Consider the following 55,176-nt stretch of genomic DNA (forward strand, 5'->3'; position numbering starts at 1 on the left):
CGGCCAGGGCCAGCTGCATTTCGACCTTGGCCCGGTCTGCGCCAGTGGCGCAGGCAATGTTCTGGCCGTAGACCGCCGAAATCTGCTTGACTGCTTCCAGCGCTCCGGGGATCGGCTGCAGCTCCGAGCGCAGCGCTTCGTCGCGGCGTGCGCGGAACTGGCTAATCCACTGGTCGTCGAAGCGGAATCCGGTCTGGTCGAGGATGGGTTGCCACTGGTCTTTCAACGCCTTGCCGATGAAGATCTCGATGCATTGCTCGGGGCTGATCTCCCAGCCCAGCTCGATGAGCATCTGGCGGAGCACGGAATTGGTGATGGACTCGGAATCCACCAGGACGCCATCGCAATCGAAAAGCACGGCGGAAAATTTCGGATGCAGCAAGGGCGGTCCCTTCCAAGGATTCAGCAATTGGCTACGCGGCAGAGAACTCGTGGAGAATGCGGGCCAGCGGCGCCAGCTCGGGCTGATCTTCTGCCTGCTTCAACACGCGTTCCAGCGTGGCATCGTGAATGGGCTTGGCCTTCTGGTACAGCTCGTGGCCAGTGGCAGTGAGCTCGGTGTAAATGCCGCGGCGGTCATCGGCGCACAGCACCCGCGAGAGCAGATTGCGGTCTTCGAGCCTGGTAACCAGTCGCGTCGTTGCGCTGGGGCTCAGGGCCGTGGCGCGGGCCAGCTGCGCCATGCGCATATGCCAGCCATCCTGACGATTCAGGGCATCCAGAAGTGTGTACTCGACCACAGAGAGCCCCACTTGCGCCGTCAGGTCCTTTTCAAGTGCAGTATCGATTAATCCGTGCAACGACGCCAAAGTGCGCCATCCTCTTGCCCGAATTTCGACAGCATCATCTGCAATTCCCATCGGTTCCTCCAAAAGTACTTGCTTGCGCTGGTTAGTTGCGTGTGCAACGATAGTGTTCATCGCGCAATAACAAGCGTGTGCAACTAATTTATCTAGTCTATCAGGAGTAACGCTATGCCGCTCGGTCTTATTGCGTTGGCCATCGGTGCCTTCGGCATCGGGCTTACCGAATTTGTCATCATGGGCTTGTTGCCGGATGTGGCGGCCGACTTCGGCGTCAGCGAGGCCGCAGCTGGCTGGCTCATTTCCGGATACGCATTGAGCGTGGTGGTCGGCGCCCTCGGCCTGACCGCAGCCACCGTCCGCTGGCCGCGCAAGCCGGTGCTCGTCGGTTTGCTGGTGCTTTTCATCATCGGCAACTCGCTTACCGCGATGGCAGCAACGTACGAAGTGGCCATGATCGGCCGTGTCATTGCTGCCCTGTGCCACGGTGCCTTCTTCGGCATCGGCGCGGTCGTGGCAGCCGACCTGGTCCCGGCCAACAAGAAGGCTGGCGCCATTGCCATCATGTTCACCGGGCTGACCGCGGCCAACGTACTGGGTGTTCCCTTCGGTACCCTGCTGGGGCAGCATTCCGGCTGGCGCTCGACTTTCTGGGCCATCTCCGGCATTGGCGTTATCGCCCTGATCGGCATCCTCGTGCTGGTGCCAGCCATCAAGCACGCAGCCGAAGGCATCTCCCTGCGCAGAGAACTCGGGGCCTTCACCTCGCTGCAGGTCTGGCTGTCCCTAAGTGTCACGGTCCTTGGCTACGGTGGCATGTTCGGCGCCTTCACATACATCGCCTACACCCTGACCGAGGTCACCGGATTCAATGAGACCAGCGTTCCATGGCTGCTGATGCTCTTCGGCGTGGGTCTGTTCGTCGGCAACTGGATCGGTGGCCGCATGGCTGACAAGAGCATCGACCGCACTCTGCTCATCTTCATCTCGGCACTGCTGGTGGTCCTTGTCCTCTTCGGATTCTTCGCAAGCAACCAGATCGCCACCGTTATCGCTTTGCTGCTGATGGGCGGCTTCGGGTTCGGAACCGTTCCCGGTCTGCAAAGCCGCATCATGCAGTACGCCGGCAATGCACCGACCCTGGCATCCGGCGCCAATATCGGTGCGTTCAATGTCGGCAATGCGCTGGGCGCATGGGCTGGCGGCCTGGGCATTGCGGCAGGCCTGGGCTACACCTCGCCGATCTGGATCGGCGCGCTGATCACCCTCGTCGCACTGGTCGTTATTCTCCTGGCCATGGGCTTGGCCAAGAAGTCTTCGGCAGCATCACCCCAGCTGGTTACAGCTGGCTAATCCACAGTTTTGTTCAGTCCCCAACCAATTTCTAGGAGTTAGACATGACTACCCCCATTCCAACCATCACGCTGAACAATGGCGTTGAAATGCCTCAGGTAGGTTTTGGAGTCTTCCAGGTTCCCAACGAAGAGACCACTGCTGCAGTGGGTTCAGCGCTCAAGGCCGGCTACCGCAGCATCGATACCGCCGCCATCTACGGCAATGAGGAAGGCGTGGGCGCAGCACTGGCCCAGTCCGGCATCGCCCGAGAAGACCTGTTCATCACCTCCAAGATCTGGATTGCGGACATGGGTTACGAGCAGGCGCTGGAAGCCTTTGATGCAAGTCTTGAGCGCTTGGGCCTGGACTACCTGGACCTGTACTTGATTCACTGGCCAGCCCCGGAAAAGAATCTCTACGTTGAGACGTGGAAGGCGCTGGAGAAGCTGTATGCAGAGAAGAAGATCCGCGCCATCGGAGTTTCCAACTTCCAGCCTGAGCACCTGAAGCAGCTGGTCGCCGAAGGAACCATCGTTCCGGCCGTGAACCAGGTGGAGCTCCACCCAGCTTTGCAGAACCGCGAAGTCGTTGCAGCTAACGCGCAGCACGGTATCGTCACCGAAGCATGGAGCCCGCTGGCTCAGGGTGCAATGCTCACCGACGAAACCATCGTGGGCATCGCTCAGGCACATGAGGTGTCCGCGGCTCAGGTCATCCTGCGCTGGCATCTGCAGCAGGGCCGGGTGATCATCCCGAAGTCTGTGACTGAATCACGAATCATCGCCAACTTGAACTTGTTCGGCTTCAAATTGACCAGCGACGAACTGGCAAGCATTGATGCCCTTGATCGCGATGGACGCACCGGCCCAAACCCGGACACCTTCAACGGCTAACTTGATGACAACAACCAAGATGCTGCCTGTGCCCTCATCGGGCCACGGGCAGCATCTATGGCTTGGATAGTCCGAGGATTTGTTCGGATGTGGACTTTCTGCACTGGCGCCGGCTGGCCACAAGCATTATGGAGTGACGGACGACTATGCGTCTGATACAGCTATACGGCGGATCGTACAGTTTCCATTGATCAATGCTCTGCGGAAAAATGTAGGTAGAAATCATGTTTCGCCCGTCGGCCAGCTATACAGTCAAATGGAGACAGATCGGCGACGCGTGCTGTCTCCGGTTCGGCATCCTGCTGGTACGGCAAATTTTTTTCTGCCGCAGTCACGGTTGGAGAACGCAACGGCGCGTACTTGCTTGAGAATCATGCCTATCAGCGCCGTAAGTTCGCCTTTGGAGATTTCGAATGCCGAACTTGCAACTGCAGCGGGCGTTAGTTCGCCACCCCGGAGATAGCCACGGCGAGGACTCCACCCGTTCCCTCACCGAGGATGCCGTTGAATTGCACCGCATCGACCTGTGCCGTAGACAGGATCTCTGAAACCGATACGTTGTTCTCCTCGCCATTGCAGATGACTTCGACAGTATCGTTGCCGCTCCAACTGGACCCAGTCTGGGTAGCGAATCCGAGTCGAAGCGTTCCCTCTCCGAAGCAACTGACGCGGATCCCCGTGATCCGGGCGCCGGAGTCATAGTTGAGAACGATGCCCGAATCAGTATCTCCCGGAGTACCTTGGCCAACGCGCAGGGTGCCCCCACCGAGGGATCCCTTTGCAGACGTGGCTGCCTCTAGGAACATACTTGCCTCGTTTTGTGACTGATTCCAATCGACCTCAGGCATCGACGAGCAAGAGGCCAACCCGATAATAAGGACAGTTGGCATGATGACCGGAGAAAGACATTTAACCATTTGAAGCCATACTATCAAGGTGACTGAAGAATGAAACTTTGGTGTAACCGGACTGTCAGAGCTACGGCACGGCTGGTGTTTGAACGTGTTTGGTTTTAGGCGCACAATGTAGAAAGTTCAAAGGCCGTGAATCTGGGCGCGCTTTGTCTCAAAGAGGTGACGTACGCTGGGAGAAGTTGGATCCGCTCAGCCTTTACCCTACCTGGCGACGGAGCGCCCGCGTCGAGGATCCGATTCATGAGCGTCCATGTAGATTCGAAAATAAGTACTTCTACCGCGCAGGACCGCAATCAGTCTGAGACGGGCTCGACGATTGCTAAATCCAGACTGGGAAAGCTCGTATCCGTGAAACCGGTTCAATCAAATCGTGAAACTACGTTGTTGAGTCGGCTGATTGTCACTATCGTGTTGGGATGCTTTGCGATTTATTTCCTAGCACCAATATGGTGGTTACTGGTGTCGGCTTCAAAACCGATGGGCGAGCAGTTTGCTGCTCCAGGTTTTTGGTTCAACGGAATGCACCTGGGGAACAACATCGCCGAGTTGTTGGCGGCACGCGACGGAATTTTCCTGCGGTGGATTATGAATTCCGTATTTTATGCCGGGATCGGTGCCCTGGTTGGGACGTTACTGGTATCGATGGCTGGCTATGCCATGGCCAAATACCGCTTTCGTGGACGCGAAGTAGTTTTCAGTGTGGTGCTAGCAGCGGTACTAATTCCCAAGATTCTTTTCACTTTGCCCCTGTACCTCATGTTTTCAGAGCTGGGATTGATCAATAATCCATTGGCTGTCCTGCTGCCCAGTATCGTCAGCCCCTTCGGTGTATACCTTTCGCGAGTCTTCGCCGCGCAGTCCGTACCTGACGAAGTAATTGAAGCAGCGCGTCTTGACGGGGTAAGTGAAGTTGGGATCTTCTTCCGCGTGGGTGTGCGCATGATGACGCCCGCGCTGGTGACCATCTTCTTGTTCAATTTTGTAGAAATCTGGAATAACTATCTGTTGCCTGCAATGGTCATCAATGACTCCTCATTGCAGCCCGTGACAGTGGGTTTGGTGGCTTGGTTTGCTTCCAATGGCAAGGTGCCAATGTCGCTGTTAGTCGTTGGAGCACTGGTTTCCGTGATTCCGTTGCTGTTGCTATTCCTGTTCCTGCAACGCTTCTGGAAAGCAGGCCTGACAGCTGGCGCCATCAAATAAGCGGAATGCCCAAGGCTCGGTATTTTTACATCATTGGTCAGCAAAGCGGCCAGCTCAACGCTCTAGGTTGAGCTGGCCGCCTTGCTGTTCGGAGCTGTCCGGGAAAGTGGAAAAGCCTCCCAAGAAATGGCCTCCAACGCGAACTAACCCGGCGCTAGAGATTTTCGGCCACCAACTTCCGCGCCGTCTCTCTGAGGGCATCGATAACTCGAATAACTGTCGGTCTGTGAAGGTGTTCGGCGCGTACCAGGATGTCGATTTGTCGACCGGATTCCAAGCCTGAAACTGGTCGTAAAGTCACATCCTTGCCCAGCATGGACCGCGAAGTGAAGCGAGGCAAAATTCCCAAGCAATGACTGGCTCGTACCAGTGCGGCTGCCGTGCCGTAGTCGTTGACCCGATGCTCAATTCGAGGAGCCGACCCCGACAACGCGGCGATGGTATCGAGCACATCAGCCGGCGAGAATCCTGGGCGGGAGACCACCCAAGGCTCTTCGATAACTTGAGCTGGCGAGAGACTTTCAAACCGTGCCAGTGGATGATCTTGATGCACAGCAATATCTAGGGGTTCGAAGGCCAATGGGATTACGGAAACTCTGTCGGCAGGCCAGGCCTCGGTATGCGGCATTCGGTGAGCGAGGACCAGATCATATGTAGAAGTTAGGGCCGGAAAATCTTGTTGTGAAACGTCTTCATCAAAGAAACGCAAGGGCGGCAGGTCATCATCACCGGAATTCAGTAACGGCGCGAAGATCGTTTGGCCAATGGAATGAAATCCAGCGATGAGTACCGGTTGGGCAAAGTTGCCTTCATAGTTCCTGATCTTGGAGTCTGCCTCGGCGAGAGTTGAAGCAACCTGGGCGCTGGCTTGTGCCAAGATCCTTCCTTGGCTGGTGAGTACTAGCCGCCGTCCCTCTTTCTGTGTCAGTGGCACAGGGAAATTGCGCTGCAGTTGGGCCAAATGCTGCGAGACCGCCGAGGGCGAGACAAAAAGGGCCTTCGCCACGGCGTTGACGCTGCCCAAATCCGCGAGTTCACGCAGAATCCTCAACTGATGCAATTCCATGAAGTAAATTCTAAATCGTTGGATCAGTAAATCAGTGATCTTCTAAGGTGTTGTACCGTGCTGTCGGGTGCGACACTTGAAGCGACCCCATGTCTGTGTTGCGCGCACCCAGGTGCCCAATCCAAAGGAACCCGCATGAAAGCACTGTACAAGTCCGGCCCGCACGCGGGGCTGGAACTCGTTGATCGCCCAGAACCAGAGACCGGCGCCCACGAGGTCAAGATCCGCGTCATGACCGCCGGAATCTGCGGCACCGATCTGCACATCGAAGCCTACGATGATGCAGCCAAGGCCATGATCAACACCCCGCTGGTTCCGGGCCACGAGTTCTACGGCGAGGTCGTGGAAATCGGCGACTTCGTGCACGGGGTCAAGATCGGCGACCGCGTCTCGGGTGAAGGCCACGTTGTGTGCGGCCTGTGCCGCAACTGCCGCGCCGGACGCAAGCAGATGTGCATCAACGTCGATTCGGTAGGCGTGCAGCGTGACGGCGCATTCGCCGAATACGTGGTGATCCCCGAAAGCAATGTCTACATCCACCGCGATGAGCGCATCACCCCACTGCTCGGCGCCATCTTCGACCCGTTCGGCAATGCCGTGCACACCGCACTGCAGTTTCCGATGGTGGGCGAGGACGTGCTGATTACCGGCGCCGGACCCATCGGCCTGATGGCCGCGGCAGTGGCCCGCCACGTCGGCGCCCGCAACATCGCCATCACCGATGTCTCCGAGCAGCGCCTGGAACTGGCCCAGTCCATGGGCATCGATCTGGCCGTGAATGTCGCGACCACCCGCATCAAGGAAGCGCAGCAGAAGCTGGGCATGGTCGAAGGCTTCGACTACGGCATGGAAATGTCCGGGCACAAGACCGCCCTGCCGGAAATGATCGAGAACATGAACCATGGCGGCAAGATCGCCATGCTCGGCTTGCCCAGCACCTCGATCGACATCAACTGGGGCAAGGTTGTCACCCACATGCTGACCCTGCGCGGCATCTACGGCCGCGAAATGTTCGAGACCTGGTACGCCATGAGCGCCATGCTCACCTCCTCGGAGGTGATGCGCGAGCGCATTGCCTCGGTGGTTACCGACTTCCTGCCGGCCACCGAATGGCAGCAGGGATTCGAAGCTGCTCGCAGCGGGCACGGCGGCAAGGTCGTGCTCGACTGGACCGTTTTCTCAGGCTAAGAATTTCCCGCATCAACAAGGAGCATTTGCAATGTACACGGATCTCAAAGACCAGCTTGCCGCCGAATTGGACGAGCTGAAGTCCTCCGGCCTGTTCAAGGCAGAACGCCACATCGACTCGGCCCAGTCCGCTTCCATCATGGCCGGCTCGCTGGGCGACGATGCACGGAAGGTGCTGAATTTCTGCGCCAACAACTACCTGGGCTTGGCCGATAACCAGCAGATCATCGACGCGGCCAAGACCGCCATGGATGAGCGCGGCTTCGGCATGGCCTCGGTCCGCTTCATCTGCGGCACCCAGGACCTGCACCTGGACCTGGAAGCCAAGCTCTCTAAATTCCTGGGCACCGAGGACACCATCTTGTTCTCCAGCTGCTTCGATGCCAACGGCGGCGTGTTCGAATCGCTGTTCGGCAAGGAAGACGCCATCATCTCCGATGCGCTGAACCACGCCTCGATCATCGATGGCATCCGCTTGTCCAAGGCCGCGCGCTTCCGCTACGCCAACCAGGACATGGCCGACCTGGAAACCCAGCTGCAATCCGCCGCGCAGCTCAACGGCGGGGCGGGCGCCCGCCGCACCATCATCGTCACCGATGGCGTCTTCTCCATGGACGGCTACCTGGCTCCCTTGGAGGCCATCTGCGATCTGGCTGACAAGTACAACGCGCTGGTCATGGTCGATGACTCCCACGCCGTGGGCTTCATGGGCGCCACCGGGGCAGGCACCCCGGAGCATGCAGGAGTCTCAGACCGCGTGGACATCTACACCGGCACCTTCGGCAAGGCATTGGGCGGCGCCTCGGGCGGCTACGTGTCCGGCCGCGGCGAGATTGTCGCGATGCTGCGCCAGAAGGCCCGCCCGTACCTGTTCTCCAACTCGCTGGCTCCATCGATCGTGGCTGCCACGTTGAAGGCGCTGGACCTGGTGGTGGACTCCGGGGACCTGCGCGAGAAGCTCTTCGAGAACGCTGCGCACTTCCGCCGCCGCATGACCGAAGAGGGCTTCGAATTGCTCGACGGCGAGCACGCCATCATTCCGGTGATGTTCGGCGACGCGGTCAAGGCCGCAGAGGTCGCAGGCAAGATGCTGGAGCAGGGCGTCTTCGTCACGGCCTTCAGCTTCCCGGTAGTGCCCAAGGGCGCCGCGCGCATCCGCGTCCAGCTTTCTGCCGCGCATTCGGCTGAGGATATCGAGGCCTGCGTGCAGGCATTCGTCGCCAGCCGCTGACCCAGGGGGATTGCCCGCCGCCGTGTTTCAATAGGGATGACGAGTTGGAATAACCAAAGGCGGTGGGCTCATGGCCACCAGGAACGACGTGGCGCGCTTGGCCGGCGTATCTCCTAGTACCGTGTCCTACGTGATCAGCGGCCGGCGCACCATTTCCGAGGCGACCAAGGCCAGGGTCCTGGCGGCCATGCGGGAGTTGAACTACACCCCGGATGCCTTTGCCCAGGGCCTGGCCGGATCGCGCCGGGGCATCCTTGCCCTGCACTTTCCCACCAGCCTGGACGGCTATTCTTCCACCGAGTTCGAGTACGTCACCGCCGCCATGGAGCGTGCCCGCGCGCTGGGCTACCACATGCTGTTGTGGTCCAACCCGATGACCGATGCCATGGGATTGGAAAGCCTGGTCGGGCAGAAGCTGGTGGCCGGGGTGCTCTTGATGGAAGTGTCGATCAATGACCCGCGCTTTGATGTCCTGCGGCGCGCGGGCATTGCCTTTGCCTCCATTGGCCGTCCCGATGACAGCGCGGACCTGTCCTATGTCGATAATGATTTTGCCCAGGCCGGGCGCATCGCGGTGGATTATTTGGCGAGCCTCGGCCACCAATCCATCATGTACATCAACGTATCGGTGGAAGACCAGGAAGCCGGCAACGGCCCGGCCGTCCGCACGGCCCGGGCCATCTGCGATGCCGTGCGCGATCGGGGCATGGCGATGCAGGAAGTGCCGGTGGAAAACAACGCCCGCGGCGGCCGCGCGGCGCTGGATGCCTATCTGGAACTGCACCCGCGACCCACTGCGGTGCTTGCGCTCAAGGAGTTCGCCACCGCGGGATTTGTCAACGCCGCTGGCCTAGCTGCGTTGCGGATCCCCGATGACCTCTCGGTGATCGCCCTGGGGGTCGGGGACCGTTCGGCCGAGATGGTTGCCCCGGCGCTGACCACGGTAGCCCCGCCGGGGGAGGCCATTTCCCATGCCGCGGTGGACGCCCTGGTGCAGCAGATCGAGGGGCGCTCCCAGGCGCCGGTGCAGCAACTGGTCGCGCCGCTGATGGTGGTCCGGGACAGCTCGGGCCCGGCACCGCGATGACCTGCCCGCGCCATTTTCTCCACGGTGTTCACCCATAACTGTTGACGCGCGTCGATGACCTGCGTCACTATTGAGGGGATCACTCGTGCCAGGCCGCCTCATCCGGCAGGGCATTACCCAACGTGGAGGGCATCATGACTAAAGCAAAACGTGGGCTGAAGTTCGCGCCGGTTATCTCGGTGGCAGCAATCGGCCTGCTCCTGGCCGGTTGCTCGGGCGGAGCAGACCCCAATGACCCCAACGCCTCCGGCGGCGGCGAAGCCCAAGTGGGCCAAGCCGACGGAGTCGTCGATATCTACGGTCCGGTCACCGGCATTGAAGCCGAACTGCTGGAAGAATCCTGGGCCAAGTGGTCCGAGGAGAACGGCATCAAGATCCGCTACACCGGCGACAAGAACTTCGAATCCCAAATCGGAATCAAGGTCCAGGGCGGCGACACCCCGGACCTGGCCGTCTTCCCGCAACCCGGCTTGCTGCAGGCCACCGTGGCCCAGGGCAAGGTGCAGCAACTTCCCGAGGCAGTCCAGTCCCAGCTGCAGAGCAACTGGTCCGAGGACTGGCAGAACTACGGCAAGGTCGATGGGGTGCAGTACGGGGTGCCGCTGATGGCCAGCGTGAAAGGCTACATCTGGTACTCGCCCAAGCAGTTCGAGCAGTGGGGCTTGAGCGTCCCGGAAACCTGGGATGAAATGACCACCCTGGGCACCGAAATCTCGAAGCAGACCAATGAACCGGCCTGGTGTGCCGGATTCGCCTCGGGCGAGGCATCGGGATGGCCGGGCACCGACTGGATTGAAGACGCGGTCCTGCGCCAGTCCGGAACCGAAGCCTACGACAAGTGGGTTTCGGGCGATCTGGAATTCACTTCGCCAGAAATCACCAGCGCCTTCGAATCCGTTGGAAAGATCCTGCTGGACCCAGAGCAAGTCAACGCCGGATATGGCGACGTGAAGTCGATCAACGCCACCGCCTTCGGCGATGTTGGCACGGCCGTGGCCAAGGCAACCTGCCCGCTGACCCACCAGGCATCCTTCCTGGAAGGATACGTCCTGGATTCCAAGAACGCCGATGGCGAGAAAGCTACCGTGGCGCCTGACGGGGATGTCTGGGCTTTCGTTGCCCCGCCAGCCAAAGCCGATGACCCCGTATCTGTTGTAGGCGGCGGTGAATTCGTTGCCGCCTTCTCCAATGATGAGGATACCGCCAAGGTCCAGGAATACCTGGCCAGCGCGGATTGGGCCAATAGCCGCGTTGGACTCGGCGGCGTGATCTCGGCGAACTCCGGGCTTGATCCGGAGAACGCCAGCAGCGACCTGCTGCGTTCCGCTGTTGAATTGCTGCAGGATCCGAACACCACTTTCCGCTTCGACGGGTCTGATCTGATGCCCAAGAGCGTCGGCTCCGACTCCTTCTGGAAGGGCCTGGTGGACTGGATCGATGGCAAGCCGACCAAGGAAGTGCTTGAAAATATCCAGTCCGGCTATGACTCCTAGTCGCCATCTGGTCCATCGCCAACGGCCGGGAGCCCCGGTCGTTGGCGGGATTGTAGGAGCCTGAGCGCATGTCTGAATTCTTCCAGTGGCTGGCTGGCGTTCCGCCGCTAGTCCAAGTGCCGATCGTCCTGGTTGTCTTCGCGGTCTTGATCGCAGCGATCCTCGCCTTTGTCGAGATAGCGACCAAGGGCGGACGGGTTTTCGCCGTCGTGCGCTTTGCCGCCGCGGTCTTGGTCCCGGTGGCGATCCTGCTGGTCCTGGGCCTGTACAACTCCGTGATGTGGGTGGCCGCGCTGGCCGCGGTGCTCGGTGCGGTGCTGTTTTTCCTGGACCGGCGCTCGCGATCCGGCGCCGGCTCGCTGGTGCAGCTGTCCGGTTTCCTGGCTCCGGCCATGCTGCTGCTCGCTATGGGCTTGATCTACCCCACGGTCCGCACCGCGGTCAGCGCCTTCATGGCCAACGACGGATCCGGCTTCGTCGGCCTGGGGAATTTCCTCTGGGTGTTCACCAGCCCCGATGGCCTGACCGCCCTGCTCAATACCCTGGTGTGGGTTCTGGTGGCGCCCGTGGTCTCCACTATTATCGGATTGGCCTACGCGGTATTCATCGACAAGAGCCGTGGCGAGAAGTTCTTCAAGCTGCTGGTGTTCATGCCCATGGCGATTTCCTTCGTTGGCGCGTCGATCATCTTCAAGTTCTTCTACGACATCCGCCAGGGCGAGCAAATAGGCGTGCTCAACGCGATCATCACGGCATTCGGGGCCACCCCGGTCGACTGGCTCGGGCTCGAACCGTGGAACACGTTGTTCCTGGTGGTCATCCTGATCTGGACACAGGCGGGATTCGCCATGGTCATCCTGTCCGCGGCCATCAAGGGCGTGCCCGCAGAGCAAATCGAAGCAGCCTCCCTGGACGGGGCCAGCCCATGGCAGCGTTTCGCCAATGTCACGCTGCCGGGGATCCGCTCCACCGTCATCGTCGTATTGACCACCATTTCCATTGCCTCGCTCAAGGTCTTCGACATCGTCTCTTCGATGACCGGCGGACGCTCGGATACAACGGTGCTGGCATTCGAAATGGTGCGCCAGTTCCAGCTCGGGGCACGCACCGGCTACAGCTCGGCCCTGGCCGTCATCCTGTTCATCCTGGTACTGCCGATCATCATCTACAACGTCCGCCAGCATAAGAAGCAAAGGGGAGTCCGATGAGCACCGTCAGCGAATCCTCTCGACGCCTCTTGGCAGCTACCGAGAAAACCAGCGGGAAACTGCGCAAAGCCACCACCTCCCGCGCAGCCACCATTGCGGCGTTCATCATTGCCGCGGTGTGGACCATCCCCACCTTCGGCCTGTTTGTCTCCTCCTTCAGGCAGGCTGATGACATCAAGACCTCGGGCTGGTGGACGGCCCTGTCCAATCCTTCATTCACGCTCGATAACTATGCGCAGGCCTTTGCCTCCGGCGACAGCCTTCCGCTGTCCAAGGCGTTCCTGAATTCGCTGGTCATCACCATTCCGGCGGCGATCGTGCCGATCCTTGTCGCCAGCTTGGCTGCCTACGCTTTCGCGTGGATCAACTTCAAGGGGCGCAATACGCTCTTCGTTCTCGTTTTCGCCCTGCAGATCGTTCCGATCCAGATGGCGCTGGTTCCGCTGCTCCAGCTGTTCTCGGACGGAGTGAAGATCGGTGGGCTGTACATCCTGCCGGGCTTGGGAGTCAACGGGCTGGATGGCGCCTACGCCAAGGTCTGGATTGCCCACACGATCTTCGCCTTGCCGTTGGCGATCTTCATGCTGCACAACTTCATTTCGGAGATCCCCGATGAGGTCATCGAGGCTGCTCGTGTTGACGGAGCCGGGCACGGGAAGATCTTCTCGAAAATCGTCCTGCCCCTGTCGATGCCGGCTATTGCTTCCTTCGGAATCTTCCAGTTCCTCTGGGTGTGGAATGACCTCTTGGTGGCGACGGTCTTCACCTCGGGTGGAGGCTTGCCGATCACGAAAGCGCTCCAGGACCTCTCGGGTACCTACGGGCAATCCTGGGAGCTGCTCACCGCAGGCGCTTTCATCTCGATGATCATTCCGCTGGCGGTCTTCTTCGCCCTGCAACGGTTCTTCGTGCGGGGATTGCTGGCAGGTGCCACCAAGGGGTAACCCTGGCCTGCAGTGGGAACAATAGGGTGCCAGTCTGAAATCCCAGACGGGCACCCTATTGTTCTGCCCCATAGGCAACGAGCCATGGGTAGGCTCTTGGCTAAAGGATTGGAAATACCACGAAGGCGGAGCGCTCATGGCAACCCTGTTGCTTACCAACATTGGACAGCTGACTACGGTTGACGCGAAGGGGCGCGTGCTGGAAGACGCGGCGGTGCTGATCGAGGACGGACTGGTTGCATGGATCGGCAACATGGCGCATGCACCTGCTGCGGGACACGAGATCGATTTGGGCGGCCGTGCGGTGCTGCCCGGTTGGGTTGATTCCCACAGCCACCTGATTTTCGGCGGCGACCGCGCCGAGGAGTTCGTAGCCCGCATGGCAGGCCAGTCCTATGCCGCTGGAGGCATCGCGGTCACCACATCGGCCACCGGGCAGCTCTCGGACAAGGAACTGGCCGACCTCGTGGCTGATCGCCGCCGTGAAGCTCTGGCGATGGGCACCACCTGGATGGAAACCAAGACCGGCTACGGCCTGGCACTGGAAGAAGAAATCCGGCATTCGGTGCTGGGCAAGCCGCTGGTCGATTCCCTGACTTTCCTTGGCGCTCACTTGGTCCCGGCAGGATGGGATGCCGATGACTACACCGATTTGGTCACCGGACCGATGCTGGATGCCGTGGCGGCCAACGTCGACTTCGTGGATGTCTTCTGCGAACGCGGCGCATTCACCGAAGAACAGTCGCGCCGGGTCCTGGACGCCGCAAGGAACAAGGGACTGGCGACGAAGGTCCACGGAAACCAGCTGGGTCCAGGGCCGGGCGTGAAGCTGGCCGTAGAGTTCGGCAGCCACTCGGTAGACCACGTGAATTACCTGGACGAACAGGACCTCCATGCGCTCGCCGGAAGCTGGGCTGGCTGGGACACTGCAACAAGAACAGGGACTGCGGGCACCGTCGCCACCTGCTTGCCCGCCTGCGACCTGTCCACACGGCAACCGCTGGCCCCGGGCCGTGCACTGCTCGATGCAGGCGTGCGAATCGCACTGGCGAGCAACTGCAATCCGGGTACCAGCTACACGAGCAACATGAACTTCTGCGTGGCTACCGCAGTGCTCCAAATGGACCTGACCCTGGCTGAAGCCATCGAGGCGGCAACCTACGGAGGGGCGCTCGCGCTGGGCGTTGCCGACCAAGTGGGATCTATTGAGATCGGCAAGCGCGCGGATCTGCATGTTCTTGACGCGCCAGTTGCTGCGCATCTGGCGTACCGTCCCGGGATGAACCTGACCCACAGCGTGTATCGGGCCGGCAAAGCGATCTAGAGCTATGTGAGAGCCCATCCAAAATTTGTCTGGATCGCGCGCGCCCAGAGAAGGGGGATAGGGACGGCAGGGATCCAGCCGCAAGGATTCCTCGGCCCCGGGCCGTGCCGCGGATTGAAGCAGTCCAAGCCGTAAGCAAAACTAGGACTCTGCATTCTGTCCGCCCGGTAGATCGAAGCGATGAGAAGCCTTCAATGCCTGCCCCTGCTGGCCACGCAGGTCCGCTACTCCCAATTCCCGACGACTGGTGGCGGCTTCTGGTGAGATCGAGGCAAGCCTCCGTGCCTTCCCAGACCGGTAGCTTCCTAGCGCTGGGAAATCAGCGTCTCGTGCCCGGAGCCATGGGCAATTCTCCCGCTTGGCTCAGCACAGTTCTGCATGGGGATGCCCACTGTCCCAATGTCACTGAGAATAAAAGAGGCTTGCCTGCGGCTCGTGGAAACCGATGAAACGGCAGCTGCTCTTGCAAAGTCAGTTGGCTACGAAACAGCGGTCGCATTTAGGCAGCGATTCCAGGCCTTGAAAAGCTTGCCGCCTGTTGAATACCTGGCGGCGTTTCGCAAATAGCCACGAGGCTAGGAGGGCAGAATGAATATTCCATCTGGGCTCTCGAATCCTGAACGCTGACCGGTGCGCGCGTACACGCTCACCGACCATTGGGAGCCAGAACGGTAGGGAGCTAAATGCCAGTCGGCGAATCGCTGCACGAGCTGCAGCGAGGTTCCTTCGCGGAGTTCGTCCTGGTCTTCCGGTCCGCCGTTGGCATGGCGGGTGGTTCCGACAACGAGTACGCCCGTGACGCTGAGCACCTGATCGGCTAAGTTGAAAACGCCTCGCAGTTCATCGCGAGAAATGAAAGCAGGCACATTACCGGTCAACAATAGGGCGTCGTACGTCCTTGGCAGGTCATGCTCGCCCAATGAGCCCACGGCCAGCTGGTTCGCCGATAGCTGCCGGAACCAGCTCCCGTCGAATAGCTCTGCAGCTACATCCAGCACTTGGGGTGTGGGATCTATGCCGTAGCCACGGTGTCCCAAGCGGCGCAAGGCGTTGACGGTGTTGCCTACCCCGCAACCGATATCGAGAATTCGTGAATTGCGGCGGCAGAGCATGTCGGTGAAACGGGCGACTACTTCCAAATCAGTGCCGTCAAGGGTCTGAGCACGCATCTTCGCTGCGTATGAATCGTAGTCGGGGCCCATGTCCACAGTTTTGCATAGGAACGAGAGGTGAGCGACTTGTTTGCGCTAGTAGGCAGAAAATATAGCTCCGGATTAGGCATTCATGATAAACAAGACCTATGGCTAATACTGCTTTCAAGGGAACCCCTGTACAGACTATTGGTGATCTGCCGGCCGTTGGCTCGCAGGCTCCAGCTTTCACTCTCACCGACACCGGCCTTGCAGATGTCACCAGCGAATCGCTGGCTGGCCGTCGCGTTGTCCTGAACATCTTCCCGTCGGTTGATACCGGCGTTTGCGCTGCCAGCGTGCGTCGCTTCAACGAATTGGCTGCGGGTCTGGAGAACACGACCGTGGTGTGCGTTTCTGCTGACTTGCCATTCGCTCTGGGACGCTTCTGCGGTGCCGAAGACATCGAGAACGTTACCGCTGCTTCGGTCTTCCGTTCCGACTTCGGTTCGGACTATGGCGTCACCCAGGTTGACGGTCCACTAGCTGGTTTGCTGGCCCGTTCGGTTGTAGTCCTGGATGAAGACGGCAAGGTTGTTTACAACCAGATCGTCCCGGAGATCACCACCGAGCCGGACTACGAGGCAGCCATCTCAGCACTGAACTAGATATTCTTTGTATCGGAGACGATACGCCAAAATGCCCACCTGAGCATCGTGCTCGGGTGGGCATTTTGCTTTTTCAACGCGTTTGAACAAAATAATGTTTCGCTAGATCCTGATAGACGAAGACATCGGGAGGGATCATCATCAAGTGCTAAGTCGCGTTTGAGGCAATTGATACCGTAAGTTCGTGTCCTTGCAACTCTCTTGCGACGAAAGTGAGCGAACTTGAGTAGCCGTTTAGAGAAATCTCTTCGCGGGCGTTTGCGCCGTCATGGGTGCAGGGAACGCTGATTTCTCCTTTGTCAGGTTTCTCATCGCTTTGCCATGCGATGCTGGACGACATGTCTTCGCCCGAGCATTCGAGCACTACCGTATATTTGCCGCCGCGGAGCGGAATAGCAAGGGAGATATTCTGGTCTTTCCTATCAATTTCTGTGCTGATGGCAGCCAGCTCATGGTCTTGCAGCGGCATCATCGAATCTGTACCTGGTGGAGGAGGACTGCTGGAATCGCTGAGGGAGCAACCTGTGAACGCCATTGAAGTTCCTACGAGGGCAATGAGAGCGAATGCGTTTTTCAGGGTCATATTTTTCCTCGCTTAGGAAGCTACAGTTCGATATCGGATTCTGGTTGGTGAGAATGCTGTCGCGACGGGATGAATGGTTAGCGAGGAGCTCACTTCCGTACCGTCTGCGCGGCGGTGAGGATGCGCGGACCAATCTTGCGCATGAGCTTGCCCATCTTCGGGTTGTCGGTGCGCGAGAGCGTATCCGATAGCCGTTCAAGACTCATCAGGCCCAACCAGATTTTGGCCCGGTATGCTTCCTCGGCGCTGGGAGCAATCAAATCCGCCATTTCCAACCCATGCCACAGGCTCAGGTAAGCGGTGTTCAAAGCCGGGTCCCACGCAGCGGCCAGGTCCCAGTCCAAGATGCCAACCAGTTTCTCGCCGATCCAATGCATGTTGTGGCCGGCCAAATCGCCATGAACCAAGCCCGCAGGAACCTGCGCCAGGAAATCGAGCTGGGCCCAGAGCTCGGTAGCAGGCCCTCGCAGTTCCTCGGGCAGCGCATCGAAGCATTGCTGCTGCCTGGCCTGGGTCCATTCGCCACGGAATGAAAACGGTTTGGCCAGATGCTCGCTGATCGGCTCCAGCGGCAGCTCGGCCAAATCCTTGACCAGCTGTCCCAGCACCTTCGGATCCCCGTAATGCGGTTCATGGGCGCTGCCGGGGATGAAAGACATGGCCACGGAGCTGAGTCCGTCGACGTGCAGGATCTCGGAAACCGCCACCGGAATCTGGTAGTTGAGCTGGCCCTCCAGCAAAGACAGCAGCTTGACGGAACGGGGCATCTGCTCCGTGGCCGCTGGCGTGCGCGCCATGCGAATCACCGCTTGCGGATTGCCAATGACCACCTTGTGGAATTGTCCGCCTTCGTTCACGGCCGCATCTTCCCAGGAAAGATCGGGGCAGAGCTGACGGGCAATCTGCAGTTCTCCAATGGTGGCAGGACGGCTCACTCGCACTCTTCTCGTTCAGCTTGCTGGTGGTCTCAACCTCAGGCTATCGCAGGTTTGCCACGTGGCTGCTCAGTACGCGCACAGCCAGATCAGCCTATGATCGGAAACGTGAACGCTGAACAATCTAAGCAGACAGCAACCCGCAAGACCCTCAAATTCGAGATCGTCTTGGTTCTTGCCCTGTCTTTGGGACAAAGCGCGGTCTACTCGCTGCTGAGCTTTGCCGACAAGGTCACCCGGGCGCCGCTGCGCGAGCAGACTACATCGCTGAACAACCCGCTGAGCACCCGCGAGTTCTTTGATTTCTCCTACCAGCTGCTGGACATCTTCTTTGCCTTGGTACCCGTCGTGCTGGCGCTCTACCTGATGAAGCGCACGACCGGACGAACTATCCGGGACATCGGTTTCGATATGCGCAAGCCGGGCAAGGACGCACTGCTCGGGGCGGGGATGTTCTTGGCCATGGGAGTAGGAACGCTGGGCGTCTATGCCGCTGGGCGGGCACTGGGCGTCACCACGGCACTGTCAGCAGCGAATCTTGGCGATTATTGGTGGAGCGTCCCAGTGCTTCTGCTGTCGGCTGCACGTCATGCAGTCCTCGAAGAAGTGCTGATGCTCGGATTCTTGTTCACCTACGCCAAGAAATTGAAGCTGGGCCTGTGGAGCACGATTATTGGTTCTGCGATGATCCGAGGCAGCTACCACCTGTACCAGGGGGTGGGGCCGATGATCGGCAATATGCTCATGGGCGTCGTCTTCGGCTGGGTATACCAGAAGTACGGGCGGGTGATGCCGCTGGTTATCGCGCACTTCCTGCTTGATGCCATCGGCTTCGTGGGATACGCCTTGGTCGGGCCGGCCATCGGAATCGGCCAGTAGCGCCGGTAAGCTGAGCCAATGCAGATTACCGTGCTGCGCGAAGAGGACCTTCGCCAAGCAGTTGAATTGTGGGAAGCAACTGGGCTGACTCGTCCGTGGAATGATGCGCTCGCCGACGCCCGACGGGCTTTGGCCGAGCCTACTTCCACGGTGCTGTCCATCGTTGAGAACGATCAACTCATGGCTACTGCGATGGTTGGCCATGATGGCCACCGAGGTTGGCTCTACTATGTTGCGGTGGATCCGTGCCGGCAGGGCAACGGACTGGGAAGGGCGCTGGTGGATGCCGCTGTCCTGTGGCTGCGGGATCTAGGCGTGCCCAAGGTGCAGCTCATGGTCCGCGAGGAGAACTCTGCCGTCATCGATTTCTATGAACGGCTGGGCTTCGAAGACCAGCACGTCGCGGTCCTGGGGAAGCGGCTGGACCGGCCTTAAGGAAAAGAAAGTAGGTGGGGACGCCATTGTCCCCGCCTACTTGCGATCTCTGCGGAACTGTTTACAGCACCACGGTTCCGGACTCGGTCTCAAAGGTAACCGACATGATGCCCGGAGTGCCATTCGGCGCTTCATATTGCATGGTGACAGCGCCCAAATTGACGTTCTGCGGCTGGCCCAGCCAATCCAGCACCCGTTCACGCGAGCCGGCGATGGCGATCTGGCTGATGGCGCCGGCAGGTTCCAGCGCCTTGGACGGATGCAGCTCCTCGGATCCTTCATCCCAGGAAATCAGGTACGGGCACTGCGGATCGGCGATCAGGCCCTTGATGCCAATCTGCTGCCAGGTCAGTTCGCGGCCATCAGGGAACTTCCGGTTGCCCGGCACCGACTTGCGGCCCAAGCGGTCCTCGGCACTGGATAGGTCCTCCACCGAGACGCACCAGCCCATCCAGCCGCCGCCGAGCTCCGAACGGGCGCGAACCGCCTGTCCGAAGGGTGCCTTGTCGCTGGCCGGGTGGTTCAGGACTTCAACCACCTCCAGGTACTGGCCATGCTTGAGCGGGAAGATGACATTGCGTGTTCCGAATCGTGGATGCACGCCGCCCTTGACGAATTCCAGTCCAAGGGACTCGGAGATTCTTTCAGCGGTTGGCAACAGCCCGTCTGGGCCGCATGCATAACTTACGTGATCTAGCCTCATCATGTGCCCATCATGGCAACATGTGATGCGAGTCTCTACTTAGGCACACCTAAGTGCCGTGATGCTATCGAATACTCTGCGATGAACCTGCAATATTCGCGAAATATGACCGATTGAGTCCAATGACGAGCCCTTGCGTTGCAAAGATCTTCGGTTTTCGGGCAAACTGGTACCAGGTCATGAGTCCCAGTAACAAGCCCCGGCTTACTGGGCGGCAACCCTCCAACCGCGGTGGGGTGCCCCGGGTGAAGACCTGGCCCTTGAACGCACAAGGCATCAAGGACAAGCGCGGGTTACCCCTGGAAGTCGTCACGATATGGTGCTTCCTGTCGGTGTCTTTTCAGTGGCGTACCCCCATAGTCATGAAACGCTATTTGGAGGAAACCATGAGCAATAACTGGTCATTTGAAACCCGTCAGATCCACTCCGGCCAGACCCCGGATCCGACGACCGGAGCACGGGCTCTCCCGATTTTCCAAACCACCTCTTTCGTCTTCCCCAGCGCCCAGAGCGCTGCTGCACGTTTCGCGCTGCAGGAACTGGAGCCGATCTACACCCGTATCGGCAACCCGACCACTGACGCGGTGGAAACCCGCGTCGCTGACCTGGAGGGCGGCGTTGGAGCACTGCTGCTCTCTTCGGGACAGGCTGCCACCACTTTCGCCATCTTGAATTTGGCCGAAGCCGGCGACCACCTGGTGGCCAGCCCCAGCCTGTATGGCGGAACCCAGAACCTGCTCAAGCACACGCTCAAGCGCCTGGGCATCGAGGTCACCTTCGTTTCGGACCCGGACAACCTGGATGATTGGCGTGCCGCGGTGCGTCCGAACACCAAGGCCTTCTTCGGGGAAACCATCTCCAATCCGCGACAGGACGTCCTGGACATCGAGGGCATCTCGGCGATCGCCCACGAAGCTGGCGTGCCGCTGCTGGTGGACAACACCCTGGCCACCCCGTACCTGATCCGCCCGATCGAGTGGGGCGCGGATATCGTGATCCATTCGGCCACCAAGTTCCTTGGCGGCCACGGCAATGCCATTGCCGGTGTCATCGTGGACTCGGGCAACTTCGACTTCGCCAAGGACGCCGACCGCTTCCCGGGATTCAACACCCCGGACGAGTCATACAACGGCCTGGTCTTCGCCCGCGACCTGGGTGTCAACGGCATCCTGGGCGCCAATCTGGCCTACATCCTCAAGGCCCGCGTGCAGTTGCTGCGCGATTTGGGTTCCTCGGTTGCGCCGTTCAACGCGTTCTTGATCGCGCAGGGCCTGGAAACCTTGTCGCTGCGCATTGAGCGCCACGGCCAGAATGCCGTAGAAGTTGCCAATTGGCTCGAAGCCCGCGAGGAAGTGCAGAAGGTCGCCTACGCAGGCCTGAAGTCCTCGCCTTGGCATGAGCGTGCGCAGAAGTACAGCGATCAGGGCGCCGGCTCGATCATCGCGTTCGAACTGGAGGGCGGTTCGGAAGCCGGCCAGGCCTTCGTGGACGCACTGGTATTGCACTCCAATGTCGCGAACATCGGCGACGTGCGCTCATTGGTCATCCACCCGGCCTCCACCACCCATGCCCAGCTCTCCGAAGCGGAGCAGGTTGCGGCCGGCGTGAGCCCGGGACTGGTGCGGCTGAGCGTCGGACTGGAGAATATCAAGGATATTCTGGCCGATCTGGAACTGGGCTTCCAAGCTGTTGCAGCCCTCGAGAACAAGGAACTGCAGGAAACCCTCTAGGCATGGCATCCATTGTGACTACTGAAGATACTCTGCGCGCCGAAGAGCTCGCCGGCGGACAAGACGGCATTTTGCGCCGTAAGTCCGTGGGGGAGCACCACTTCGAATTCGGTGGATTCCTTCCGGACGTGGTGCTGGCCTATGAAACGTGGGGGACGCTAGCAGCTGATGGCTCCAACGCGGTGCTGGTGATGCATGCGCTCACCGGTGATGCCCACGTTGCGCAAGGCGATTCGCAAAGCGCCGGCTGGTGGGAAGAGCTCGTAGGCCCCGGCGCCACGGTTGACACTAATGAGTACTTTGTCGTGTCCATCAACATGGTGGGTGGTTGCAATGGTTCCACCGGCCCCTCGTCCTTGGGCGACCAGGGCCTGCCCTACGGTTCGAGCTTTCCTTTCGTCACCATCAAGGACTCGGTGCGCCTTGAAGCGCGGCTGGCCAAGCAACTGGGAATCGATTCCTGGCATGCGGTCATTGGCGGTTCGATGGGCGGTGCGCGCGCGTTGGAATACGCCGTCGAGTTCCCCGACCAAGTCAAGAACCTCGTAGTGATGGCCTCGAGCGCGCAGGCGACTGCCGAGCAAATTGCCTTTGCACAGGTGCAAACCCAATCCATCCGGTTGGATCCGCACTTCTGCAATGGCGACTACTACGGCAACGATGCGCGCCCGGACGCCGGTCTTGGCTTGGCTCGCCGCCTGGCCCACATCACCTATCGTTCCGAGGCCGAGCTTGAAACCCGTTTCTCGCGCAACCCGCAGGATGGCGAGAAGCCAACGGGTCTGCTCGAGGGGCCTCGCGGGCGGTACCAGGTGGAAAGCTATCTTGACCATCAGGCCAGCAAGTTGGTGAATCGTTTCGATGCCAACAGCTACCTGGTGCTCACCGAGGCGCTGATGAGCCATGATGTGGCTCGCGGCCATGAATCCCTGGAAGCCGCCTTGGCGCGACTGGCGAAGGTCAACGTGGTGGTTGCCGCGGTAACCACTGACCGGTTGTACTTTCCTGAGCAGTCAGTGAAGCTGGCTTCGTCGCTGGCCAAGCCAAAACCGGTGCACTACATTGATTCGCCGATTGGCCACGATGGATTCCTGACCGATGCCACGCAGCTCGATGGCGTGCTTCGGACCTTGGTGTTCGGAGACTGAACCCCGGAAGGGGCTCGGGAAGATTTCAAAGCCTGAAGCAGTTCCGCCAGTAATCGGTGGAACTGCTTCAGGCTTTTCATGCCTACTTGGCGCTGTCGCCGGCGCCGAGCGAGTCGTTTGGCTTGGTCTGCGCAAACGGCGTGGCCGAGGGCCGTTTCGGGGTGATGCCGTCGCCGGAGGACTGGTGGCGCAGGCGGCGCAATACCCAGGGAGCAAGATGCTCACGCGCCCACTGCAGATCCTCCTTGCGGGCTTCCCTCCAGCTGCGTTCATCCACGGCCGGAACGATTTCGGTGTCCAGCGGATGCGCGACGTTCAGCGAGTCCAGTGCCATGGCGGCAATGCGCTGGTGCCCGGCGGGGGAGAAGTGCAGGCGATCCGGTGCCCACATCTGGGATTGGTGCAACTCCTGCAAGGCCCACATGTCCGCCACGATGGCGTCGTGGCGGGCGGCTACGGTGCGCACGTTTTCGTTGTAGATCGCCACCTTGCCTCGGATGCTTCCCAAAACCGGGGTATCGCGAATATCGGGCCCGGTGAAGAGCAAGAGCGTGGCGCCCGTATCGGTGAGCTTGGCTACCGCATTGTCGAGGATATCTGCAATCTTGTCTGGATCCCCGCCCGGGCGCAGGACGTCGTTGCCGCCTGCGCAGAGCGAGATCAGATCGGGCTTCAGGTCAATGCAGGGATCGAGCTGTTCGGCAACGATCTGGCCGATCAGCCGGCCTCGAATGGCGAGATTGGCATACGAGAAGTCCGGGACGGTGCGGCTGAGCTCGTGGGCCAAGCGGTCGGCCCAGCCAAGGTGGCGGCCGGTGCTCGACGGGTCGGGGTCGCCGATGCCCTCGGTGAACGAGTCCCCAATGGCGACATAGCGGCGCCACGGATGCAGTGGGGCATTGGCGGATGTTGATGGTTCAGAAGCAGAATCGTTTGGCACGAATCTATTGTTACCAATGGGTAACTTATAGTCAATCATTCCCGAGGATGATTCCATGAGCCGCCGTGCTAGACGCTCAAAGCGTCCCGGCGCGCCTGCAAGTACTCGTCGCGGGTAATGATTCCTCGCGAGTGCAGGGAATCGAGTTCGGCAAGCTTGTCCTCAAGGGATTTTTCCGGCGCCAGCATAGCTGAATTAGCGGCTCTTGCCATCAGCTCGGTTTCCAGGGTCAGCGGATCAAAACCGGCGCTCTTGGCTTTGCGGTAATTGCGCACCGCCACGAAGATGATCAATCCGATAACGGCGATAAAGAGCATGGCGAACAGGGGAGTGCCGACTGAAAATACGGTGTCCACGTTTTCGAATAGGGACGAAGCGCTTTCCGGGTCCGGTTCGATGTACCCTAAACTATCGAGATCCTCTTGCAGCTGCCCCGGAATATTTTCGCTGTATTCAATTTCGTCCATGGCGCCTATTCCTAACTCTGTCGCTGTCGCTGCCTCGTCCGGCGAGAGCGGCGTTCCGGAGGGCCGTGAGGCCGTTGGTCCAGTTGAACACGAAAAACTTGGAAAGCTAAGCAATTTTTACAAGATTTATAATCTTGTAACATGTCAACTGGATTTCCAGGCCTTGGAAGACCAAGGTTCCAGGAGAGTGCCGGCCAACGCCATCAGCAGATTCGACGGCGATTATGGGGAAATTCTGCGGCACCCGGGCGCTGCCATCGCCGGTGGCCGGGGACTTGATGGAATCGGGTCGCGGAAGCGCTGAGCTAGCTGTAGTTCCCCGCTACGTCCTGTTCGATAGTCTTGGGGAACTATGACTATCCCGGATCAGGCTCCAGTGGCCATCATCTCCCGTAACGACGAATCCCGCCTTGGAACTCCGCTGCTGGTGTTCCTGCACGGCTATGGCTCGAATGAACAAGACCTCATGGGGCTCTCGCAGCATCTGCCCGAAGAGTTCACTTACCTCTCGGTGCGCGCACCGCTGCAAGCAGGCCCGGGGTACAGCTGGTTCCCGCTGACCCAGGAAATCGACTACTCCATCGAGTCGGTGGCACGCAGCGTCGAAGCGCTATGGGCATTGCTGGAACCGCTGGTAAAACAGCACTCCTCGATCACCCTGCTCGGTTTCTCCCAGGGCATGGCCATGGCCACTTCATTGGCACGCTACCAGCCCGATTCCATTGAAGCCGTCGTCGGGCTCTCGGGCTTCGCCGTGGATCCCGGGCCCCTGGAAATATTCGACGACGCGAAGCTGGCAGAAAAGCCGCTACCGCTGTTCTGGGGCCGCGACCTGTCTGACCCGGTGATCACCCGGGACAAGATCGAATACACCCTGGGGTGGGTCCCGGGGCACACCGAATTGGCCAGCGAAACCTACCGGCAGATTGGCCACTCGGTGTGCATGGAAGAACTACAGGATGTGGCCGAGTTCCTCAACAGGGTCGTCCTGGGGAAAAGCTGACTACTGCTGGGCGGTGACCTTCACGCATTCACCATTCACGCACACCACGTCGCCGGGGCGGATCTGCGCCCCGCGACGGGTGTCCACCTCTCCATTGACGGTGACGATTCCGTCGGAAATCATTTCCTTGGCGTGGATGCCATCCTCGGCCAGGGAGGCAAGTTTGAGCAACTGGCCCAAGCGGATGGACTCGTCGCGGATTTCTAGGTCAAAAGCTTCGTTGGCACTCATGGCTTCCATTCTTCCCTAAATAAGTGCGCTGCATCGTAAGAATCGGCCAAAGGCGTGGAAGTTCACGTCGGCGTTACCTGATTCGGCTTCGTCTGCAGGCCGCGGAAACGATACCCTTGGAAGGTATGTATTTTTCTACGGACCGCAACCAGCGGCCTCGTAATTCCCATTGGAGTTGATATGGCGCCACAGTCCAAGCTAGACCAGGTTATTTCCCTCGCAAAGCGTCGAGGATTCGTTTTCCAGGCTGGTGAAATCTACGGTGGTTCCCGTTCGGCATGGGATTACGGTCCCCTGGGCACCGAACTGAAGGAAAACATCAAGCGCGAGTGGTGGCAGAACTTCGTTCGCGGCCGCGAGGACATGGTTGGCCTGGACTCGTCGATCATCTTGCCCAAGGCTGTCTGGGAAGCGTCGGGCCACGTGGCCACCTTCACCGACCCGCTGGTCGAATGCATCCAGTGCCACAAGCGCCACCGCCAGGACCACCTGATCGAGGCTTTCGAGACCAAGAAGGGCCGTGCCGCCAAGGACGGGATGAGCGAGATCGCCTGCCCTGACTGCGGCACCAAGGGCCAGTTCACCGAGCCGCAGATGTTCTCCGGCCTGATGAAGACCTTCCTGGGCCCAGTGGATACCGAAGCCGGCCTGGCCTACATGCGTCCGGAGACCGCCCAGGGCATCTTCGTGAACTTCGCCAACGTGCTCACCGCCTCGCGCAAGAAGCCGCCATTCGGCATCGGCCAGATCGGCAAGGCTTTCCGCAACGAAATCACCCCGGGCAACTTCATCTTCCGCACCCGCGAGTTCGAGCAGATGGAAATCGAGTTCTTCACCGCTCCGGAAGATGCCCCCGCCTTCTTCGACCAGTGGGTCAAGGATTGCTGGGCATGGTTCCTGGATCTGGGCATCAAAGAAGAGAACCTGCGCCAGTTCGACGTGCCAGAAGACGAGCGCGCGCACTACTCGGCCGGCACCATCGACTTCGAGTACCGCTTCGGCTTCCAGGGCTCGGAGTGGGGCGAGCTCATGGGCGTTGCCAACCGCACCGACTACGACCTGTCCAGCCATGCGAAGGCTTCGGGCTCCGAGCTGTCCTACTTCAACCAGGCCACCGGTGAGCGCTACACCCCCTACGTGATCGAGCCTTCCTTCGGCCTGACCCGTTCCATGATGGCTTTCCTGGTCGATGCCTACACCGAGGACGAAGCACCGAACACCAAGGGCGGCGTGGACAAGCGCACCGTGCTCAAGCTCGATCCGCGCCTGGCTCCGGTCAAGGCCGCGGTGCTGCCGCTGAGCCGCAATGAGAACCTTTCCCCGAAGGCCAAGGACCTGGCTGCCGAGCTGCGCAAGCGCTGGAACATCGACTTCGATGACGCCGGTGCCATTGGCCGCCGCTACCGCCGCCAGGATGAGATCGGCACCCCGTTCTGCATCACCGTGGACTTCGACACCCTCGAGGACCAGGCCGTGACCATCCGCGAACGCGACACCATGTCCCAGGAACGTGTTTCCCTGGACCAGGTCACCTCTTACCTTTCCGAGCGCCTGAACGGAGCCTAGAGCCCGATGAACGAACTGGAATTCCGCCTGTGGCGCTCCGGGGACGACCTCCAGCTGCTGCAGATCTTCGGCGACCCGCGTTCCCCGCAGGCCCACCAGGACCGCACCATGCTGCGCGAAAACAGCGATGCACCGTTCTCCCGCACGCTGGTAGCCACCGTTGACCAGGTGGCTATCGGCGCCGGCGTGGTGTTCGCTTCCTCGCTGCATCCGCAGCGCCTGTGGCTCTATGTCGAGGTAGCCGCCGAGCAGCGCCGGTCCGGCGTAGGCACCGCGCTGGTTCAGCAGCTGCGCAAGCAGATCCCTGCGGGCCAGGCTACGGAGCTCAAGGCCCGCTATACCGTGACCGCCGGCGATCCTGCGGCCGCGGCGGCTGGCTTCTGCCAGTCGCTGGGCCTGGGCGAAATCCAGGTCTCGCGCGATGTCATCCTGGAGCCGGGGGCTCTGGCTGAACCGGTTTTCGACACCAATGACCGGGTGATCGAGGACCTGTCCACCGGCAGTGTCGAGCTGACCCAGCTGGTGATGGATTTCTACAACGCGGTGCACACCGATTGGGATCCAGCCAAGATGACCGTGGGCTCGGCGCAGCGCATGCTGCTCGACGAGCACACCGGCGCGCAGGGCGCCCTGGTGCTGCGCGACAAGCCGAAGCGCGAGGGCGGTGTTCCGCTGGCTTTCGCGGTCAGCTACGTGCCCGCCCGCGAGAACGCCCCAACCGACGTGCTGGTAGGCCACAACCCGGCCTTCAGCGATGACGAAGTGGCAGAAGCGGTGCGCGACATGGTCGCCATGCTGATCCACCAGTACCCGGTGAAGCTGGAAGTCGACTCGTCGATGTTCGTCCTCTCCTCGCTGATTGATGCGTTGGCAGTGGTTGACCAGGCCACCGTCATATCCACGACGCATATCCTCGCCAGCGACGCGGCGAAGTAATGCCAGCAAGAACGGGACCCGCCTGGCGGGTCCCGTTTTTGCCATTCTGCACCAGCCTCCACTTCTTGAAAGAACTCCGTTGACCACCAGCACCACCATGACCGCGCAGGTCCGCTCCGGCGGAAAGATCCTGTTCATCCTGCTTGCCATCGCTTCGGGCCTGCTGCTGTGCGTGCAGTCGCGCATCAACGGGGCGCTGGGCGCGAAGCTGGGGGACGCCATCGCGGCATCAACCATCAGCTTCGGTGTCGGCTTGGCGGCATTGGTACTGCTGGCCATCTTTGTTCCCGCGGTGCGCGGCTCGGTGGCGCAAGTGCCGCGCGCCTTGGCCCAGGGCTGTTTCCCGCGCTGGTACCTGGTGGCCGGCGCGGTAGGTGCCCTGATTGTCTTCAGCCAGGCCGCAGCGGTGCCGCTCATTGGGGTGGCGCTGTTCACCGTCTGCCTGGTGACCGGCCAGGCAATCGGTTCCATGTTCATGGACCGGGTGGGCTTTGGCGGGGCCGCGCCGCGCAAGATCAATGCCTTGCGCATCCTCGGCGTGGTGCTGACCATTATCGGCGTGGTTTGGGCGGTCAGCCCGCGCGGAGCCGACGCGGACCTTTCCTCCTTGCTTCTGCCAATGGCGCTTTCGGCAGCCGTCGGCATGCTCATGGGCTTCCAGGCAGCTGCCAACGGCGCGCAAGCGGCGGCTTATGGCGGCGCCACGGCGGCGACCCTGGTGAACTTTGCCGTCGGGTTCGTGGTCCTGGCGATGGTGATGCTGGTGCGGTTGCCTGCCGGCATCGGCCTGGACCCGCTGCCAGGCACCTGGTGGTACTACATCGGCGGACTGCTCGGTTGCCTGTTCGTCGGCATCACCGCCCTGGTGGTCAAGCGGCTCGGAGTGCTGGTCACCAGCCTCGCGGCCGTTGGCGGCCAGCTGGTGGGCTCGCTGCTCCTGGACGTTTTCTTCCCGGCCACCGGTTCGTCCGTCACCGCCGCAACTGTCATGGGTACCTTGCTGACACTGCTCGCCGTTGGCCTGGCCTCGATCTCCGGAGCGCGGAACGCGAAGAGCGCCAGCCCCCGGATCCCGGTGGCATCACGCAATTAGCGTGGCGCGCTATCGCTGTTTACCTTCCGTTTTCCTCCACGACTTATGCTGGAATCCATGGAATTACAGCGCATGGCACAGGGCTCGGCCAGGGAAGTCTTCAAGGTCTTCCTGAAGCTCGGCTTGACCTCTTTTGGCGGTCCCATCGCCCACTTGGGATACTTCCGCACCGAACTGGTTGATCGCCGCCGCTGGCTCGATGACCAGCAGTACGCCCAACTGGTCGCATTGAGCCAGTTCCTGCCCGGCCCGGCATCCAGCCAGGTCGGTTTCGGCTTGGGCTTGCACCGGGCCGGAATGCGCGGTGCCCTGGCGGCATTCCTGGCGTTCACCCTGCCCTCTGCGGTGGTGATGGCGGTCTTCGCCTTCGGCGCTTCGCTGTTCAGCGGTCCCATCGGTACCGGGCTGCTGACCGGCCTGAAAATCGTCGCGGTCGCCATTATCGCCCACGCGGTACTGGGCATGGCAAGGAACCTGGCTCCGGATCGTGCCCGTGCCGCCATTGCGGTTGTCGCTGCCGGATCGGCGCTGCTTTTGGCCGGAAGCTTCGGGCAGGTCCTGGCCATTGCCTTCGGCGCATTGGCAGGATATTTCTGGTGCCGCGGCAAGGATGCCGGAGCAGCGGCGGCTATGCAGTTTCCGGTATCAAGGACCGTGGGCATCAGCTGCCTGTCGCTGTTCGCCATCCTGCTTTTCGGGTTGCCGGTGGCAGCCCTTGCAACGGGCCGGGATCTGCTGGGCTTCATCGATGCGTTCTACCGCTCCGGCGCCCTGGTCTTTGGCGGCGGGCACGTGGTCCTGCCGCTGCTCCAAAGCGCAGTCGTAGATCCCGGGCTGATCAGTTCCCAAGAATTCCTCGCCGGCTACGGCGCGGCCCAGGCCATGCCCGGACCGCTCTTCACCTTCGCCGCGTACCTTGGCGTCCTCGTCGACTCGGGTCCCGGCGGCGCTGCCGGAGCGCTCATCGCCTTGCTTGCCATTTTCCTTCCGGGCTTCCTGCTGCTGCTCGGCGTGCTGCCGTTCTGGAACCGGGTGAGCCACTGGCCTGCCGCCAGGGCCATCATGCATGGCGCCAACGCGGCAGTGGTCGGGGTGCTCGCCGCCGCACTGTACAACCCGGTCTTCACCTCGGCGATTACTTCGGCTCCCGCTTTCGTCCTGGCCTTGCTCTGCTTTGTTTTGCTGACCGCCTGGAAGATGGCCCCATGGATTGTCGTGGCCATCGGTGCGCTCGGGGGAGTGCTGCTGGGCGTGTTGGCTTAGGCAGGCTCGGTGAGCTGCTGGGGCCGGCACCCCGGTGCGCCTCGTGGCGCGGGGTACCGGACCTCGGCGCAATGCCCCTAGTTCAGGCTCTTGGCTGTGTTGAGCACTGCGATCAGCTCGTCGAACCATTGCGCATAGCTGCTGTAGGTGAACGGACGCTTATCATCCCATTCGACCACCTGGCTGGCCTCTACCGCTGGCAAAGACGCGAAGACGGGATGGTCCTTGACCTGCTGCGCGGTGCCCGAATAGCTCAGCACCACATCGGCAGGGTAGTCGGCAACCTTCTCCCAGCTCATTGAAGCCCAGCCGCTGTCCTCGGTCTGGCCGACAATATCGAATCCGAGTTCGTCCAGCAGGGCCAGCTGGCCCAGTGATTTCTGGCCGACGTACAGGTCGTCATACCCATTGAGCGCGATGATCCGCAACGGCTGGTCCTTGGCCAAGGCACGCAACTGTTCAAGTTTGGCTTGGTAGTCGGCCTTGGCGGCGGACTGCGACGCAATATCCCCGCCCAATGACTTGGCCAATGATTCATAGTCCTCGATGACCTCCAGAACAGGCCGGTTGCCAAATTTGATGCCCAGGAATGGAGCCGTGGCAGTGGCCTCTGCCTGGACCTTGTCATCCCACCAGGTCCAGCCCGTGCCTTCGGCATTGCCGAAGCCCACGATCAGATCCGGGTCGAGGCCAAGCAACTTCTCCAGGCTGAACTCTCCGTCCTGGCCGATGATGGTCATCTCTGCTGGATCCGCACTGCCAAGGGCCAGGCTGCCCGACTCGTCCAAACCGTATCCGAAGACGCCCGAGGGGCGGATGCCGTAGTCCCAGAGTGCCGCAGCCGAATAGGAATCGGTGACCAGCGTTTGCGGTGCGGCATCCATGGAGATGGTTTTTCCATAGCCGGAATCGGTGAAGCTCCACGCTGCGCTGGCTTCGCCGCTTGAAGGGGAAGCGGCCTGGGTGCTCGGGCTGCAGGCGGCCAGGGCCAGGGCTGCGGCCAGCGAAGCTGCGCCGAAAAAGACGCGTCGGGTCATTGGTTGCATGTTCTTTTCCTTCTTAGATGGCCTCGTGGCCCAGCGGGATCACGAGTGGTGTGTGCGAGACGGGATCCTGGATGATGGTGCAGGGCAAGGCGAAAACCTCGCGGATCAGTTCCTCGGTGACAATCTGCGAGGGAGGTCCTGCGGCGACGATCTCACCGGATTTCATCGCGATCAGGTGCGTGGCGTAGCGGCACGCTTGGTTCAAGTCATGGAGCACCGCAACCACCGTATTGCCCTGTTGCTCGTTGAGCCTGCGGCACAGTTCCATGATTTCGATCTGGTGGGAGATGTCCAAGAAGGTGGTCGGTTCATCGAGCAGCAGCAAAGGAGTCTGCTGGGCCAGTACCATGGCGATCCAGACGCGTTGGCGTTGCCCGCCGGATAGTTCGTCGACCAGCCGCCGGGAGAGCCCGGTGGTGCCTGTGGCGTGCATGGCGCTGAGCACTGCTTGCTCGTCCGCGGCAGACCATTGGGAGAACAAGCCTTGGTGCGGGCTGCGGCCGCGGGCGATCAGATCCGCAACGGTGATGCCATCCGGGGCGATGGAGGACTGCGGCAGCAGCCCCAGCCGCTGGGCCACCTGCTTGGCTGGCAGGGACAGGATCGGTTTGCCATCCAGGATGACCTGGCCGGAGGAAGGCTTCAGCACCCTGGACAGGGCGCGCAGCAAGGTCGATTTGCCGCAGGCGTTGGGTCCAACGACGACCGTAAACGAGCCCGGGGGGATGGATAGCGAGAGGTTTTCGGAGATGGCCGATGGCCCGTAGCCCAAGGTGAGCCGGTCGGCGGATAGCTGCGGATGGGTCGTGCTCATTGGCGTCGTGCCTCACGAAGTAGTAGCCAGATCAGGTAGACCCCGCCGATGCTGACGGTGACTACGCCAACCGGCAGGGAAGTGTTCTCCAAAACGCGCTGGGCCAGCACATCGCTGGCCAGCAGCAGCACGGCGCCGAGCAATGCCGAGTAAGCCAACGACACGCCTGCGCTGCCCATGATCCGGCGCGCGATTTGCGGAGCAGCTAGCGAGATGAAGGCGATGGGGCCTGCCGCCGCGGTGGCCAGGGCAGTCAACGCGACCCCGATCACCAGCAAGGACAGCTTGCTGGATTCGGTGTTGATGCCCAGCGCCACAGCAGCGTCGTCGCCCAGTTCCAGCAGGCGCATCCTGCGCGTGCAGGCCATGGCGCCCAGCGCGAGAGGCAGGGCTACCGCTGCGGCCGGTATGGCCTGGTCCCAGCCGATGGCATTGAGCGAGCCGGCACCCCAGATGGCCGCGGACATGGCGTCCTCCAGCTCGCTGCGCAAGATCAGCCAGGTGTTGGCCGAAGCGAGGATCGCGCTGACCGCGATCCCGACGATGATCAGCCGGAATCCCTCAGAGCCGTTCTTAAAGGACAAGGCATACACCACGGCCGCGGTGGCCAAGCCACCAGCCAATGCACCGAGTGCCACCTGGAAATACCCGCCGCCGAAGACCAGCATGACGGCCAGCGCACCGGTATAGGCACCGGTATTGAATCCGATAATGTCTGGAGAACCCAGGGGATTGCGGGTCATGGATTGGAAAATTGCCCCGCTGGCGCCTAGCGCTGCGCCCAATAGCAGTGCCATCAGAACGCGGGGCAGCCGCCATTGCAGCACCACCCGCTGGCTGCTGGCCTCCCCGGCTCCAGCCAGGGTATTGAGCACTTCGCCCAAGCCCAGCGTGTAGTCGCCAGTGGCCAACGCGTAGAGGCCCAGGGCGGCCGCCAACACCGAGAGCAGTGCGGCGAGAAGCAGCTGACGTGGTTGCACGCGCAACCAGATGCGTCCAATGCGCAGTACCCGGCGGCCCGGGCCGAAATCCACAGCACTCATAGTCCGCTAGCCCGCTTGCGCCGAACCAGCCAAATCAGCACCGGAGCGCCAAGCAAGGCCGTGACGACCCCCACCTGCATTTCGCCGGGCGGGACAACGATGCGGCCAAGCACATCGGAAACGAGCAACAGCACCGGGCCGAGGATCATCGAGAAACACAGGATCCATCGCTGATCCGGTCCGACGATCCAACGGCTGATATGCGGGATCATCAAGCCCACGAAGCCGATCGGGCCGGCGGCGGCGGTCGCTGCGCCGCAGAGCAGGGTGACCGCCACGATCACCACTGCGCGGGTCAGGCCGATATTGGTACCCAGCGCGAGGCTGGCCTCATCGCCCAAGGCCAATGTGTTCAGCGAGCGGGTGCACAGCACCGCCAATACCAGCCCCAGGATAACGAAAGGGGCGATGACGCCCACCATGGGCAGGGTGCGGTTGTTCAAGGTTCCCGCGCCCCAATAGCGCATGCGGTCAAAAGCCTCGGGGTTGAGCAGGGTCATCCCGTTGGAAATTCCTCCCAGCACGGCGCCCAGTGCGACGCCGGACAAGGTCAGCCTGGCCGGTGTCGCTCCACCGCGGCCACGCGATCCAATGAGGTATACCGCGAGGGTGGCCAGCACGGCCCCGGCGAAGGCGAACCAGATGTACTGGGAAATGTGGGTGATGCCCAGGAATGCCACTGCGAGCACGACGGCGAATCCGGCGCCCGCGTTGACCCCGAGGATACCGGGATCTGCCAGCGGATTGCGGGTCAGTGCCTGAATCAATGCGCCGCCAACAGCCAGGGACATTCCTGCCAGGAGCCCAATCGCAGTGCGCGGCAGGCGCAGCTCGTTGATGATCACCAGTGTTTCGGGTGCGCCAATTCCCCATAGCGCCTGCCCGGCAGCCAGCGGCGCAATCGCCTTTGCTCCAATGCCCAAAGACGCGAAGAGGGCGACTGAGAGCAAACCGAGGCACAGGGCCAACGCCGCTGACTTCCAAGCATTGCTGGCGGACAATCCTGCTGATCCATGGGCGGCTTTGGTTCGATCGGACTTGTTGGCGGGTTGATGCGGCGCAAGGAGGGTCATGCGACTTTCCGTAATTAGGGAACACTCACTGAATCGCGAGCACAAAAAGTCACACTACCATGATGTTTTTAGGTTAGGGCAAAATAAGTCACAATAGACGCACCTATTTACAAGTTAGTGCTGAAGACGTTCCGACTAGGCGAGATTGATGAAACGCACCGACCCGTCAGCTTCGGCAAGGACCATGAAGGAATCATGATGAGTTGCCAGGTATTCCTCGATGCGCGCCAGCACCGACACCTCGGCCCGGTCGTCCAGCGCAGGGCCGGACGAAGCCATCCACGTCACCGCTAGCTCCGGGCGCGCTTTGAGCTGAGCCGCCATCGGCTCGGAAGCCGCCGGGCCAACGATTACCACTGCTCGACGTGTTATCGACCCCTGAGAGGCAATGGATTTTCCGTAAGAACCGGCTCTGGAATCCTTGTCCGAACGCCACAGCGCAAAGTGGTATCCGGCCACGGCGGCGGTCGCAACCAGCCAGCCCAGCGGGGCGCGAACGGTGTCCAGCAGGGAATCAAGACGAGAATCGGGTTCCAGGTAGAACTCGAAAATCCGGTACCCGAAGACCAGCAGGGAAACCAGCGCGACGACGGAACTGGCTCCGAAGAACAGGACCAAATAGGCGCTGCGCGAGTCTGCCGGGAAGGGCTTCCAGGGCTTGAAGTACCAAAGCCATGCGGCGGTTCCGAAGGCGAGCAAGCCGAGACCATGGCCCAGCAAACCCGCGGAGTAGCCCACCGAGACGCTGGACCCCAGTGCTGCGAAGAGCGCATTGACCACCATGCCCAGACCGGTAGCCAGCACGGCCAGGCTGATACCGCTCAGCGCCAGGTGCGCTGCGCCAACCACGGCGGCAGGGTGCAGCCCGGAACGCAGCTGGGACTGGTGATAAATCCAGAGAACCGCGGCCGCCACAATGATGGCCAGCAGGCTTGGACCGCCGTCGAGGAAGAGGTCGGTGCGTTCCTGCGCCGTCCATGCCTGCGGCCACACCCAGGAAACCAGCTCGGCGATCGCCAGCAGGAACGCCAACACCGGTGCGGCCAGGCCCAATACAACCAGCAGGATGCTGTTCAGGAGATTGGACATCATCTGGACTCTGCGCAGTTTCCAATGCCAGAACCACAGGGCCGAGGAACCGGCCAGCCAGACCAGCGCCATCAGCAGATTCGGCATGCCGGTGGGACCCACCAGCGTATTTTCCGGCACGAACAGGATTTCCAACGCGACCGTCAGCGTGGCAACCAGCGAAAGCGCGAAGAGCACCATGCTGAAGTAATTTCCCACGGTGGCCGCCAGCTGGGCGAATTGCCGTGGTGCAGTACGCGATGAAGTAATTTGGCGGTGCTGCCAGGCGCACACCGTGCCCCAGCCCAAGGCCACCGCCAGCGTCGACTGCCATGCCCCGTCGCGGGCTGCGGAAACAAGTCCCGCCAGGAACGCCAGCGCGGCGCAGCTGCTGGCAGCCAGGGTGGCAAGGTACGCGGCGGAGGCCTGCAAGGACCAGATGGCTGAGTCGAAGGCCGACGGCCGGGCCAGGCGCTTGCGGATGGAACGCCACAACAACCAGGCCAAGGGGATTCCAACCAGGGTGAAGGTGAAGGCCATCGCCAGCTGCTCGGTGCTGACCAGCAAGGAATCGAAACCATGGAAGAGCGCGGTAAAGAGCGTAGACAGACCCGTAGCCGAGACCATCAACAGCACGAACAGCAAGCCGTGGAGGATCACCGGACGCAGCACGCTGCTGCTTTGCACGTGGAACGCCGGGGCGGTTGCGGCCATCAGTAACCCATCTCCTCGGCGGTGCACAGGCCGACCTGCCACGGCATGCGGTCAATCAGCCAGGTTCCATCGACCTTGCGCAGCTCGAAGGCCTCTTCATATGAGGAGAGATTCCCCAAGGGCAGGAATTGGGCGTCGCGGGTATTGAACCTGGTGCGGACGGTAGCACTGGACTCCCCGACGGTGCTGCGCAGCAGCTGCACATCAAGTGGCTGCGGGGCATAGGGTTCGGGAGAGCACAGCATCCTGGATTGGCCTTCAATGGTGTAGCGCTGCATGGCCGGCAAATCCTCGGCCTCGAAAGCCATCAGATATCTTTGCACGACCCCTTCCGGGGTGTTCTCCCCGTGGACCTCTGGTGCCGAACGCAGCGAAACCACGAGCAATGCGGATATAACCAAAGCCACAATGGCGGCGGCAAGGGCCAGCAAAACCACCCGCGCCGCCGAAAATTTACTTGTCATTGCATCATTTTGGTCCACATCAGGACAATAATCCAGCGCCTCGGCATCAAGATTTGATGAAGATCTCAGTTACTGTTTTGCGTTCGTGCGGGATAATGGATGGGTGACGACCCTGACTGATGCGCCAACCAACACCCCGACCCTCAAGCTGCCTCCATTGCAGCTGGGCAAGCTGACCATTGATACCCCGGTGGTTCTTGCTCCGATGGCTGGGGTGACCAACCGCGCTTTCCGCCGCCTCTGCCGCGAATACGGCGGCGGGCTGTACGTGACCGAAATGGTGACCGCCCGGGCACTGGTGGAACGCAACCCCGAATCCTTGCGCATCATCTCCCACGATCCCGACGAGGAAATCCGCTCCATCCAGATCTACGGCGTGGACCCCGGCACCGTGCGCGCTGCCGTGCGCATGGTGGTTGACGAAAACCTGGCGGACCACGTTGACCTGAACTTCGGCTGCCCAGTTCCAAAGGTCACCCGCAAGGGCGGCGGCTCGGCCCTGCCCTGGAAATCGGATCTCTACACCTCCATCATCGAAGCCGCGACCTCAGAGGCCGCCAAGGGCGATATCCCGCTGACCGTGAAGATGCGCATCGGCATCGACAAGGACCACCTGACCTACCTGGAATCAGCGAAAATTGCCCGGGACCACGGTGCGGCCGCAGTCACCTTGCACGCGCGCACCGCCGGCCAGTACTACGCGGGGCACTCCGACTGGGACGCGATCACCACCCTGCGCGAAGCCATGGATGACATGCCGGTGTTGGGCAACGGCGATATCTTCAGTGCCGAGGACGCCATTGAAATGGTTGAGCAGACCGGTGCCGCCGGCGTCATGGTAGGCCGTGGCTGCCAGGGCCGGCCATGGATTTTCGGCGACCTGCAGGCGGCCTTCGAGGGCCGTGAAGACCGTTTCCGCCCGGGCGTGCGCAAGGTCGCTGACACCGTATACCGCCATGGCGAACTGCTGGCCGAATTCTTCGAGGACGAGGGCAAGGGCATGCGCGATATCCGCAAGCACATTGCCTGGTACTTCAAGGGCTACCCGGTAGGCGGCGAAATCCGCTCGCAGCTGGCCCAGGTGCCATCCCTGGCAGTGCTGCGCGAACTGCTGGACCAGCTGGATCTGGACCTGCCATACCCGGGGGTTGCCGCAGAAGGCACCCGCGGACGTGCGGGCCACCCGAAGAAGACGCACGTCCCCGACGGCTGGCTGGATAACCGCGTGATGAGCGATGCCCACCGCGAAATGATCAAGGCCGCCGAGCTGGATATCTCCGGCGGCTAGCCACCCCGGAATAGCCACGGCTACGCCACTAGTGGATAACTCCTCAATGCCGGCAAAGAGTTACTAGACTAGGAACTATGACTCAGATCCCCGGATATACCGAAGCCGACCAGCAGCGGTGGGTGCCTGAACCAGCGAAGAAGTCCTACCGTACTGCCTTTGAGCGGGACCGTGCCCGCGTGCTGCATTCCTCCGCCTTGCGCCGTTTGAGCGCCAAGACCCAGGTAGTGGCACCGAACCAGAATGACTTCGTGCGCAACCGGCTCACCCACTCATTGGAAGTGGCCCAGGTGGGCCGCGAGCTCGGTGCGGCCCTTGGCTGCGATCCGGATGTCGTCGACACCGCCTGCTTGGCGCACGACCTGGGTCATCCGCCCTTTGGCCACAACGGCGAGAAGGCGCTGGACAAGGCAGCCAAGGACATTGGCGGATTCGAGGGCAATGCCCAGACCTTGCGTTTGCTCACTCGCTTGGAAACCAAGACTTTCCGGCACAACGGGCATTCGGCCGGGTTGAATCTTTCGCGGGCCTCGCTGGATGCAGCGTGCAAGTACCCGTGGCTGAAAACCGATGCGCCAGAGGTCAACGGCAAGAAAACCAGGAAGTTCGGTGTTTACGAGGATGACGCCACCGTCTTCAACTGGTTGCGCAATGTCCCGGAGGCCACCGCCGGAGCGGTCTGCATGGAAGGCCAGGTCATGGACTTGGCTGATGACATTTCCTACTCGGTTCATGACGTGGAAGACGCAATTGTCGGCGGCAAGCTGCAGCTGCGTTGGCTCAAGCAGGATCTGCAGCGCGAGCGTGCGTTGCAGGTGACCAAGGACTGGTACTTGCCGACCACTGGGGAGGCCGACATCGATGCGGCGTTGCGCCGCCTGGAAATCAGCGATGAGTGGGTTTCGCATTTTGACGGCTCACGGCGTTCCATGGCGGCGCTGAAGGACATGACCAGCCAATTCATTGGCCGCTTCGCTGCCGCCGCAATGGATGCCACCCGGGCACGCTTCGGGGAAGGCAAGCTCACCCGCTATAACGCGAACCTGATTGTGCCCGAGGAAACCGAACACGAGATTGCCGTGATGAAGGGCATCGCGGCCAGCTACGTGATGGCTTCGGAAGTGCGCCAGCCGCTCTACCTGGATCAGCGCACGCTGCTGACCGAGCTGGTCGAACTGCTCTTTGAAACGGGCCGGGATAATCTGGAGCCGATCTTCGCAGCTGACTGGGAAGACGCCGCTGATGAAGCGGCCCAGCTGCGTGTGGTGATTGACCAGGTCGCCTCGCTCACTGACGTCTCAGCCACCGAATGGCACTCGTATCTGGTTAAGGGCGAAGCCCCTGACGCAAAGTTGTTCTAGAAGGGAATCATGGCAGGGCTGATCAAGCGTGAAGATATCGACGAGGTGCGTAACCGCACCGACCTCCGTGAGGTCGTCGAATCCTATGTCACGCTCAAATCCGCGGGCATTGGCTCGTTCAAGGGCCTGTGCCCTTTTCACGACGAACGCAGTCCGTCCTTCCATATTCGCCCGCAGCTAGGAACCTTCCACTGCTTTGGCTGTGGCGAGTCCGGCGACGTGATCGCCTTCATCCAGAAAATGGACCACTCGTCGTTCACCGAAACTGTGGAACTTCTGGCTGCCCGGATCAACTACGAGCTTCGCTATGAAGACGGGGGACCGGGACCGCGCCGCGAAGACTACGGCAAGCGCCAGCGCCTGGTCGACGCGCACAAGGTCGCCGAGGAATTCTTCCGCGCGCAGCTGGCTACCGAGGAAGGAGCCGCCGGCCGCGAGTTCCTTGCCGGTCGCGGTTTTGACCAGGAAGTCACAGCCCAATTCTCCGTGGGCTATGCGCCCAAGGGCTGGGATTCGCTGCTCAAGCACCTGCGCTCCAAGGGCTTCGTTGATGATGAGCTGAAGCTGACGGGCATGTTCTCCGAGGGCAACCGCGGAATCTATGACCGATTCCGCGGACGTGTCATGTGGCCGATCCGCGACCTGTCTGGTGCCACCATCGGCTTCGGTGCACGCAAGCTCTACGAGGATGACCAGGGCCCGAAGTATCTGAACACCCCGGAGACCCAGCTCTACAAGAAATCCCAGGTCCTCTATGGCCTGGACCTGGCCAAGAAGCAGATTTCCAAGAGCCGCCAGATCGTTGTGGTGGAAGGCTACACCGACGTGATGGCCTGCCATCTGGCTGGCATCACCACCGCGGTAGCCACCTGCGGTACCGCTTTCGGCACGGACCACATCAAGATTGCCCGTCGCCTGCTGCAGGATGACGGCACCGGTGGCGAAGTCGTCTTCACCTTCGATGGTGACGCCGCAGGCCAGAAGGCCGCGCTGCGCGCCTTCGAAGAAGACCAGCGATTTATTGCCCAGACTTACGTTTGTGTTGAACCAACCGGTGCTGACCCGTGCGACTTGCGTTTGCACCGCGGAGACGAAGCTGTACGCGAGCTCATCGAGCTCAAGCGTCCGCTGTTTGAATTCGCCATTCGTGCCGAATTGAAGAAATTCAATCTGAACACCGTTGAAGGACGTGTCCAGGCCTTGCGCCAGACCGCTCCGATCGTTGCGCAGATCCGCGACTCGGCCATTCGTCCGGCATATGCCCGTGAGCTTGCCGGCTGGCTGGGAATGAATAATGAGGACGTCAACCGCTCGGTGGGCGCCTCCATCAAACGCGCCCGGTTGCCGAAGAACGCAGACCTGCAGGCACCACACCCGCAACCGGGGGAGGCTGAACAGGCAATCCCGGCGGCGGCCTTTGAACGCCCGGATCACCGCGACCCGGTGATGCGCCTTGAACGACAGGCCCTGGAAGTGGTGATCCAGCAGCCGCAGCGGTTGAAGGACGAGCAATGGCAGGCGTTCTACGAGGCTCGCTTCCTGGCCCCGGCGCACTCTGCTGTCCACGATGGCGTCGTTGCCGCGTCCAGCGCAGGCGCGTCGGCGACCTCCTGGGTTGAAGTCATTCGCGACGAAGTCCCCGAGCAGTTGCGCAGCTTCGTTTCAGAACTCGCAGTGACCAGCATTCCGGCATCTGACGAACATAGCCTGAACCGCTACTGCGCCGACATCATCAACGGCTTGATTGAGCTTCAAATCACACACCGCAAGGCTGAGTTGATCGGCCGCTTGCAGCGTGCTGAAATGGCACCCGAAGGCGAAGAATATGCCCAGATCAACCGGGAACTGATGGAACTGGAGATGCGCCGGAGGATCCTTCGCGGAACCTAGGATCCCGATTTTGCATTCGCGGGAATCTTGGGTAAAGTTATATCTCGTTGCAATCCTCCATAGCTCAATTGGCAGAGCATTCGACTGTTAATCGAAGGGTTACTGGTTCAAGTCCAGTTGGAGGAGCTTACAAGAAGGTTCCGGCTCGCATTCGCGAGTCGGAACCTTTTATTTTCGCCTGAAACCGGAATTCTGGCACCTAGCCCTGACTAGCCTCGCCAGGAAAAAGCCGAGTTAGGTAGCAGGGGCCAGTTGCCGGACCAGCGGCGGGTATTTTGCCTAGCGGACTCAGGCAGCCGGGTTCCACAAGCGCCGGGATTCCAGATACCAGAAATACGAGAAAAGGCTGATCTCGAACCATTCGACAATGAATAGGGCCTCCTGGATGCCTGCGGCCAGCAGGATCGGCCAGGCAATCAATCCGATGAGCATCAGCACCAGGATGATTGCGTAGTGCAGCTTCTTGCCTCCGCTGGTGTCCATCGCGCACAGCGGCTTGTGGTCCAGGTGGCTGGCGATGGCGATGCCCATGGAGAAGATCAGCAGGAATGCAGCGCTGGCATGCACGCCGGCGAACTGCTTGCCTTCAACGGTCCGCCACAGCAGCAGCAGGACAAAGCCGACCAGGAGCAGGGTGCTCAGCAAACCGAGCGCTTTGGTCGCGGTGCTGTGGAACAGCGCGCGGTGCGGAGCGCGGCTAGTCCTGATTCCCAGCCAGATGAATACCGAGCTGACGACGAGAACCGCAATAACCGATACCTGCACGGAGAAGATGAGCCGCCTCTGCTCGCCCAGGGGCAGTTGCGCCAGCGTTTCACCCAGCTTGGTGGGAACCAAGGCGACGAACATGGCGTAGAAGCCGGCCAAATTCAGTGCATAGTCCTCCAGCTCGTCTCCGGTGTAAACCACGAGCAGCACTCCGGTAGTCACCAGCATCGCAACGAACAAGTCCCGTGCTGGACCCAGGTAATAGGAACTCAGGGAGTCTTCAATGCGCTGGTTGGCAATGCCATAGATGACGATGGCAACGACAAGGAGCAGGGGCACCGCGAGCAGCATGAGGCGCACATAGCGCAATGTACTGCGGCCCGGGGAGTGTTCAAGGGAAGTGGCCATAAGTGCATTCTGTAATGAATCACCCAGGTTTTGCCAACGGGCCCGCCTAGCGCAGGAAAATTCCCGGGAGAATCGCAGGCATCGGTCCGCGGGCCAGATGCACCTGCTGGAACACCTGAATGGTGCACGTCAATCGCCCGCACTTGGCTTCCGGAAACTGCAGCTGCCTTGGGCAGCTCGGCTGGAGCCGAATCCGGGGCAAGCTAAATTGTCGGTAGGCACTGGCATGATTCTTGAAGAGTCAACAAAGACTCTTTTCGGCCGAAGTCCTCATCCGCTTGGGCTGATATCCGCCTCGGCGCCAGCGTGGCGCCGTCTTCACTCGAAGGAAGCTTTCATGTCTGTACAAAATCCGGTCGATCCGAACATGGTGCCACCGGCACCGCCTGCCAAGAGCTCAGCTGGCAAGGGCCTGGGCATTGCGGCCCTGGTCGTGGCCATCGTTGCATTGGCCCTGTGCTGGGTACCGATCGTCAACAACTTTGCCGCCGTGCTCGGTTTCATTGCTCTGGTACTGGGCATCGTCTCGCTCATTGTCGCTTCCAAGCGCCGTGGCAGCAAGGGCTTGGGCGTTGCATCGAGCATCATCGCCATCGTAGCCATCGTTCTTGTGTTCGCCACCCAGGCAGCCTATGTGAAGGCGATCGACGAGGTCGCCAACGGCATTGCCGACGCTTCCGACGGCGAAGTGGCGGCACCGGCTGAGATCATCGAGCAAGCCGAAGACGAAACACAGGTATTGGCCTTGGGGCAGGCCGCTGCTGTTGGCGAGTATTCGGTCAATGTCAGTGCGGTGAACCTGGATGCCGGCGCACAGATCGCCAAGGCAAATGAGTTCAACCAGGAGGCCGAAGGCCAGTATGTCCTCGTGGACCTTTCTGTTGTCTACAACGGAGAAGAAGAAGGCGACGCATGGCTGGACCTTAATCCAGAGCTGGTGGGCTCGGACGCAAGCATCTACAGCACCAGCAGCGCGACTGCGATCACCGCCAAGCCGGGCATGGACGTTCCTACCTTGGCCAAGGGCGGGAAGGGAAGCTACCAGGTGGTCTTCGACGTGCCGGCCGAGGCCGTGGCAGATGCGAAAATCCGCATGAGCGAAACGCTCTCGTTAACTGACGACTCGGTGCTCTGGGCTGCGAAGTAGCTCGAATTCGCAGAGGTTCCGCTATCCCATCAGGGGTGGCGGAACCTCTTTTCTTTTGCCCTGGCGGCGAGGAAGCCCGCAGCTCGCGGATTGCGACCACAACATGAACACCGGAAATAGGAAGATCGGGAAAATTTTCAAGGAATTCCCCGCGCTGCCGGACCTCGGAAATACGCGAGAACCCGGGGCGATTCGCTCGCTCTCATTTGCTTCTCATGGACGCGCCATAATCCTCTCACCACCGCCTAATGCGCTCCTCACAAGGGTCTTTTAATGTTCAAAGCATGAATCGCCGCATACTTCTCATCCTCATGGTGTTGGCCGTGCCAGCGGGACTGGCCGGCGCCAGCCAGGCACTTGCCGACAAGGCCAATCCGCCCATCCCGCATCAGCAGCCAATCATTGTCCAGCTCTCACCGGCTCCCGAGCCCGCTGCTGCACAAGCGCAAGCTGAGGAGCTGATCGGCAATGGCTGATATCCATGAGCACCAGGGATCAACGGTGTCGGCACGGTTGCGCATTGTCGGGTGGATCGTGCTCACTACTGCACTGGCCCTGCTGGCCGTAACGGTTTCGATGCGTTCGATCATGTCCGGCCAGGTAGCCGAAGCTGCCAACGTGGGCATCGCGCAGGAAATCGAGGAGTTCCGGACCTTCGCCGCCGAGGGACTGGACCCGAAGACAGCTCGCCCGTTTTCCTCGATCGGTGAATTGATGGAACGCTATCTGGCCCGCCAGCAGCCGATGGCCGGCGAAGCGATTCTCGCGCAGGCCAATGGACGGGTGCTCACCGCAGGCACCGCAGCCAACCAGGCCGGGACCTGGCTGGCTGATGACCCCGTGCTCCTGGGCCGTATTCTCGATGACGCGAAGACCTCCGGAATCCTGGAGAGCAACCACGGGACGGTTCGCTGGGCGAAGGCCGAGGCCAAGGATGCCTCCGGAGCCAGCGGGGCGGGGCACCAAGCCCATCTGGTCGTCGCGCACTTCATTGGCGGGGCCCAGGAAGAAGCCAACCGGCAGGCAACCATGCTCTTCGGCGTGGCCGCCGGGGGACTGGCCTTGACCGCGGGGATCGCCTGGTTGGCAGCCGGGCAGATCATGCGTCCCATCCGCACCATGAGCGAAACCGCCGCTTCGATTAGCGCCAATGACCTCTCGGCCCGCGTTCCGGTTGAAGGACGCGACGACTTGGCGCAGCTGGCCAGGACACTGAATGCGATGCTTGACCGGGTTGAAGCTTCGCATCTGGCCCAACGCCACTTCATCGCCGAAGCACGAGAGCACCTGGGAAGCCCGCAACGCAAGATGGCAGCTGCCTTGCAGAAGCTCAACGAGGAAGAGGTGCCCCGGAAGCAACGCGGCAGGATCATCAGCACCGCGCAGGCGCACATTTCACTGATGGGGCAGACGCTTGCCGACCTGGAATTGCTGGCGCAAAGCTCGGACCCGGACTTCATCCAGCGCCGAATGGTGCCCGTCGGCGAAGTCACGGCGGACGTTGCCGCGGCAGCCGCCCGCCCGGGCGCCCACCCGGACCGCCGATTCCGCATAGCCGAGTCTGCCAAGGCCCAGGCGTGGCTTGATCCGCTGCGCGTTGCCCAGGCCATGCACCAACTGATCCAAAATGCCGTCGCGCATACCGAGGATGGAGAAAGCATCCGGATCGGTTCTGCCGCAGCAAAGGGCATGGCCAGCTTCTGGGTTGCCAACGATGGACCGGCGTTGGACCCGGACCAGGCCCGTGCCCTGCTGGAAAACTATCGCAGTGCCCCGGAAGCCGGCCAGCAGGGATCCGGCATGGGCTTGGGCCTGGCCGTGGTGAAAGCGGTCGCGCAAGCCCACGGCGGCACGGCCTGGGTGGAATCCGGAAACGGCAACGGAACAAGTTTCGGATTTTCCCTCCCGCAAGCTGATGCCGGACAAGGCATCCGCTGCGAAGAAGAATTCGCCCAATCCATGGCCAGCAGCCTGGGCGGTGAGTCATGAGCATCAAGCCAACCGCGCCACGCTCGGGATTCCGCTACACCGCCCAGCGCTCCATGGACCAGGCCGCGGAACAGGGCAACGCCGGTGCGGCACGAAACCGGTGGAGCAAGCAGAACGCAGCGCGAATCATCGCCGCACTGGTCTTGCTGGGCTTTCTCGGCTGGTGCGCCTATGGAGCCTTCGGCCCAGATGCGGGGACAGGGCAGGCATTGCCAGGCCAAGGGGCCCTGACCCTGGCGGTCTTCGCCTTGGCCATCTGGCTCTGGGTCTTCTCGCCAGTAGGCGATACCTTTATCGCCTTGGGCGCAGCAGTGGTGCTGGTGCTCATGGGCGTGCTGCCCGAAGCCGACCTGTTCTCCTCGCTGGGAGAAGACACCATTTGGCTCTTGCTGGCCGCCTTCGTGATCGCGGCGGGGATCACCGCCACGGGACTGGCTACCCGCGCCGCAGCATGGATAGCCGCAGGGGCGAACACCCCGCGGCAGCTGATCCACCTGACTACCGGCGTGCTGGTGGCTACCGCATTCGCGGTGCCGTCCACTTCCGGGCGCGCGGCCCTGGCCATTCCGGTCTTCATTGCCCTGGCCAAGGCGTTGGCGGATCGCCGCCGCATCGTCCTGGCCCTGTCCCTGGTTTTCCCCTCGGTTATCCTGCTTTCGGCAGTGGCATCCTATCTGGGCGCCGGAGCGCACCTGATCACCAGCCAGATCCTCGCCACCGCGGGCCATGAAGGATTCTCCTTCGCCGGCTGGCTGGTCTACGGATTGCCGCTGGCTTTCGTTTCCTCCCATCTGTGCGCCGAGCTGGTGCTGTGGATGTTCACCCGCAAGGAGGACCGCGCAGAACCGCTGGCGGTGGGCATCGAGCGGCTGCAGCAGTATTCGCCGGTGCCGCTCTCGGGTCCGCTCACGGTGGGGCAATCCAGGGCAGCGCTGCTGGTCTCGGCTGTGGTGGTGCTCTGGTGCACCGAGCCCCTGCACCAGCTCCATCCCGCCATCGTGGCCCTGCTTGGTTCATTGCTGGTAGCCAGCCCGGGATATGGCTCTGTAGGCCTGGCCAAGGCATTGAAGGCGGTGCCGTGGTCGATGCTCATCTTCATGGCCGCGACCCTCACCCTGGGCACGGCGCTCGCCGGAAGCGGAGCCGCCGAATGGCTGGCCCGCAAGGTGCTTGGCCCCGTCGAGCAGCTCGGCGCTGCCGCACCCTGGGTCTTCACCGTCCTCGTGGTGGTGGTGTCTGCCGCGGCGCATCTGGTCATCCAGTCCCGTTCGGCCCGCTCAGCGGTGCTGATTCCGCTGGTGGTCTCGCTGGCCCCGGGCGTCGGGGTCAACGCGGTAGCCATTGCCCTGGCTTCCACCGCCGCTGCCGGTTTCTGCCACACACTGACCAGCAGCGCGAAGCCGGTGAACCTGTTCTCCGAGATCGAGGGCATCGAAACCTATAAGCCGGCAGATCTGCTGCGCCTGAGCGCGGTGCTCGGACCGCTCATGGTCCTGCTGGTCCTGGTCTTCGCCTTCTGGATCTGGCCGGCCATGGGACTGCCGCTGTTTCTCTGAACCACCTCGTAGCTTCACATCTCATCGCATTCATCCTCACTGAAAAGGACAACGAATCATGGCACACGCACTTCCACAACGCATCCTGGTCGCCCCTTCCGGATTCAAGGAATCCCTCGACGCGGCGGCAGTCGCGGCGGCCATCGGCGCCGGGGTTCGCCGGGCCTTGCCCGGAGCCACGGTCAAGGCAGTGCCCATCGCCGATGGCGGCGAAGGCACCGCAGAAACCTTGGCGTGCGCTACCGGCGGCCACCTGGTGCCAATGGCAGTCACCGGTCCGGTCGGACAGCAAGTCGAGTCCCACTACGCCATGCTCGGTGGCGAAGCGGCCGGAACGGCAGTCGTCGAAATGGCCGCCGCTGCGGGCCTGCGGCTGGTTCCCCGCGACCAGCGGGATCCGGGAACCACCACCAGCTACGGTGTGGGCGAGCTGATCGCGGCCGCCATTGATGCCGGGGCCTCCAAGATCCTCGTGGGCTGCGGCGATTCGGGTACCTCGGATGGCGGCATGGGGGCATTGCAGGCGCTGGGTGCACGAATCCTTGATGCCAACGACCATGAGGTCAAGGCCGGCGGCAACTACCTCGGATCGGTGGACCGGTTGGATCTGTCCGGCCTGCACCCGGCCCTGGCTGCCGGGAATGTCCGGATCACCATGGCGCTGAACCCGCACAATGTGCTGACCGGCCCGCGCGGAGTGGCCCGCGTTTTCGGTCCGCAGAAGGGGGCAACTCCGGAACAGGTCGAAATCATGTCAGCAGGTTTCGAACGCTGGGCCTCGATCCTGCGGCGCGATGCGCTGGAGTCCTCGCGCTCCACGGATTTCGCTTTGGCCCCGGGGACGGGTGCTTCGGGCGGGCTGGGCGCTGGCTTGGCGGCGGTGGGGGCGGTGCTCTTGCCTCGCTTCGAGGCGATCCTGGACTCGGGCTTGGCCGGCATCGATCTGGACTCGATGCTGCGCGGAGCGGATCTGGTCATCACCGCAGAAGGCGCCATCGACTTCCAGACGCCCAAGGGCAAGGTGCCGGCGGAGGTAGCGCGGCGCGCGGCGCTGCATGGGGTGCCGGTAGTGGCCCTGGCAGGAACTCTGGGCCGCGGCTGCCGAGACGTGCACGATATCGGAATTGACGCCATTGCCTCGATCATGCCGATCCCGATGACGCTGCAAGAAGCAGTGGATGACGGGGAACGGCTGCTGATCGAAGCGGCCGAACGCTTCATGCGCACCATCATTCTGGGTGCATCAATGGCAGCAGCCCGGCTCAGCCCGCGCGAGGCTTGGTAGCAGCCAGCGGTCTCGCCCTGAATAGGAACAGGCGTGCTGTCTTGCTAGAGCACGTAGGAGGCGATGAGCTGAGAGAGGGCCCGGACATCAACTTTGCCCTTGAACTCCAGACGAACTTTGCCCAACCCGCTGAACCACAGGTCCAGCTCCGCATCCAGATCGAAGGTTCCAGCTGTTTCAACGGAGAACGACTGGACTTTCGAATACGGTAACGAGGTGTAATCCCGCTTTTTGCCGGTCATGCCTTGCACATTGACGGCGATGAGTCTCTTGTTGCTGAAGACCACGTAGTCGCGTGCACCCTTGAAAGCGCTTAGTAGCTCTTCGCCAGTGACCATCATGGGTACGATCTCCGGTGCGACTTGTGAAAGGTCCCATGGGCCCAATTTGAAGACAGAGGAATTATTGAAATCAATCATGTAAAGAGTGTACGAAGGATGAGGGACAAATAGGCGACGACTGATTTCCCGAATCATGGCTGAGAGCCCAACTTGTCGGTACTTTCAGGTACGGTGAAATAATCAAATCTTCAACCAACAATGGGGTCAGCGTAAATGCAACTTCGATCAAAAGTAGACTTCAGCACTGCGGTAGAAGATGTAAGGGACTATTTCGGGACCATGGGAAACGGTCGGCCCAAGTATTCTGGATCGCGCTTTGAAACTCTTGGTGAAGGTGTCGATACTGATCCACATCGAATCACTGCGACCGACTTGGTGGCGGTATCGATGCTCTCCGTTGACGTGCCAGCGCAGGCTTCCTTGGGAATCCTCGAAACGCTAGCCGAGCAAATCAGCGAATTGCTGTCCCAGATTCCGCAGGACTTGAAGTTCGAGAATTTGACGCCAGAATTATTCGAGAAATATCTCGATGAGGGATCGCCTGCGGATAAATTGTGGTCGCTTCTACGGCAACATGAAGACCCTTGGAAGGTTGGCCAAACCACGGCAAGCAAGATCATGGCTCGCAAGCGGCCGGACTTGATTCCGGTTTACGATTCGGTTGTCGAAGCAGTTGCCGGGATCAAAGGCAGTGGAGAACAATGGATCGTTTGGTACTCCGCCTTCCACGACGGTTCTTCCGAGGCCGCGGAATTTGTAGACAAGCTCAGAGCGATCAGGGCTGAGGCCGGCCAACCTCATTTGTCGTTATTACGAATTTTGGATATTGCATTATGGAAGCAAGGAAAGCGCGAAATAAGGCATTTGTAGATCGCGCCTAGGGCTTGGCCCTGAATAGGAACAGGCGTGCTGCCTTGGCCGTTGACAACGGCGTTCACGGCGGCACGCCTGTTTTTCGCGTATTCCCTAGAGCTCGATAGCTGCTACGGCCTGAACCGCGCGGGCAGCCTCGGCGCCCTTCTTGAGGAAATGCTCGAAGTAGAAGCCCTGGTGCTCGTCGTTCGAGTGGAAGTGGTGCGGGGTCAGGCTGACCGAGAAAGTAGGTACATCGGTATCCAGCTGGACCCGCATCAAGCCGTCCACTACCGCCTGGGCAACGAAGTCGTGGCGGTAGATGCCGCCGTCAACCACGAGGGCTGCGGCTACCACTGCATCGTACTTGCCGGTCTTCGCCAGGCGCTGGGCCTGCAACGGCATTTCGTAGGCGCCGGGTACGCTGACGACATTGATGGTGTATTCCTGCCCGGAAGAATCCATCTCGGCCTTGAAGCCGGCCATGGCCTGGTCGACGATATCCGCATGCCAGCTGGCCTTGATGAAGGCGACGTTCAATGGCTTGCTCATGAGTTGCTCCCTGATTCTGCGTGCAAATGTCTAAGTCTTTTGATCTACCCTAGTGGCGTGGGTCTCAATGGAATAAATGGGGAAGGGATCCGCGTAACGAATGAGCCGGTTCAGCGCCAGCCCATCAGCGGGGCCACGTGCTTGAGCACTGATTCGATGACGTGGGCGTTGTAGTCCACGCCCAACTGGTTTGGAACGGTGAGAAGGAGCGTATCCGCCGCGGCGATGGCTTCGTCTTCGGCCAGCTTCTTGGCCAGTTCATCTGGTTCCCCGGCATAGGACTTGCCGAAGACCGCACGGGTCTTCTCATCGATGTTGCCGATCTGGTCCGAGCTGTAGCGGTCACGGCCGAAGTACTGCCAGTCGCGCTCATCGGTCAGTGCGAAGATGCTGCGGCTCACCGAGACGCGCGGTTCGCGTGAGTGGCCGGCTTCCTTCCAGGCGTCGCGGTAGAGCTGGATCTGCTCGGCCTGCTGGACATGGAAGGGCTTGCCCGATTCATCGTCCTTGAGCGTGGAGCTCTGCAGGTTCATGCCCAGCTTCGCGGCCCACACTGCAGTGGCATTGGATCCGGAACCCCACCAGATGCGTTCGCGCAAGGTGTCCGAATGCGGCTCGATGCGCAGCAGGCCCGGGGGATTGGGGAACATCGGGTTCGGGCTAGGCTCGGCGAAGCCTTCCCCGGAAAGCACCTCGAGCAGGCGCTCGGTATGCCGGCGGCCCATATCGGCATCCGATTCGCCCTCGCGCGGCTCGAAGCCGAAGTGGCGCCAGCCGTCAATGACCTGCTCGGGCGAACCACGGCTGATGCCCAGCTGCAGGCGGCGATTGGAAATCAGGTCGGCGGAGCCTGCATCCTCAGCCATGTACAGCGGGTTCTCGTAGCGCATGTCGATGACGCCGGTACCGATCTCGATGCGGCTGGTTCGCGCGCCGATGGCAGCCAGCAGCGGGAACGGGGAGGCGTATTGCTGGGCGAAGTGGTGCACGCGGAAATAGGCGCCGTCCGCGCCGAGTTCCTCGGCGGCGACCGCCAGATCGATGGCCTGCAGCAGGGCGTCGGAGGCAGTGCGGGTGCCTGATTGCGGGTGGTCGGTCCAGTGGCCGAAGGACAAAAAGCCAATGTTCTTCATGCTTGAGGCAACAAGTAATCTCGGGAGGATATTCCGCCGCCAGGGACCTCAGGCAATCAATGCGACAGGATGGGGCTTTCGGGCCGGTTCGACTCTTTGGTCTCGTCCAGTGCGGACCAGATCGCGTCAAGGGAGAGGCCGAGTACGGCCGCGACGGCGGCGATGGTGGAAAAAGCGGGAGTGGCGACGCGGCCGGTTTCGATTTTCCGCAGGGTTTCGGGGGAGAGGCCGGCTTGGATCGCGACGTCGAGGATTGTTCGTTCGCCGCGTGCCTGCCGAAGCAGCGCGCCGAGGTTCTTGCCCTGTTCGATTTCCCGGGCGGTAAGCGGCAGTCTAACCATAATGAGACCATTATACCGGTATTAAAATACCGGTATAGTAATTGGAATGATTGAGATTCTCACAGCCAGCGAAGTAGAGCGCGCCCGCGAGACCGGACGCCTTGTCGGAAACATCCTCAATACGCTCAAGCACCGCGTGCAGGTCGGCACCAATCTCTTGGAAATCGACGCCTGGACCAAGGAAATGATCGAGGAGGCCGGCGCGGTCTCCTGCTACGTCGACTACGCCCCGTCCTTCGGCAGCGGCCCCTTCGGCCATTACATCTGCACGGGAGTCAACGATGCGGTGCTCCATGGACTGCCTCGCGACTACCAGCTGGCCGATGGCGACTTGCTCACCCTGGATCTGGCCGTCACCTTGAAAGGCATCGCCTCCGACGCGGCGATCAGCTTCATTGTCGGCACGGCTGCGCGTGCAGAAGACCTGAAGATGATCGAGACCACGCAACGCGCCCTGGCTGCCGCCATCGCCGAGGCGCGTCCCGGAGCCAAGATCGGCGACCTGTCCTTCGCCATCGGATCGGTGCTGACCGCCGAAGGGTACAAGGTCAATATGGAATTCGGCGGCCACGGCATCGGCAGCACCATGCATCAGGATCCTCACGTTTCCAACGACGGCCGCCGCGGACGCGGGTACACGCTGCGTCCCGGTCTTCTGCTGGCCATCGAACCGTGGGTCATGGCCGATACCAGCAAGCTGGTGACCGACCGTGATGGCTGGACCCTGCGCAGTGCCACCGGCTGCCGCACCGCGCACACCGAGCACACCATTGCCATCACGGAAACTGGCGCGGAGATTCTCACCCTGCCCACCGACCTCTCGGCATAGGCAGAGGCCGCATGGCGGCGATCAGGCGTTCGGGCTTTCCCCGGTCCCGGCACCGCGGCGGCGGAGCACCGGTTCGGCCGTGCCGGTGCCGCAGCCCGAGGAGGCGCTGCCGCAGGCCGGGGAAGCAACGGAGGTGCAGCACGATCCGCTGCACCCGTTGGCCCCGGCGTTGCCCGCATCCTCCGGCTGGCGCGAAGCGTGGCCGGCGGCTTCGCGCAGCGTCCTGGCCAGCTGCGCCGGGTCCTGGCCTTCTTGGCCCAGCACCACGAAACCCGCGTCGGCAATCATCGCCAGGTCGGCTTTCGCGTCCTGGCCTTCGCTGGTCAGGTAGTCGCCGAGGAACAGCGAATTGGCCACTTCCAGGGCGTTGGCCTGCAAGGAACGCAGGTGCATTTCGCGTCCGCCGGCCATCCGGATCTCCTTGTCCGGGCAGGCTAATCGCACTACGGCCAGGATCCGCAGGCACGCGCGCGGGGTCAGGTTCCAGGTGCCTTCCAGCGGGGTGCCGTCGAAAGGCATCAAGAAGTTCACCGGAATGGAATCGGCCTCCAGCGCGCGCAAGGCGAAGATCGCCTCGACCAGTTGCTCAGGAGTTTCGCCCAGTCCAACGATGAGCCCCGAGCAGGGGGAGAGGCCGGCGGACCTGGACTGCTGGACGGTGGAGACGCGCTCGGCGAAGCTGTGGGTGCTGCAGATTTCCGGGTAGAGGGACTCGGCCGTATTCAGGTTGTGGTTGTAGGCGTCGGCGCCGGCCTCCTTGAGCCGCTGGGCCTGCCCCTGCTTCAGGATGCCGATGCAGGCGCAGACCTCGACCTGCGGATGCTCTTCCTTCAATGCGCCGATCATGTCCGCGACGCGTTGCACATCGCGGTCCGTGGGTCCCTTGCCGGAGGCGACCATGCAGACCCGCGAGGCGCCGCCGGCGATGCCCAAACCTGCCTGGCGCACCGCTTCGCCGGGCTTGAGCCAGGTGTATTTCAGGATTTCGGCCTTGGAGCCCAGACGCTGGGAACAGTAGGTGCAGTCCTCGGGGCATAAGCCGGACTTCAGGTTGACCAGGTAGTTGACCTTCACGGTGTTGCCGAAATGCTTGCGCCGCAGCACCCCGGCCGCACTGACCAGTGCCGACGTCTGAGCGTCGCTGGTGGCCAGCAGCCCGAGGGCCTCTGCTGCGGTGAGCTGGTGGCCAGCGGAGATGCGTGCGGCCAGCTCGGTGAAATCTGCGGTGTTGGTGCGCTGCGCGGGGATGCTCATGGGTTCCTTCGCCTGGTTGGATGGCTGCCTGCCAAGGTGCAGCCATTCTTGAACGGTGTTCAATTGCTGGCACCAATGTACACGAAAAGCCCCCGACTTGAACAATGTTCAAGTCGGGGGCTTGCGCTGCTTCCCGTGGCAGTTGCAGACGGCGCGCGTCCCGTGCCGCGCGCCCGCTGCTCAGCTGGAGGTCTTGCTCCGGTAGATCCGCGTGGCCAGCGCCCAAGCCAGGATCAAGATGCCTGCCAGCCAGGCCAGGGCGATCCAGAGCTCGGAACCCACGGGTTCTTGCGACAGCAGGGCGCGCAGCGAATCGACGATAGCAGTGATCGGCTGGTGCTCGGCGAACCAGGCCACCGGCCCGGGCATTGACTCGGTGGGAACGAACGCCGAGGAAATGAAGGGCAGGAAGATCAGCGGGTAACTGAAGGCGCTGGCGCCATCCACCGATTTCGCGCTCAAGCCGGCAAGCACCGCTGCCCAGGTCAGGCTCAGGGGCACCAGGCACAGCAGCGCGAGCACGGCGATCCACGCTGCCATGGAGGCGGAGGAGCGGAAGCCCATGGCCAGGGCGACCCCCAGTACCAGCGCCAGGGACAGGAGGTTCGCCGCCAACGAGGTCGCCACATGGCTCCAGAGCACGCTGGAGCGGGAGATCGGCATGGAGCGCAGGCGCTGCACCAGCCCATCGCGCAGGTCCAGAAACAGCCGGTAGGAGGTGTAGGCGACCCCGGAGGCGATGGTGATGACCAGGATCCCGGGCAGCAAGTAGTTGATGTACGGCCCGGTGGCGCTGGTGCCGATGGCCCCGCCGAAGACGTAGGTGAACAGCAGCATCATGGCCACCGGGGTGATGGCCGTGGTGATGATGGTGTCGGGGCTGCGCACAACGTGGCGCATCGAGCGCCCGGTGAGTATTCGGGTTTCCTGCAGTGCCGCGATGCTCATGGCTTGCTCCCTTCGGTTCGCTGGTGGTGGCCGATCAGTTCCAGGAATATCTCCTCCAGGCTTGGCCGCTTGGCCACCAGCTCGGTGGTGGCCGGCGGCAGCAGGGCCTGGAGTTCGGCCAGCGTGCCCTGGTGGATGATGGTGCCCTCGTGGAGGATGGCGATTTGATCGGCCAGGTGCTCTGCTTCATCCAGGTACTGGGTGGTGAGCAGGATCGTGGTGCCGGATTCGGCCAAGTCGCGGATCACCTGCCAGGTTTCGCGGCGCGATTGGGGATCCAGTCCGGTGGTCGGCTCGTCGAGCAGGAGCACTGGCGGGTTGCCGGCCAGTCCCATGGCGATATCAAGGCGCCTGCGCATCCCGCCGGAGTAGGTTCCTGCGGGCCGGTCCGCTGCATCGCAGAGGTTGAAGCGCTCCAGCAAGCCGCTGGCGATGGCCCGCGGATTCTCCAAGCGGAGCAGCCGCGCGATCAGCAGCAAGTTTTCGCGCCCGGTCAGTACCTCGTCCACTGCGGCGAATTGCCCGGTCAGGCCCAGCGACCGGCGGACCTGGACCGGGTTCTCGCGCACTGCAGCTCCGCAGACCCGGGCGGTCCCCGCATCGGCGGGAAGGAGGGTGGCCAGGATCCGCACCAGCGTCGTCTTGCCGGCGCCATTGGAACCGAGCAAGGCGA

56 protein-coding genes, 1 tRNA gene and 1 riboswitch (2 of these 58 cut by a window edge) are annotated in these 55,176 nt (G+C 61.5%); of the genes, 32 read left to right on the top strand and 25 right to left on the bottom strand.

The window, feature by feature from the left end; genetic code table 11:
* Positions 1–358, bottom strand: the 5' portion of a protein-coding gene (locus ACWICV_RS12000; protein WP_454133277.1) for an HAD family hydrolase. 296 nt of this gene lie to the left of the window's left edge; 358 of the gene's 654 nt are visible here — the first part of the coding sequence; it begins with the start codon at positions 356–358; its stop codon lies off the left edge, out of view.
* Positions 359–413: 55 nt separating this feature from the next.
* On the bottom strand, positions 414–860 hold the full coding sequence (locus tag ACWICV_RS12005) for a MarR family winged helix-turn-helix transcriptional regulator (RefSeq protein WP_332487755.1): 447 nt from the start codon (positions 858–860) through the stop codon (positions 414–416).
* 114 nt (positions 861–974) lie between these two features.
* Here ACWICV_RS12005 and ACWICV_RS12010 point away from each other — a divergent pair, with 114 nt between their 5' ends.
* Complete coding sequence (locus tag ACWICV_RS12010; RefSeq protein ID WP_400290258.1) at positions 975–2,156, top strand: MFS transporter; 1,182 nt, start codon at positions 975–977, stop codon at positions 2,154–2,156.
* A gap of 44 nt (positions 2,157–2,200) precedes the next feature.
* Positions 2,201–3,031, top strand: a complete 831-nt coding sequence (locus tag ACWICV_RS12015) for an aldo/keto reductase (protein ID WP_400290260.1) — start codon at positions 2,201–2,203, stop codon at positions 3,029–3,031.
* A 440-nt stretch (positions 3,032–3,471) separates the two neighbouring features.
* Here the strand turns inward: ACWICV_RS12015 and ACWICV_RS12020 are convergent, their stop codons facing one another.
* Positions 3,472–3,837, bottom strand: a complete 366-nt coding sequence (locus ACWICV_RS12020) for a hypothetical protein (RefSeq protein ID WP_105657172.1) — start codon at positions 3,835–3,837, stop codon at positions 3,472–3,474.
* 348 nt (positions 3,838–4,185) lie between these two features.
* On the opposite strand from ACWICV_RS12020, the gene ACWICV_RS12025 reads away from it, so the two are divergent.
* Complete coding sequence (locus ACWICV_RS12025) at positions 4,186–5,148, top strand: carbohydrate ABC transporter permease (RefSeq protein WP_332595285.1); 963 nt, start codon at positions 4,186–4,188, stop codon at positions 5,146–5,148.
* A gap of 154 nt (positions 5,149–5,302) precedes the next feature.
* Here the strand turns inward: ACWICV_RS12025 and ACWICV_RS12030 are convergent, their stop codons facing one another.
* Positions 5,303–6,214 carry a LysR family transcriptional regulator gene (locus tag ACWICV_RS12030; RefSeq protein ID WP_105657174.1) on the bottom strand — a complete coding sequence of 304 codons (912 nt, stop codon included), beginning with the start codon at positions 6,212–6,214 and terminating at the stop codon, positions 5,303–5,305.
* Positions 6,215–6,349: 135 nt separating this feature from the next.
* On the opposite strand from ACWICV_RS12030, the gene tdh reads away from it, so the two are divergent.
* The 8 genes from tdh to ACWICV_RS12070 all read left to right on the top strand — a co-directional run bounded on the left by tdh (position 6,350) and on the right by ACWICV_RS12070 (position 15,256).
* Complete coding sequence (tdh, locus tag ACWICV_RS12035; protein ID WP_105657175.1) at positions 6,350–7,402, top strand: L-threonine 3-dehydrogenase; 1,053 nt, start codon at positions 6,350–6,352, stop codon at positions 7,400–7,402.
* Positions 7,403–7,433: 31 nt separating this feature from the next.
* Positions 7,434–8,633: a glycine C-acetyltransferase gene (locus tag ACWICV_RS12040; RefSeq protein WP_402472437.1), complete on the top strand. Its 1,200-nt coding sequence runs from the start codon at positions 7,434–7,436 to the stop codon at positions 8,631–8,633.
* Between the two features lie 70 nt (positions 8,634–8,703).
* Positions 8,704–9,720, top strand: coding sequence for a LacI family DNA-binding transcriptional regulator (locus ACWICV_RS12045; protein WP_400290263.1), 1,017 nt, complete (start codon positions 8,704–8,706; stop codon positions 9,718–9,720).
* Positions 9,721–9,854: 134 nt separating this feature from the next.
* On the top strand, positions 9,855–11,213 hold the full coding sequence (locus ACWICV_RS12050) for an ABC transporter substrate-binding protein (RefSeq protein ID WP_400290265.1): 1,359 nt from the start codon (positions 9,855–9,857) through the stop codon (positions 11,211–11,213).
* Between the two features lie 68 nt (positions 11,214–11,281).
* On the top strand, positions 11,282–12,421 hold the full coding sequence (locus ACWICV_RS12055) for a carbohydrate ABC transporter permease (RefSeq protein ID WP_454091068.1): 1,140 nt from the start codon (positions 11,282–11,284) through the stop codon (positions 12,419–12,421).
* The gene (locus ACWICV_RS12060) at positions 12,418–13,365 is read left to right on the top strand and encodes a carbohydrate ABC transporter permease (protein WP_105661767.1); all 948 of its coding nucleotides are present in this window, start codon (positions 12,418–12,420) and stop codon (positions 13,363–13,365) included. The genes ACWICV_RS12055 and ACWICV_RS12060 overlap by 4 nt, the downstream gene beginning before the upstream one ends.
* Positions 13,366–13,501: 136 nt before the next feature.
* The gene (gene hutI / locus ACWICV_RS12065; protein WP_454091069.1) at positions 13,502–14,689 is read left to right on the top strand and encodes an imidazolonepropionase; all 1,188 of its coding nucleotides are present in this window, start codon (positions 13,502–13,504) and stop codon (positions 14,687–14,689) included.
* A gap of 435 nt (positions 14,690–15,124) precedes the next feature.
* Positions 15,125–15,256, top strand: coding sequence for a hypothetical protein (locus ACWICV_RS12070; protein WP_286134590.1), 132 nt, complete (start codon positions 15,125–15,127; stop codon positions 15,254–15,256).
* Between the two features lie 8 nt (positions 15,257–15,264).
* Here ACWICV_RS12070 and ACWICV_RS12075 read toward each other — a convergent pair whose 3' ends face one another.
* Complete coding sequence (locus ACWICV_RS12075) at positions 15,265–15,891, bottom strand: class I SAM-dependent methyltransferase (protein WP_454133272.1); 627 nt, start codon at positions 15,889–15,891, stop codon at positions 15,265–15,267.
* A gap of 98 nt (positions 15,892–15,989) precedes the next feature.
* On the opposite strand from ACWICV_RS12075, the gene tpx reads away from it, so the two are divergent.
* Positions 15,990–16,487, top strand: coding sequence for a thiol peroxidase (tpx, locus tag ACWICV_RS12080; protein WP_332489327.1), 498 nt, complete (start codon positions 15,990–15,992; stop codon positions 16,485–16,487).
* 148 nt (positions 16,488–16,635) lie between these two features.
* Here tpx and ACWICV_RS12085 read toward each other — a convergent pair whose 3' ends face one another.
* Positions 16,636–17,070, bottom strand: coding sequence for a hypothetical protein (locus ACWICV_RS12085; protein WP_332489328.1), 435 nt, complete (start codon positions 17,068–17,070; stop codon positions 16,636–16,638).
* A gap of 89 nt (positions 17,071–17,159) precedes the next feature.
* Positions 17,160–18,005, bottom strand: coding sequence for a phosphotransferase family protein (locus ACWICV_RS12090; RefSeq protein ID WP_332502610.1), 846 nt, complete (start codon positions 18,003–18,005; stop codon positions 17,160–17,162).
* Between the two features lie 96 nt (positions 18,006–18,101).
* On the opposite strand from ACWICV_RS12090, the gene ACWICV_RS12095 reads away from it, so the two are divergent.
* Positions 18,102–18,884 (top strand): CPBP family intramembrane glutamic endopeptidase, encoded by a 783-nt coding sequence (locus ACWICV_RS12095; protein ID WP_332489388.1) that lies wholly within the window; start codon positions 18,102–18,104, stop codon positions 18,882–18,884.
* Between the two features lie 18 nt (positions 18,885–18,902).
* Positions 18,903–19,319, top strand: coding sequence for a GNAT family acetyltransferase (locus ACWICV_RS12100; protein WP_332489387.1), 417 nt, complete (start codon positions 18,903–18,905; stop codon positions 19,317–19,319).
* Positions 19,320–19,380: 61 nt separating this feature from the next.
* Here ACWICV_RS12100 and ACWICV_RS12105 read toward each other — a convergent pair whose 3' ends face one another.
* Positions 19,381–20,025, bottom strand: coding sequence for a VOC family protein (locus ACWICV_RS12105; RefSeq protein ID WP_332498748.1), 645 nt, complete (start codon positions 20,023–20,025; stop codon positions 19,381–19,383).
* A gap of 172 nt (positions 20,026–20,197) precedes the next feature.
* A riboswitch (SAM riboswitch) is annotated at positions 20,198–20,317 on the top strand.
* 91 nt (positions 20,318–20,408) lie between these two features.
* On the opposite strand from ACWICV_RS12105, the gene ACWICV_RS12110 reads away from it, so the two are divergent.
* On the top strand, positions 20,409–21,752 hold the full coding sequence (locus tag ACWICV_RS12110; RefSeq protein WP_400290572.1) for a bifunctional o-acetylhomoserine/o-acetylserine sulfhydrylase: 1,344 nt from the start codon (positions 20,409–20,411) through the stop codon (positions 21,750–21,752).
* Between the two features lie 2 nt (positions 21,753–21,754).
* Positions 21,755–22,900, top strand: a complete 1,146-nt coding sequence (gene metX / locus ACWICV_RS12115) for a homoserine O-acetyltransferase MetX (protein ID WP_332489386.1) — start codon at positions 21,755–21,757, stop codon at positions 22,898–22,900.
* Positions 22,901–22,982: 82 nt separating this feature from the next.
* On the opposite strand, the gene ACWICV_RS12120 is transcribed toward metX, so the two are convergent.
* Both ACWICV_RS12120 and ACWICV_RS12125 read right to left on the bottom strand, forming a co-directional pair.
* Complete coding sequence (locus tag ACWICV_RS12120; protein WP_400290280.1) at positions 22,983–23,879, bottom strand: SGNH/GDSL hydrolase family protein; 897 nt, start codon at positions 23,877–23,879, stop codon at positions 22,983–22,985.
* A gap of 29 nt (positions 23,880–23,908) precedes the next feature.
* Positions 23,909–24,307: an SHOCT domain-containing protein gene (locus ACWICV_RS12125; RefSeq protein WP_454091071.1), complete on the bottom strand. Its 399-nt coding sequence runs from the start codon at positions 24,305–24,307 to the stop codon at positions 23,909–23,911.
* Positions 24,308–24,659: 352 nt separating this feature from the next.
* On the opposite strand from ACWICV_RS12125, the gene ACWICV_RS12130 reads away from it, so the two are divergent.
* Complete coding sequence (locus tag ACWICV_RS12130; protein WP_332502605.1) at positions 24,660–25,310, top strand: alpha/beta hydrolase; 651 nt, start codon at positions 24,660–24,662, stop codon at positions 25,308–25,310.
* On the opposite strand, the gene ACWICV_RS12135 is transcribed toward ACWICV_RS12130, so the two are convergent.
* On the bottom strand, positions 25,311–25,541 hold the full coding sequence (locus ACWICV_RS12135; protein WP_181148825.1) for an RNA-binding S4 domain-containing protein: 231 nt from the start codon (positions 25,539–25,541) through the stop codon (positions 25,311–25,313).
* A gap of 180 nt (positions 25,542–25,721) precedes the next feature.
* On the opposite strand from ACWICV_RS12135, the gene ACWICV_RS12140 reads away from it, so the two are divergent.
* From ACWICV_RS12140 to chrA, 4 genes are all read left to right on the top strand, one after another.
* On the top strand, positions 25,722–27,107 hold the full coding sequence (locus ACWICV_RS12140) for a glycine--tRNA ligase (RefSeq protein WP_400290284.1): 1,386 nt from the start codon (positions 25,722–25,724) through the stop codon (positions 27,105–27,107).
* Positions 27,108–27,113: 6 nt separating this feature from the next.
* Positions 27,114–28,043, top strand: a complete 930-nt coding sequence (locus ACWICV_RS12145; RefSeq protein ID WP_400290286.1) for a GNAT family N-acetyltransferase — start codon at positions 27,114–27,116, stop codon at positions 28,041–28,043.
* A 79-nt stretch (positions 28,044–28,122) separates the two neighbouring features.
* Entirely contained in the window at positions 28,123–29,136 is a 1,014-nt protein-coding gene (locus ACWICV_RS12150; RefSeq protein WP_454091072.1) for a DMT family transporter, read from the top strand.
* 57 nt (positions 29,137–29,193) lie between these two features.
* Positions 29,194–30,399: a chromate efflux transporter gene (gene chrA / locus ACWICV_RS12155; protein ID WP_454091073.1), complete on the top strand. Its 1,206-nt coding sequence runs from the start codon at positions 29,194–29,196 to the stop codon at positions 30,397–30,399.
* 77 nt (positions 30,400–30,476) lie between these two features.
* On the opposite strand, the gene ACWICV_RS12160 is transcribed toward chrA, so the two are convergent.
* The 6 genes from ACWICV_RS12160 to ACWICV_RS12185 all read right to left on the bottom strand — a co-directional run bounded on the left by ACWICV_RS12160 (position 30,477) and on the right by ACWICV_RS12185 (position 36,621).
* Positions 30,477–31,445 carry an ABC transporter substrate-binding protein gene (locus ACWICV_RS12160; protein WP_102598153.1) on the bottom strand — a complete coding sequence of 323 codons (969 nt, stop codon included), beginning with the start codon at positions 31,443–31,445 and terminating at the stop codon, positions 30,477–30,479.
* 13 nt (positions 31,446–31,458) lie between these two features.
* Positions 31,459–32,259, bottom strand: coding sequence for an ABC transporter ATP-binding protein (locus ACWICV_RS12165; RefSeq protein ID WP_400290293.1), 801 nt, complete (start codon positions 32,257–32,259; stop codon positions 31,459–31,461).
* Complete coding sequence (locus tag ACWICV_RS12170) at positions 32,256–33,302, bottom strand: FecCD family ABC transporter permease (RefSeq protein ID WP_332727459.1); 1,047 nt, start codon at positions 33,300–33,302, stop codon at positions 32,256–32,258. The genes ACWICV_RS12165 and ACWICV_RS12170 overlap by 4 nt, the downstream gene beginning before the upstream one ends.
* On the bottom strand, positions 33,299–34,375 hold the full coding sequence (locus tag ACWICV_RS12175; protein WP_454091074.1) for a FecCD family ABC transporter permease: 1,077 nt from the start codon (positions 34,373–34,375) through the stop codon (positions 33,299–33,301). The genes ACWICV_RS12170 and ACWICV_RS12175 overlap by 4 nt, the downstream gene beginning before the upstream one ends.
* A 135-nt stretch (positions 34,376–34,510) precedes the next feature.
* On the bottom strand, positions 34,511–36,157 hold the full coding sequence (locus tag ACWICV_RS12180; RefSeq protein WP_454091075.1) for a DUF5671 domain-containing protein: 1,647 nt from the start codon (positions 36,155–36,157) through the stop codon (positions 34,511–34,513).
* The gene (locus ACWICV_RS12185; protein WP_454091076.1) at positions 36,157–36,621 is read right to left on the bottom strand and encodes a hypothetical protein; all 465 of its coding nucleotides are present in this window, start codon (positions 36,619–36,621) and stop codon (positions 36,157–36,159) included. Before ACWICV_RS12185 ends, ACWICV_RS12180 begins: the two co-directional genes overlap by 1 nt.
* Before the next feature lie 103 nt (positions 36,622–36,724).
* Between ACWICV_RS12185 and dusB the strand changes: the two genes are divergently transcribed.
* The 4 genes from dusB to ACWICV_RS12205 all read left to right on the top strand — a co-directional run bounded on the left by dusB (position 36,725) and on the right by ACWICV_RS12205 (position 41,286).
* Complete coding sequence (gene dusB, locus ACWICV_RS12190; protein ID WP_105657211.1) at positions 36,725–37,909, top strand: tRNA dihydrouridine synthase DusB; 1,185 nt, start codon at positions 36,725–36,727, stop codon at positions 37,907–37,909.
* 77 nt (positions 37,910–37,986) lie between these two features.
* Positions 37,987–39,270, top strand: coding sequence for a deoxyguanosinetriphosphate triphosphohydrolase (locus tag ACWICV_RS12195; RefSeq protein ID WP_332498739.1), 1,284 nt, complete (start codon positions 37,987–37,989; stop codon positions 39,268–39,270).
* A gap of 9 nt (positions 39,271–39,279) precedes the next feature.
* A complete protein-coding gene (gene dnaG / locus ACWICV_RS12200) occupies positions 39,280–41,160 on the top strand; it encodes a DNA primase (protein WP_105657213.1) in 1,881 nt (626 codons plus the stop codon).
* Positions 41,161–41,213: 53 nt separating this feature from the next.
* Positions 41,214–41,286, top strand: a tRNA-Asn gene (locus ACWICV_RS12205).
* Between the two features lie 162 nt (positions 41,287–41,448).
* Here ACWICV_RS12205 and ACWICV_RS12210 read toward each other — a convergent pair.
* Entirely contained in the window at positions 41,449–42,276 is an 828-nt protein-coding gene (locus ACWICV_RS12210) for a hypothetical protein (protein ID WP_105657214.1), read from the bottom strand.
* 337 nt (positions 42,277–42,613) lie between these two features.
* Here ACWICV_RS12210 and ACWICV_RS12215 point away from each other — a divergent pair, with 337 nt between their 5' ends.
* The 5 genes from ACWICV_RS12215 (at position 42,614) to ACWICV_RS12235 (ending at position 48,253) form a co-directional block, all read left to right on the top strand.
* Complete coding sequence (locus tag ACWICV_RS12215; protein ID WP_454091077.1) at positions 42,614–43,423, top strand: DUF4352 domain-containing protein; 810 nt, start codon at positions 42,614–42,616, stop codon at positions 43,421–43,423.
* Positions 43,424–43,707: 284 nt separating this feature from the next.
* Positions 43,708–43,899: a hypothetical protein gene (locus ACWICV_RS12220; RefSeq protein WP_332499411.1), complete on the top strand. Its 192-nt coding sequence runs from the start codon at positions 43,708–43,710 to the stop codon at positions 43,897–43,899.
* Positions 43,892–45,412 carry an ATP-binding protein gene (locus tag ACWICV_RS12225; RefSeq protein ID WP_332486669.1) on the top strand — a complete coding sequence of 507 codons (1,521 nt, stop codon included), beginning with the start codon at positions 43,892–43,894 and terminating at the stop codon, positions 45,410–45,412. The genes ACWICV_RS12220 and ACWICV_RS12225 overlap by 8 nt, the downstream gene beginning before the upstream one ends.
* Positions 45,409–46,968: an SLC13 family permease gene (locus ACWICV_RS12230; RefSeq protein WP_454091078.1), complete on the top strand. Its 1,560-nt coding sequence runs from the start codon at positions 45,409–45,411 to the stop codon at positions 46,966–46,968. The genes ACWICV_RS12225 and ACWICV_RS12230 overlap by 4 nt, the downstream gene beginning before the upstream one ends.
* Before the next feature lie 58 nt (positions 46,969–47,026).
* Positions 47,027–48,253 (top strand): glycerate kinase family protein, encoded by a 1,227-nt coding sequence (locus ACWICV_RS12235; RefSeq protein ID WP_454091079.1) that lies wholly within the window; start codon positions 47,027–47,029, stop codon positions 48,251–48,253.
* Positions 48,254–48,297: 44 nt separating this feature from the next.
* On the opposite strand, the gene ACWICV_RS12240 is transcribed toward ACWICV_RS12235, so the two are convergent.
* On the bottom strand, positions 48,298–48,672 hold the full coding sequence (locus tag ACWICV_RS12240) for a PH domain-containing protein (RefSeq protein ID WP_013348303.1): 375 nt from the start codon (positions 48,670–48,672) through the stop codon (positions 48,298–48,300).
* A 135-nt stretch (positions 48,673–48,807) separates the two neighbouring features.
* Here ACWICV_RS12240 and ACWICV_RS12245 point away from each other — a divergent pair, with 135 nt between their 5' ends.
* Positions 48,808–49,464, top strand: a complete 657-nt coding sequence (locus ACWICV_RS12245) for a DUF6308 family protein (RefSeq protein WP_454091080.1) — start codon at positions 48,808–48,810, stop codon at positions 49,462–49,464.
* Between the two features lie 96 nt (positions 49,465–49,560).
* On the opposite strand, the gene ACWICV_RS12250 is transcribed toward ACWICV_RS12245, so the two are convergent.
* The 3 genes from ACWICV_RS12250 to ACWICV_RS12260 form a co-directional block, all read right to left on the bottom strand.
* Entirely contained in the window at positions 49,561–49,998 is a 438-nt protein-coding gene (locus ACWICV_RS12250) for a 6,7-dimethyl-8-ribityllumazine synthase (RefSeq protein ID WP_454091081.1), read from the bottom strand.
* 110 nt (positions 49,999–50,108) lie between these two features.
* Positions 50,109–51,131, bottom strand: coding sequence for an LLM class flavin-dependent oxidoreductase (locus ACWICV_RS12255; RefSeq protein ID WP_105657221.1), 1,023 nt, complete (start codon positions 51,129–51,131; stop codon positions 50,109–50,111).
* 56 nt (positions 51,132–51,187) lie between these two features.
* Positions 51,188–51,472 carry a helix-turn-helix domain-containing protein gene (locus ACWICV_RS12260; RefSeq protein ID WP_332731018.1) on the bottom strand — a complete coding sequence of 95 codons (285 nt, stop codon included), beginning with the start codon at positions 51,470–51,472 and terminating at the stop codon, positions 51,188–51,190.
* 46 nt (positions 51,473–51,518) lie between these two features.
* Here ACWICV_RS12260 and map point away from each other — a divergent pair, with 46 nt between their 5' ends.
* Complete coding sequence (gene map, locus ACWICV_RS12265; protein ID WP_332594826.1) at positions 51,519–52,301, top strand: type I methionyl aminopeptidase; 783 nt, start codon at positions 51,519–51,521, stop codon at positions 52,299–52,301.
* A 21-nt stretch (positions 52,302–52,322) separates the two neighbouring features.
* Here the strand turns inward: map and bioB are convergent, their stop codons facing one another.
* The 3 genes from bioB to ACWICV_RS12280 form a co-directional block, all read right to left on the bottom strand.
* Positions 52,323–53,555, bottom strand: a complete 1,233-nt coding sequence (bioB, locus tag ACWICV_RS12270; RefSeq protein ID WP_454091082.1) for a biotin synthase BioB — start codon at positions 53,553–53,555, stop codon at positions 52,323–52,325.
* 180 nt (positions 53,556–53,735) lie between these two features.
* A complete protein-coding gene (locus ACWICV_RS12275; protein WP_454091083.1) occupies positions 53,736–54,503 on the bottom strand; it encodes an ABC transporter permease in 768 nt (255 codons plus the stop codon).
* Positions 54,500–55,176, bottom strand: partial view of an ABC transporter ATP-binding protein gene (locus ACWICV_RS12280; RefSeq protein ID WP_454091084.1) — the 3' portion only. It continues 115 nt past the right edge of the window; the window shows 677 of its 792 coding nt (coding positions 116–792); its start codon lies beyond the right edge, outside the window — the gene reads right to left on this strand; the stop codon is at positions 54,500–54,502. Before ACWICV_RS12280 ends, ACWICV_RS12275 begins: the two co-directional genes overlap by 4 nt.

Source organism: Glutamicibacter sp. NPDC055354 (genome assembly GCF_053644955.1).

Bases quoted from the DNA above. Each gene is read 5' to 3' on its own strand.
- ACWICV_RS12005 (WP_332487755.1), bottom strand. From the start codon at position 860: ATGGGAATTGCAGATGATGCTGTCGAAATTCGGGCAAGAGGATGGCGC.
- ACWICV_RS12010 (WP_400290258.1), top strand. From the start codon at position 975: ATGCCGCTCGGTCTTATTGCGTTGGCCATCGGTGCCTTCGGCATCGGG.
- ACWICV_RS12015 (WP_400290260.1), top strand. From the start codon at position 2,201: ATGACTACCCCCATTCCAACCATCACGCTGAACAATGGCGTTGAAATG.
- ACWICV_RS12020 (WP_105657172.1), bottom strand. From the start codon at position 3,837: ATGTTCCTAGAGGCAGCCACGTCTGCAAAGGGATCCCTCGGTGGGGGC.
- ACWICV_RS12025 (WP_332595285.1), top strand. From the start codon at position 4,186: ATGAGCGTCCATGTAGATTCGAAAATAAGTACTTCTACCGCGCAGGAC.
- ACWICV_RS12030 (WP_105657174.1), bottom strand. From the start codon at position 6,214: ATGGAATTGCATCAGTTGAGGATTCTGCGTGAACTCGCGGATTTGGGC.
- tdh (WP_105657175.1), top strand. From the start codon at position 6,350: ATGAAAGCACTGTACAAGTCCGGCCCGCACGCGGGGCTGGAACTCGTT.
- ACWICV_RS12040 (WP_402472437.1), top strand. From the start codon at position 7,434: ATGTACACGGATCTCAAAGACCAGCTTGCCGCCGAATTGGACGAGCTG.
- ACWICV_RS12045 (WP_400290263.1), top strand. From the start codon at position 8,704: ATGGCCACCAGGAACGACGTGGCGCGCTTGGCCGGCGTATCTCCTAGT.
- ACWICV_RS12050 (WP_400290265.1), top strand. From the start codon at position 9,855: ATGACTAAAGCAAAACGTGGGCTGAAGTTCGCGCCGGTTATCTCGGTG.
- ACWICV_RS12055 (WP_454091068.1), top strand. From the start codon at position 11,282: ATGTCTGAATTCTTCCAGTGGCTGGCTGGCGTTCCGCCGCTAGTCCAA.
- ACWICV_RS12060 (WP_105661767.1), top strand. From the start codon at position 12,418: ATGAGCACCGTCAGCGAATCCTCTCGACGCCTCTTGGCAGCTACCGAG.
- hutI (WP_454091069.1), top strand. From the start codon at position 13,502: ATGGCAACCCTGTTGCTTACCAACATTGGACAGCTGACTACGGTTGAC.
- ACWICV_RS12075 (WP_454133272.1), bottom strand. From the start codon at position 15,891: ATGGGCCCCGACTACGATTCATACGCAGCGAAGATGCGTGCTCAGACC.
- tpx (WP_332489327.1), top strand. From the start codon at position 15,990: ATGGCTAATACTGCTTTCAAGGGAACCCCTGTACAGACTATTGGTGAT.
- ACWICV_RS12085 (WP_332489328.1), bottom strand. From the start codon at position 17,070: ATGACCCTGAAAAACGCATTCGCTCTCATTGCCCTCGTAGGAACTTCA.
- ACWICV_RS12095 (WP_332489388.1), top strand. From the start codon at position 18,102: ATGATCGGAAACGTGAACGCTGAACAATCTAAGCAGACAGCAACCCGC.
- ACWICV_RS12100 (WP_332489387.1), top strand. From the start codon at position 18,903: ATGCAGATTACCGTGCTGCGCGAAGAGGACCTTCGCCAAGCAGTTGAA.
- ACWICV_RS12105 (WP_332498748.1), bottom strand. From the start codon at position 20,025: ATGATGAGGCTAGATCACGTAAGTTATGCATGCGGCCCAGACGGGCTG.
- ACWICV_RS12110 (WP_400290572.1), top strand. From the start codon at position 20,409: ATGAGCAATAACTGGTCATTTGAAACCCGTCAGATCCACTCCGGCCAG.
- metX (WP_332489386.1), top strand. From the start codon at position 21,755: ATGGCATCCATTGTGACTACTGAAGATACTCTGCGCGCCGAAGAGCTC.
- ACWICV_RS12120 (WP_400290280.1), bottom strand. From the start codon at position 23,879: ATGATTGACTATAAGTTACCCATTGGTAACAATAGATTCGTGCCAAAC.
- ACWICV_RS12125 (WP_454091071.1), bottom strand. From the start codon at position 24,307: ATGGACGAAATTGAATACAGCGAAAATATTCCGGGGCAGCTGCAAGAG.
- ACWICV_RS12130 (WP_332502605.1), top strand. From the start codon at position 24,660: ATGACTATCCCGGATCAGGCTCCAGTGGCCATCATCTCCCGTAACGAC.
- ACWICV_RS12135 (WP_181148825.1), bottom strand. From the start codon at position 25,541: ATGAGTGCCAACGAAGCTTTTGACCTAGAAATCCGCGACGAGTCCATC.
- ACWICV_RS12140 (WP_400290284.1), top strand. From the start codon at position 25,722: ATGGCGCCACAGTCCAAGCTAGACCAGGTTATTTCCCTCGCAAAGCGT.
- ACWICV_RS12145 (WP_400290286.1), top strand. From the start codon at position 27,114: ATGAACGAACTGGAATTCCGCCTGTGGCGCTCCGGGGACGACCTCCAG.
- chrA (WP_454091073.1), top strand. From the start codon at position 29,194: ATGGAATTACAGCGCATGGCACAGGGCTCGGCCAGGGAAGTCTTCAAG.
- ACWICV_RS12160 (WP_102598153.1), bottom strand. From the start codon at position 31,445: ATGCAACCAATGACCCGACGCGTCTTTTTCGGCGCAGCTTCGCTGGCC.
- ACWICV_RS12165 (WP_400290293.1), bottom strand. From the start codon at position 32,259: ATGAGCACGACCCATCCGCAGCTATCCGCCGACCGGCTCACCTTGGGC.
- ACWICV_RS12170 (WP_332727459.1), bottom strand. From the start codon at position 33,302: ATGAGTGCTGTGGATTTCGGCCCGGGCCGCCGGGTACTGCGCATTGGA.
- ACWICV_RS12175 (WP_454091074.1), bottom strand. From the start codon at position 34,375: ATGACCCTCCTTGCGCCGCATCAACCCGCCAACAAGTCCGATCGAACC.
- ACWICV_RS12180 (WP_454091075.1), bottom strand. From the start codon at position 36,157: ATGGCCGCAACCGCCCCGGCGTTCCACGTGCAAAGCAGCAGCGTGCTG.
- ACWICV_RS12185 (WP_454091076.1), bottom strand. From the start codon at position 36,621: ATGACAAGTAAATTTTCGGCGGCGCGGGTGGTTTTGCTGGCCCTTGCC.
- ACWICV_RS12195 (WP_332498739.1), top strand. From the start codon at position 37,987: ATGACTCAGATCCCCGGATATACCGAAGCCGACCAGCAGCGGTGGGTG.
- dnaG (WP_105657213.1), top strand. From the start codon at position 39,280: ATGGCAGGGCTGATCAAGCGTGAAGATATCGACGAGGTGCGTAACCGC.
- ACWICV_RS12210 (WP_105657214.1), bottom strand. From the start codon at position 42,276: ATGGCCACTTCCCTTGAACACTCCCCGGGCCGCAGTACATTGCGCTAT.
- ACWICV_RS12215 (WP_454091077.1), top strand. From the start codon at position 42,614: ATGTCTGTACAAAATCCGGTCGATCCGAACATGGTGCCACCGGCACCG.
- ACWICV_RS12220 (WP_332499411.1), top strand. From the start codon at position 43,708: ATGAATCGCCGCATACTTCTCATCCTCATGGTGTTGGCCGTGCCAGCG.
- ACWICV_RS12225 (WP_332486669.1), top strand. From the start codon at position 43,892: ATGGCTGATATCCATGAGCACCAGGGATCAACGGTGTCGGCACGGTTG.
- ACWICV_RS12230 (WP_454091078.1), top strand. From the start codon at position 45,409: ATGAGCATCAAGCCAACCGCGCCACGCTCGGGATTCCGCTACACCGCC.
- ACWICV_RS12235 (WP_454091079.1), top strand. From the start codon at position 47,027: ATGGCACACGCACTTCCACAACGCATCCTGGTCGCCCCTTCCGGATTC.
- ACWICV_RS12240 (WP_013348303.1), bottom strand. From the start codon at position 48,672: ATGATTGATTTCAATAATTCCTCTGTCTTCAAATTGGGCCCATGGGAC.
- ACWICV_RS12245 (WP_454091080.1), top strand. From the start codon at position 48,808: ATGCAACTTCGATCAAAAGTAGACTTCAGCACTGCGGTAGAAGATGTA.
- ACWICV_RS12250 (WP_454091081.1), bottom strand. From the start codon at position 49,998: ATGAGCAAGCCATTGAACGTCGCCTTCATCAAGGCCAGCTGGCATGCG.
- ACWICV_RS12255 (WP_105657221.1), bottom strand. From the start codon at position 51,131: ATGAAGAACATTGGCTTTTTGTCCTTCGGCCACTGGACCGACCACCCG.
- ACWICV_RS12260 (WP_332731018.1), bottom strand. From the start codon at position 51,472: ATGGTTAGACTGCCGCTTACCGCCCGGGAAATCGAACAGGGCAAGAAC.
- map (WP_332594826.1), top strand. From the start codon at position 51,519: ATGATTGAGATTCTCACAGCCAGCGAAGTAGAGCGCGCCCGCGAGACC.
- bioB (WP_454091082.1), bottom strand. From the start codon at position 53,555: ATGAGCATCCCCGCGCAGCGCACCAACACCGCAGATTTCACCGAGCTG.
- ACWICV_RS12275 (WP_454091083.1), bottom strand. From the start codon at position 54,503: ATGAGCATCGCGGCACTGCAGGAAACCCGAATACTCACCGGGCGCTCG.